The sequence below is a fragment of the Paracoccus lutimaris genome, assembly GCF_003337565.1.
GTDB lineage: Bacteria > Pseudomonadota > Alphaproteobacteria > Rhodobacterales > Rhodobacteraceae > Paracoccus > Paracoccus lutimaris.
In genome coordinates, this window is record NZ_QPJL01000002.1 from 55,777 (window position 1) to 111,443 (window position 55,667).

The 55,667-nt window shown below is 66.0% G+C and carries 54 protein-coding genes and 1 tRNA gene (2 of these 55 only partly in view); 31 read left to right on the forward strand and 24 right to left on the reverse strand.

What is annotated here, in order from left to right; all coding sequences use genetic code 11:
• The 5 genes from DFP89_RS02780 to DFP89_RS02800 all read right to left on the reverse strand — a co-directional run.
• On the reverse strand, positions 1-1,916 hold the 5' portion of the coding sequence (locus tag DFP89_RS02780) for a sarcosine oxidase subunit alpha family protein (protein WP_114347869.1). The gene continues 1,015 nt to the left of window position 1, outside the view; only the first 1,916 of its 2,931 coding nucleotides appear in the window; its start codon is at positions 1,914-1,916; its stop codon lies off the left edge, out of view.
• On the reverse strand, positions 1,913-2,269 hold the full coding sequence (locus DFP89_RS02785) for a sarcosine oxidase subunit delta (RefSeq protein WP_114347870.1): 357 nt from the start codon (positions 2,267-2,269) through the stop codon (positions 1,913-1,915). Before DFP89_RS02785 ends, DFP89_RS02780 begins: the two co-directional genes overlap by 4 nt.
• Positions 2,270-2,273: 4 nt before the next feature.
• Positions 2,274-2,606, reverse strand: coding sequence for a TfoX/Sxy family protein (locus tag DFP89_RS02790; RefSeq protein ID WP_114347871.1), 333 nt, complete (start codon positions 2,604-2,606; stop codon positions 2,274-2,276).
• 93 nt (positions 2,607-2,699) lie between these two features.
• Complete coding sequence (locus DFP89_RS02795; protein WP_114347872.1) at positions 2,700-3,032, reverse strand: hypothetical protein; 333 nt, start codon at positions 3,030-3,032, stop codon at positions 2,700-2,702.
• Between the two features lie 157 nt (positions 3,033-3,189).
• Positions 3,190-4,464: a sarcosine oxidase subunit beta family protein gene (locus tag DFP89_RS02800; protein WP_114347873.1), complete on the reverse strand. Its 1,275-nt coding sequence runs from the start codon at positions 4,462-4,464 to the stop codon at positions 3,190-3,192.
• Between the two features lie 206 nt (positions 4,465-4,670).
• Here DFP89_RS02800 and ccmI point away from each other — a divergent pair, with 206 nt between their 5' ends.
• Genes ccmI through DFP89_RS02815 form a run of 3 tightly spaced genes read left to right on the forward strand, consistent with a single transcriptional unit; the run spans position 4,671 to position 6,594 of the window.
• Entirely contained in the window at positions 4,671-5,933 is a 1,263-nt protein-coding gene (gene ccmI, locus DFP89_RS02805; protein WP_114347874.1) for a c-type cytochrome biogenesis protein CcmI, read from the forward strand.
• Positions 5,930-6,397, forward strand: coding sequence for a Holliday junction resolvase RuvX (gene ruvX, locus DFP89_RS02810; protein ID WP_114347875.1), 468 nt, complete (start codon positions 5,930-5,932; stop codon positions 6,395-6,397). Before ccmI ends, ruvX begins: the two co-directional genes overlap by 4 nt.
• On the forward strand, positions 6,394-6,594 hold the full coding sequence (locus tag DFP89_RS02815; protein WP_114347876.1) for a DUF1289 domain-containing protein: 201 nt from the start codon (positions 6,394-6,396) through the stop codon (positions 6,592-6,594). Before ruvX ends, DFP89_RS02815 begins: the two co-directional genes overlap by 4 nt.
• On the opposite strand, the gene DFP89_RS02820 is transcribed toward DFP89_RS02815, so the two are convergent.
• Genes DFP89_RS02820 through DFP89_RS02830 form a run of 3 tightly spaced genes read right to left on the reverse strand, consistent with a single transcriptional unit; the run spans position 6,585 to position 9,072 of the window.
• A complete protein-coding gene (locus DFP89_RS02820) occupies positions 6,585-6,938 on the reverse strand; it encodes a hypothetical protein (RefSeq protein WP_114347877.1) in 354 nt (117 codons plus the stop codon). The genes DFP89_RS02815 and DFP89_RS02820 overlap by 10 nt on opposite strands.
• Complete coding sequence (locus DFP89_RS02825; RefSeq protein ID WP_114347878.1) at positions 6,935-7,864, reverse strand: DnaJ C-terminal domain-containing protein; 930 nt, start codon at positions 7,862-7,864, stop codon at positions 6,935-6,937. The genes DFP89_RS02820 and DFP89_RS02825 overlap by 4 nt, the downstream gene beginning before the upstream one ends.
• 14 nt (positions 7,865-7,878) lie before the next feature.
• Positions 7,879-9,072: an ROK family transcriptional regulator gene (locus DFP89_RS02830; protein ID WP_114347879.1), complete on the reverse strand. Its 1,194-nt coding sequence runs from the start codon at positions 9,070-9,072 to the stop codon at positions 7,879-7,881.
• 117 nt (positions 9,073-9,189) lie between these two features.
• On the opposite strand from DFP89_RS02830, the gene DFP89_RS02835 reads away from it, so the two are divergent.
• The 3 genes from DFP89_RS02835 (at position 9,190) to DFP89_RS02845 (ending at position 12,181) form a co-directional block, all read left to right on the forward strand.
• A complete protein-coding gene (locus DFP89_RS02835; protein ID WP_114347880.1) occupies positions 9,190-10,212 on the forward strand; it encodes a sugar ABC transporter substrate-binding protein in 1,023 nt (340 codons plus the stop codon).
• 116 nt (positions 10,213-10,328) lie between these two features.
• Positions 10,329-11,402 carry an ABC transporter permease gene (locus DFP89_RS02840; protein ID WP_114347881.1) on the forward strand — a complete coding sequence of 358 codons (1,074 nt, stop codon included), beginning with the start codon at positions 10,329-10,331 and terminating at the stop codon, positions 11,400-11,402.
• The gene (locus DFP89_RS02845) at positions 11,399-12,181 is read left to right on the forward strand and encodes an ATP-binding cassette domain-containing protein (protein WP_114347882.1); all 783 of its coding nucleotides are present in this window, start codon (positions 11,399-11,401) and stop codon (positions 12,179-12,181) included. Before DFP89_RS02840 ends, DFP89_RS02845 begins: the two co-directional genes overlap by 4 nt.
• 101 nt (positions 12,182-12,282) lie before the next feature.
• On the opposite strand, the gene mog is transcribed toward DFP89_RS02845, so the two are convergent.
• Complete coding sequence (gene mog, locus DFP89_RS02850) at positions 12,283-12,825, reverse strand: molybdopterin adenylyltransferase (RefSeq protein ID WP_114347883.1); 543 nt, start codon at positions 12,823-12,825, stop codon at positions 12,283-12,285.
• Positions 12,822-14,051 carry an argininosuccinate synthase gene (locus DFP89_RS02855; protein ID WP_114347884.1) on the reverse strand — a complete coding sequence of 410 codons (1,230 nt, stop codon included), beginning with the start codon at positions 14,049-14,051 and terminating at the stop codon, positions 12,822-12,824. The genes mog and DFP89_RS02855 overlap by 4 nt, the downstream gene beginning before the upstream one ends.
• Before the next feature lie 105 nt (positions 14,052-14,156).
• Between DFP89_RS02855 and DFP89_RS02860 the strand changes: the two genes are divergently transcribed.
• From DFP89_RS02860 to ilvA, 4 genes are all read left to right on the forward strand, one after another.
• Entirely contained in the window at positions 14,157-14,909 is a 753-nt protein-coding gene (locus DFP89_RS02860) for a hypothetical protein (RefSeq protein WP_114347885.1), read from the forward strand.
• A 69-nt stretch (positions 14,910-14,978) separates the two neighbouring features.
• A complete protein-coding gene (locus DFP89_RS02865) occupies positions 14,979-15,224 on the forward strand; it encodes a hypothetical protein (protein ID WP_114347886.1) in 246 nt (81 codons plus the stop codon).
• 10 nt (positions 15,225-15,234) lie between these two features.
• Positions 15,235-15,825 (forward strand): hypothetical protein, encoded by a 591-nt coding sequence (locus tag DFP89_RS02870; RefSeq protein WP_114347887.1) that lies wholly within the window; start codon positions 15,235-15,237, stop codon positions 15,823-15,825.
• A gap of 38 nt (positions 15,826-15,863) precedes the next feature.
• Positions 15,864-17,102, forward strand: a complete 1,239-nt coding sequence (gene ilvA / locus DFP89_RS02875; RefSeq protein ID WP_114347888.1) for a threonine ammonia-lyase IlvA — start codon at positions 15,864-15,866, stop codon at positions 17,100-17,102.
• A 5-nt stretch (positions 17,103-17,107) separates the two neighbouring features.
• Here the strand turns inward: ilvA and DFP89_RS02880 are convergent, their stop codons facing one another.
• The gene (locus tag DFP89_RS02880) at positions 17,108-17,458 is read right to left on the reverse strand and encodes an Hpt domain-containing protein (RefSeq protein WP_114347889.1); all 351 of its coding nucleotides are present in this window, start codon (positions 17,456-17,458) and stop codon (positions 17,108-17,110) included.
• A 118-nt stretch (positions 17,459-17,576) separates the two neighbouring features.
• Between DFP89_RS02880 and DFP89_RS02885 the strand changes: the two genes are divergently transcribed.
• The gene (locus DFP89_RS02885) at positions 17,577-18,848 is read left to right on the forward strand and encodes a PP2C family protein-serine/threonine phosphatase (protein WP_114347890.1); all 1,272 of its coding nucleotides are present in this window, start codon (positions 17,577-17,579) and stop codon (positions 18,846-18,848) included.
• Between the two features lie 384 nt (positions 18,849-19,232).
• Here the strand turns inward: DFP89_RS02885 and DFP89_RS02890 are convergent, their stop codons facing one another.
• Both DFP89_RS02890 and DFP89_RS02895 read right to left on the reverse strand, forming a co-directional pair.
• Positions 19,233-19,679, reverse strand: coding sequence for an NUDIX domain-containing protein (locus tag DFP89_RS02890; RefSeq protein ID WP_114347891.1), 447 nt, complete (start codon positions 19,677-19,679; stop codon positions 19,233-19,235).
• A gap of 182 nt (positions 19,680-19,861) precedes the next feature.
• A tRNA-Leu gene (locus DFP89_RS02895) sits at positions 19,862-19,946 on the reverse strand.
• Between the two features lie 253 nt (positions 19,947-20,199).
• On the opposite strand from DFP89_RS02895, the gene DFP89_RS02900 reads away from it, so the two are divergent.
• From DFP89_RS02900 to DFP89_RS02935, 8 genes are all read left to right on the forward strand, one after another.
• On the forward strand, positions 20,200-21,798 hold the full coding sequence (locus DFP89_RS02900) for a GMC oxidoreductase (RefSeq protein ID WP_114347892.1): 1,599 nt from the start codon (positions 20,200-20,202) through the stop codon (positions 21,796-21,798).
• Positions 21,799-21,831: 33 nt separating this feature from the next.
• Positions 21,832-22,824: a complex I NDUFA9 subunit family protein gene (locus DFP89_RS02905; protein WP_114347893.1), complete on the forward strand. Its 993-nt coding sequence runs from the start codon at positions 21,832-21,834 to the stop codon at positions 22,822-22,824.
• A gap of 41 nt (positions 22,825-22,865) precedes the next feature.
• Positions 22,866-23,651, forward strand: coding sequence for an undecaprenyl-diphosphate phosphatase (locus tag DFP89_RS02910; RefSeq protein ID WP_245948583.1), 786 nt, complete (start codon positions 22,866-22,868; stop codon positions 23,649-23,651).
• Positions 23,652-23,851: 200 nt separating this feature from the next.
• Positions 23,852-25,339: an NAD(P)-dependent oxidoreductase gene (locus DFP89_RS02915; protein WP_114347895.1), complete on the forward strand. Its 1,488-nt coding sequence runs from the start codon at positions 23,852-23,854 to the stop codon at positions 25,337-25,339.
• Positions 25,340-25,439: 100 nt separating this feature from the next.
• Positions 25,440-26,156, forward strand: coding sequence for a hypothetical protein (locus DFP89_RS02920; protein WP_245948577.1), 717 nt, complete (start codon positions 25,440-25,442; stop codon positions 26,154-26,156).
• Complete coding sequence (gene gltB, locus DFP89_RS02925; RefSeq protein WP_114347896.1) at positions 26,156-30,688, forward strand: glutamate synthase large subunit; 4,533 nt, start codon at positions 26,156-26,158, stop codon at positions 30,686-30,688. Before DFP89_RS02920 ends, gltB begins: the two co-directional genes overlap by 1 nt.
• 246 nt (positions 30,689-30,934) lie before the next feature.
• Positions 30,935-31,822, forward strand: a complete 888-nt coding sequence (locus DFP89_RS02930) for a cation diffusion facilitator family transporter (RefSeq protein ID WP_114347897.1) — start codon at positions 30,935-30,937, stop codon at positions 31,820-31,822.
• A gap of 283 nt (positions 31,823-32,105) precedes the next feature.
• A complete protein-coding gene (locus DFP89_RS02935) occupies positions 32,106-33,455 on the forward strand; it encodes a dicarboxylate/amino acid:cation symporter (protein ID WP_114347898.1) in 1,350 nt (449 codons plus the stop codon).
• 64 nt (positions 33,456-33,519) lie between these two features.
• On the opposite strand, the gene DFP89_RS02940 is transcribed toward DFP89_RS02935, so the two are convergent.
• From DFP89_RS02940 to DFP89_RS02960, 5 genes are all read right to left on the reverse strand, one after another.
• Positions 33,520-34,530: an ABC transporter ATP-binding protein gene (locus DFP89_RS02940; protein ID WP_114347899.1), complete on the reverse strand. Its 1,011-nt coding sequence runs from the start codon at positions 34,528-34,530 to the stop codon at positions 33,520-33,522.
• Positions 34,531-34,555: 25 nt separating this feature from the next.
• On the reverse strand, positions 34,556-35,395 hold the full coding sequence (locus DFP89_RS02945; RefSeq protein WP_114348075.1) for a carbohydrate ABC transporter permease: 840 nt from the start codon (positions 35,393-35,395) through the stop codon (positions 34,556-34,558).
• Between the two features lie 10 nt (positions 35,396-35,405).
• The gene (locus tag DFP89_RS02950; protein ID WP_114348076.1) at positions 35,406-36,323 is read right to left on the reverse strand and encodes a carbohydrate ABC transporter permease; all 918 of its coding nucleotides are present in this window, start codon (positions 36,321-36,323) and stop codon (positions 35,406-35,408) included.
• Between the two features lie 96 nt (positions 36,324-36,419).
• The gene (locus DFP89_RS02955; RefSeq protein ID WP_114347900.1) at positions 36,420-37,679 is read right to left on the reverse strand and encodes an ABC transporter substrate-binding protein; all 1,260 of its coding nucleotides are present in this window, start codon (positions 37,677-37,679) and stop codon (positions 36,420-36,422) included.
• A 24-nt stretch (positions 37,680-37,703) separates the two neighbouring features.
• Positions 37,704-38,606, reverse strand: a complete 903-nt coding sequence (locus DFP89_RS02960; RefSeq protein ID WP_114347901.1) for an N-acetylmuramic acid 6-phosphate etherase — start codon at positions 38,604-38,606, stop codon at positions 37,704-37,706.
• A 152-nt stretch (positions 38,607-38,758) separates the two neighbouring features.
• Here DFP89_RS02960 and DFP89_RS02965 point away from each other — a divergent pair, with 152 nt between their 5' ends.
• Genes DFP89_RS02965 through nagA form a run of 4 tightly spaced genes read left to right on the forward strand, consistent with a single transcriptional unit; the run spans position 38,759 to position 42,502 of the window.
• Positions 38,759-39,592, forward strand: coding sequence for a glucosamine kinase nucleotide-binding domain-containing protein (locus DFP89_RS02965; RefSeq protein WP_114347902.1), 834 nt, complete (start codon positions 38,759-38,761; stop codon positions 39,590-39,592).
• A complete protein-coding gene (locus tag DFP89_RS02970) occupies positions 39,592-40,362 on the forward strand; it encodes a GntR family transcriptional regulator (protein WP_114347903.1) in 771 nt (256 codons plus the stop codon). Before DFP89_RS02965 ends, DFP89_RS02970 begins: the two co-directional genes overlap by 1 nt.
• The gene (locus DFP89_RS02975) at positions 40,359-41,384 is read left to right on the forward strand and encodes an SIS domain-containing protein (protein WP_114347904.1); all 1,026 of its coding nucleotides are present in this window, start codon (positions 40,359-40,361) and stop codon (positions 41,382-41,384) included. Before DFP89_RS02970 ends, DFP89_RS02975 begins: the two co-directional genes overlap by 4 nt.
• A complete protein-coding gene (nagA, locus tag DFP89_RS02980; RefSeq protein WP_114347905.1) occupies positions 41,384-42,502 on the forward strand; it encodes an N-acetylglucosamine-6-phosphate deacetylase in 1,119 nt (372 codons plus the stop codon). The genes DFP89_RS02975 and nagA overlap by 1 nt, the downstream gene beginning before the upstream one ends.
• A 91-nt stretch (positions 42,503-42,593) precedes the next feature.
• Here nagA and DFP89_RS02985 read toward each other — a convergent pair whose 3' ends face one another.
• A complete protein-coding gene (locus DFP89_RS02985) occupies positions 42,594-42,929 on the reverse strand; it encodes a DUF2794 domain-containing protein (protein ID WP_114348077.1) in 336 nt (111 codons plus the stop codon).
• 314 nt (positions 42,930-43,243) lie between these two features.
• On the opposite strand from DFP89_RS02985, the gene DFP89_RS02990 reads away from it, so the two are divergent.
• Positions 43,244-44,563: a condensation domain-containing protein gene (locus tag DFP89_RS02990; RefSeq protein WP_114347906.1), complete on the forward strand. Its 1,320-nt coding sequence runs from the start codon at positions 43,244-43,246 to the stop codon at positions 44,561-44,563.
• Here the strand turns inward: DFP89_RS02990 and DFP89_RS02995 are convergent.
• From DFP89_RS02995 to rpe, 3 genes are read right to left on the reverse strand one after another with little or no spacing between them, the layout of a single operon-like run.
• Complete coding sequence (locus DFP89_RS02995) at positions 44,560-44,988, reverse strand: DUF1178 family protein (protein WP_114347907.1); 429 nt, start codon at positions 44,986-44,988, stop codon at positions 44,560-44,562. The genes DFP89_RS02990 and DFP89_RS02995 overlap by 4 nt on opposite strands.
• A gap of 15 nt (positions 44,989-45,003) precedes the next feature.
• On the reverse strand, positions 45,004-46,227 hold the full coding sequence (locus DFP89_RS03000) for a 3-deoxy-D-manno-octulosonic acid transferase (protein ID WP_114347908.1): 1,224 nt from the start codon (positions 46,225-46,227) through the stop codon (positions 45,004-45,006).
• On the reverse strand, positions 46,224-46,916 hold the full coding sequence (rpe, locus tag DFP89_RS03005; protein ID WP_114347909.1) for a ribulose-phosphate 3-epimerase: 693 nt from the start codon (positions 46,914-46,916) through the stop codon (positions 46,224-46,226). Before rpe ends, DFP89_RS03000 begins: the two co-directional genes overlap by 4 nt.
• A gap of 273 nt (positions 46,917-47,189) precedes the next feature.
• Between rpe and hslO the strand changes: the two genes are divergently transcribed.
• From hslO to DFP89_RS03035, 6 genes are all read left to right on the forward strand, one after another.
• A complete protein-coding gene (hslO, locus tag DFP89_RS03010; RefSeq protein ID WP_114348078.1) occupies positions 47,190-48,227 on the forward strand; it encodes an Hsp33 family molecular chaperone HslO in 1,038 nt (345 codons plus the stop codon).
• On the forward strand, positions 48,224-48,811 hold the full coding sequence (locus DFP89_RS03015) for a CoA pyrophosphatase (protein ID WP_114347910.1): 588 nt from the start codon (positions 48,224-48,226) through the stop codon (positions 48,809-48,811). Before hslO ends, DFP89_RS03015 begins: the two co-directional genes overlap by 4 nt.
• Positions 48,808-49,998 carry a CCA tRNA nucleotidyltransferase gene (locus tag DFP89_RS03020; protein WP_114347911.1) on the forward strand — a complete coding sequence of 397 codons (1,191 nt, stop codon included), beginning with the start codon at positions 48,808-48,810 and terminating at the stop codon, positions 49,996-49,998. Before DFP89_RS03015 ends, DFP89_RS03020 begins: the two co-directional genes overlap by 4 nt.
• Positions 49,991-51,850 (forward strand): ABC transporter ATP-binding protein, encoded by a 1,860-nt coding sequence (locus tag DFP89_RS03025; RefSeq protein WP_114347912.1) that lies wholly within the window; start codon positions 49,991-49,993, stop codon positions 51,848-51,850. The genes DFP89_RS03020 and DFP89_RS03025 overlap by 8 nt, the downstream gene beginning before the upstream one ends.
• Entirely contained in the window at positions 51,847-53,067 is a 1,221-nt protein-coding gene (locus DFP89_RS03030; RefSeq protein WP_114347913.1) for a class I SAM-dependent RNA methyltransferase, read from the forward strand. The genes DFP89_RS03025 and DFP89_RS03030 overlap by 4 nt, the downstream gene beginning before the upstream one ends.
• 72 nt (positions 53,068-53,139) lie before the next feature.
• Positions 53,140-53,661 carry a L,D-transpeptidase family protein gene (locus DFP89_RS03035; RefSeq protein WP_114347914.1) on the forward strand — a complete coding sequence of 174 codons (522 nt, stop codon included), beginning with the start codon at positions 53,140-53,142 and terminating at the stop codon, positions 53,659-53,661.
• 253 nt (positions 53,662-53,914) lie between these two features.
• On the opposite strand, the gene dalA is transcribed toward DFP89_RS03035, so the two are convergent.
• Entirely contained in the window at positions 53,915-54,481 is a 567-nt protein-coding gene (dalA, locus tag DFP89_RS03040; RefSeq protein WP_114347915.1) for a divisome-associated lipoprotein DalA, read from the reverse strand.
• Positions 54,482-54,710: 229 nt separating this feature from the next.
• Here dalA and DFP89_RS03045 point away from each other — a divergent pair, with 229 nt between their 5' ends.
• Positions 54,711-55,364: a L,D-transpeptidase gene (locus DFP89_RS03045; RefSeq protein WP_114347916.1), complete on the forward strand. Its 654-nt coding sequence runs from the start codon at positions 54,711-54,713 to the stop codon at positions 55,362-55,364.
• Positions 55,365-55,419: 55 nt separating this feature from the next.
• Here the strand turns inward: DFP89_RS03045 and DFP89_RS03050 are convergent, their stop codons facing one another.
• Positions 55,420-55,667: the end of an AraC family transcriptional regulator gene (locus tag DFP89_RS03050; protein WP_220269798.1), read on the reverse strand. The gene runs 751 nt beyond the window's last position; 248 of the gene's 999 nt are visible here — the last part of the coding sequence; the start codon falls outside the window, past its right edge; its stop codon occupies positions 55,420-55,422.

Genomic DNA, 55,667 nt, shown 5'->3' on the forward strand with positions numbered 1-55,667 from the left:
GTCCCCACCCCGGCCCGCACGGCGCGGATCTCGCGCGCGACCGCGTCGGCATGGCTTTCGCCGGATTTCGGATAGCAATAGGCGCGGCGCCAATGGCCGACCGGCTCCCAATAGGCGCCCCGCGCCTCGTGCCAGCCATGCATCGGCGTCTTGCGCAAGGGCTGGAACAGATCGCCCCGCGCCTCGGCGGCGATGGTGCCAAAGGTCAGCGGCGTATAGGGCGGGCGGAAGGTCGTCGTGCCGGTCGCCGGGATCGGCTGGTTCAGCGCCCCAGACAGCACGGCAAGCCCGTTGATATTGCTGACCTTGCCCTGATCGGTCGCCATGCCCAGCGTGGTATAGCGCTTGGTGTGCTCGACGCTCTGGTAACCCTCTTGCGCGGCCAGTTCGACATCCGAGACCTTCACGTCGTTCTGGAAATCCAGCCACATCTTGAACTTCATCTTGCGGGTCGCATGGGCGGGCATGACCCAGACCGGCATGGTCGCCGATTCCGGGGCCGCGCCGGTCGCGGCCGCCACCAGCAGATCACCCGAGGCCGCGCCCGTGCAGCTTGCCATCGCCTTGCCATCGGCGCCGGTCGGCGGGCGGTTCGGGTCGGGGGCGAAGAAGCTCTCGGTCTCGCTCCAGTTCAGCTTGCCGCCGCAATGGGACCACAGATGCACGACCGGCGACCAGCCGCCCGACATGGCGACGCAATCGGCGGCGATTTCCTCGGTCACCTCGCCCGAGCCGGATTGCGCGCAGATCTTGACGCCCTCGACGCTCTGCCCGCCCTTGACGCCGGCGATGGCGCTGCCCGTCAGGACGCGGATGCCGCGCGCGCGGGCGGCCTCGGGCAGGGCGCCCGCCGCATTGGCGCGGGCGTCGATGATGACGGGAACCGACAGCCCCGTATCCAGCGCCGCCAGCGCGGTGCGGTAAGCGTCGTCGTTATTCGTCACCACGACGATGCTGCGGCCGGCTGCGACACCGTAATCGGCGATATAGTCGCGCACGGCCGAGGCCAGCATCACGCCGGGCACGTCATTGCCGGCAAAGCTCAGCGGGCGTTCCAGCGCGCCGGTCGCCACCACGACATGGCCCGCCCGGATGCGCCACAGCCGCTGGCGCGGAATGCCGGCATTGGGGTCGTGATCGGCCAGCGCCTCGCGCGCCAGCAGATAGCCATGGTCGTAAAGCCCGGTCGCCATGGTATTGCGGCGCAGCGTGACATTGGGCAGGGCGCGCAGCTCGGCCAGAGCCGCGTCGATGCGCGCCAGCCCGTCGGCGTGATCGGCAGGCGTGCGGCCGCCCCAGTTCGGGGTCTGCTCGAGCACCCAGACGGATTTGCCGGCCCGCCCGGCCTCCAGCGCCGCGCTCAGGCCCGCGATGCCGCCGCCGACGACGACCAGATCCACATGGGCGTAAGCCTGTTCATACTTGTCCGGGTCGGCCTCGGTCGGGGCCTTGCCGAGACCGGCCGAGCGGCGGATGATCGGCTCGAACACATGTTTCCAGAAGCCGCGCGGATACATGAAGGTCTTGTAGTAGAAGCCCGCCGGAAAGAAGCGGTAAAGCCAGTTGTTCACCGCACCGACATCCGCCGTCAGGCTGGGCCAGCAGTTCTGGGCCGAGGTCACCATCCCCGCCACCAAAGGCGTCGTGGTGGCGCGCTGGTTCGGCTCGAACCGGCCGCCCTGACCAAGCCCCAGCAGGGCATTGGGTTCCTCGACCCCGCAAGAGATCGGGCCGCGCGGGCGGTGATACTTAAAGCTGCGCCCCATCAGCATCTGGCCATTGGCCAGCAGCGCCGAGGCCAGCGTATCGCCGACCAGCCCGCGCAGGTGCCGGCCGTCAAAGCGGAACGGAAGCTGATAGGCGCGGTCGATCAGGCGGCCGCCGGCGGGCAGGCGGAAGGGTCCGGTCTGGGTCATGCTTTCGGGCTTTCGTCAGAGGCGTTTTGGGGCCAGTCGGGCTGCCAGCCCGGACGCGCGGCCTGAATGGCGGCGACGACCTCGGCGGGCGGATGGGAATTCTGCGCCTTGTAGGTGGCAAAGACCTGCAGGGTCGCAGTGTCGCGCGCGGCCAGAAACCACTTGCCGCAGCCATAGGCATGGCGCCAGCGCTCGAAATGCACGCCCTTGGGGTTCTTGCGGGCGAACAGATAGGCCTCGAATTCGGCGTCAGTCGAGCCGGGTCCATAGCGTTTCAGATGCGCCTCGCCGCCCGGGGCCAGTTCGGTTTCCTCGGCCTTGATGCCGCAATAGGGGCAGGTCAGGGTCAGCATTCGGTCACTCCTTCGGCGGCAGGTCGCGCACGCAGTCCAGCGCCCAGCCGGTCAGGCGGGCGCGCGTGGCGTCATCGGAAAGCTGGTCGTCATGCAGCCAGACATAGCCCGGCTTCGCCCGCCCGCCATGGGTCATGGGCGAGGTGCCCGGCAGGGCCAGCGCATCGTCATTGCGGGGTTTGCCCACGCGATACATGGCGCGGCCCTGACGGGCGGCGCAGATCATGTTGCCATGGGACAGGAAACACAGGCCGCCGAACATCGGCTTTTCGGACAGTCCAGGCAGATCACCCAGATCGTCGCGCATGACCTCTTCCAGACCGGGATCGCGGGTCATGGCCGCACCCCCGTCCGGGCAAGAGCCGAGGGGCGGGACGCCCCCCGGACCATTTGCATATGGGGACCGGCGAAAGCCGGCCCGGTCGCAGCCTTAGTTGGTGGCCGGAGCGGCAGGCGCGGTGCCAGCGGGCGCGGCGTCAGCCGGGGCGGCATCGGCCGGAGCAGCCGGAGCAGCGTCAGCCGGGGCGGCATCGGCAGGGGCCGTCGCGGCCGGAGCGGTCTCAGCCGCCGGAGCAGCGGGCTCGACGCTGACAGCGCCTGCGGTCGAATCGGCCGGCGCCGGCGCGGTTGCGGCGGGCGCGGCGTCGGGTGCAGGTGCCTCGTCGGGTGCGGTGCCCGAGGACACGAACCAGTAGACGATGGCAAGCACGACGACGACGGCGCCGATGATGAGCCCGAGATTGCTCTTGTTCTGTTCGGCCATGAAGAAAACTCCTTGGTCATGGTGACACTCTCGATCAATTCACAACCAGCGAAAGAGTTTCCTCGCCCATGCAGAAATCTCGCTGCTGCATGTGCGAAATGGGCGGGAAGCGGCCCAAAAATCACAGTTCGCAGCAGGTTCCCGCCCGGATGCCACATCAGTGCGCCACCCCCGCGGCGACGCTTTCGTCGATGAAACGCCCCTCGATAAAGCGGTTCAGGCCGAAATCGGCGGCCAGCGGGCCGGGCTGGCCCTTGGCCACCAGTTCCGCCATCGCCCAGCCCGAGCCGGGGATCGCCTTGAAGCCGCCGGTGCCCCAGCCGCAATTGACGAAGATATTGCCCACCGGCGTCGAGGACAGGATGGGCGAGCGGTCGCCGGTCATGTCGACGATGCCGCCCCATTGCCGCAGCATCTTCAACCGCGACAGCATGGGGAAGGTCTCGATCAGGGCGCGGACGGTTTCCTCGACATGGTGCCACGACCCGCGCTGGGTGTAGTTGTTGAAGCCGTCGGTGCCGCCGCCGATCACCATCTCGCCCTTGTCGGATTGCGACAGATAGCCGTGGACGGTGTTGGCCATGATGACCAGATCGCAGCAGGGCTTGATCGGCTCGCTGACCAGCGCCTGCAAGGCCAGCGATTCGATGGGCAGCCGGAATCCCGCCATCTCGGCCAGCACGGAACTGTGACCGGCGGCGACCAGCGCCAGCTTGTCGCATTCGATCCGGCCCTTGCCGGTATTCACCGCGACGACCTTGCCGCCGGCGGTCTCGATCCCCGTGACCTCGCAATTCTGGATGATGTCCATGCCCATGGCGCTGCAGGCCCGCGCATAGCCCCAGGCCACGGCATCGTGGCGCGCGGTGCCGCCGCGCTCCTGATAAAGCCCGCCCAGAACCGGATAGCGCGGCCCGTCGATATTGATAATCGGCAGCATGTCCTTGATGCGCTTGGGGCTGACCCATTCGGTCGCCACGCCCTGCAACTGGTTGGCGATGACGGTCCGGCGATAGCCGCGCACCTCGTGTTCGGTCTGCGCCAGCATCAGAAGCCCGCGCGGGCTGAACATGATGTTGTAGTTCAGGTCCTGGGACAGGTTCTCGTAAAGCTTCAGCGCCTTGTCATAGATCGCCGCCGAGGGGTCCTGCAGGTAATTGCTGCGGATGATGGTGGTGTTGCGCCCGGTATTGCCGCCGCCCAGCCAGCCCTTTTCGATCACCGCGACATCGGTGATGCCGAAATTCCGGCCCAGATAATAGGCGGTCGCCAGACCATGCCCGCCAGCGCCGACGATGATGACCTGATATTTCTTCTTCGGCGTCGGGCTGGTCCATGCGCGTTTCCAGCCGGTATGCAGGCGCATCGCCTCACGCGCGATGGCAAAGACGGAATAACGGCCGGTGCCGGTGCTGGGGGAAGGGGCGGACATGGCGAAACCTCTTGCGACTCGGGCCCTTGCAGAGTGAAGCGCCCACGCCCTTGGGACAAGACGCGCATGCGACGCGGCCATGGTCTGATTGCGTCACAAGCGGGCGCATATCTCCCGCATCGCCCTCGTCCATTTGTCGCAGGGGTTTGACTTTTTATATGCGGCCAAAACCGTTATCACACCCGCGGACGCAATCGGGGAATGTGATGTTCTGGATCATCTGCGCGGCCCTGGCCGGGGTCGTCGCCATCGCCATCGCGGCGCCGCTTTTGCGGCGTCAGCGCGCCGGCGCCGAGCCTGCCGCCGCCTTCGACCTGCGGGTCTATCGCGACCAGCTGCGCGAGGTCGAGCGCGACCTTGAGCGCGGCGTGATCGATCCTGCAGACGCGGAACGCCTGCGGGTCGAGATCGGCCGCAAGGTGCTGGCCGCCGACCGCGCGCTGGAACGCGAGACCAGCGCCCGGCGCGCCCCCGGCGGCATCATTGCCATTGCCGTGCTGCTGGTGCTGATCGGCGGGGCGATCGCGCTTTATGTCGATATGGGCGCGCCCGAACGCAGCGATGAGCCGATCACGCGGCGCATCGCCAATGCGCAGGCGATCTATGACCAGCGTCCGACCCAGGCCGAGGCCGAGACCGTCGCCCCGAAACCCAAGCCGCCGGAAAACGATCCCGAATATGACCAGTATGTGGCGCTGGTGGACAAACTGCGCGCCGCCGTGGCCCAGAATCCCGACGATCCGCGCGGGCTGGAGCTGCTGGCCCAGCACGAGCGGGGCTTAGGCAACTTCGTCGCCGCGAAAGAGGCGCAGGCCCGGCTGATCAGGATCCGCGGCGATCAGGCCAGCGAACAGGACTGGAGCCGGCTGACCGATCTGACCGTCGAGGCCGCCGGCGGCCTGATCACCGCCGAGGGCGAGAATGCCGTTGCCCGCACGCTGGCGCTGAACCCGCACAGCCCGCAGGCGCGCTATTACGCCGGGCTCTTGCAGATCCAGAGCGGCCGCCCCGACCGCGCCTTTCCGCTTTGGGCCGAATTGCTCGAGGAGGGCCCGCCCGACGCGCCATGGCTGCAACCGATCCGCTATATCATCAGCGATCTGGCATGGTTCGCGGGCAACCCCGACTATACCCCGCCCGAAGCGGCGGGCGCGGCGAATGGCGCGATGGCCACCCCCGGCATGCCCGCCCTGCCCGGTCCGGACGCGGATGCCATGGCGGCGGCGGGCGAAATGACGCCCGAGGCACGCCAGCAGATGATCGACGGCATGGTCAAGGGGCTTGAGGACCGGCTGGCCACGCAGGGCGGATCGCCCGAGGAATGGGCGCGGCTGATCGGCGCGCTGGCGGTCAAGGGCGACGCGGCCCATGCGCAGGAAATCCTGACCGAGGCGCGCAGCAAGTTCGCCGCCGACCCCAAGGCATTGGCGGTGATCGACGGCGCCGCCGGACAGGCGGGCCTGCAATGATCTGCGCCGCGATCGAGGATTTCGCCACCGCTCTGCCCCGCGCCGGCGCCATCGCCGGGCTGGATTTGGGCACCAAGACCATCGGCGTCGCGGTCAGCGACGGGCTGCGCGGCGTCGCCTCGCCGCTGACGGTGATCCGGCGCACCAAATTCACCGCGGATGCCGAGGCGCTGCTGAAGATCGTCGCCGACCGGGCGCTGGTCGGGCTGGTCCTTGGCCTGCCGCGCAACATGGACGGCAGCGAGGGGCCGCGCGCGCAATCGACCCGCGCCTTTGCCCGCAATCTGGAACGCCTGACGCCCTTGCCGATCAGCTTCTGGGACGAGCGCCTGTCCACCGTCGCCGCCGAACGCGCGCTGCTTGAGGGGGACACCTCGCGCAAGCGCCGCGCCGAGGTCATTGATCAGGTCGCGGCGGGCTATATCCTGCAGGGCGCGCTGGACCGGCTGCGTTTCATCGGATGACCGAGGCCGGTTCCGCCGCCAGCCCCTGCATCGGCACCTGCCGGATCGAGCCGGCCAGCCGGCTTTGCGCCGGCTGCCTGCGCAATCTGGATGAAATCGCGCAATGGCGCAGCATGACCACGGCCGAGCGGCAGGCGGTCAACGCCGCCTTGCCCGCCCGCAAACTGGCCGCCCGCAGATTGTCGGCTCAGTCCTGACGGACGCCGATCCGCACTTCGCGGATCACGGTCTTCAGTCGGATGCGGGTCTCGGCCGGTTCGCGCGCCACCGCGTCCAGCATGGCCCGCATGTCGCCGCGCAGCCCGTGCAGCTGATCGACCAGCGACATGACCAGTCCCAGCGCCTCTTCATCAAGGTGATAGCCCTCGGTCAGATCGACCACGAGGCTCAGCCGGGCCAGGTCCAGCTCCCGAAACAGCGGCCCGGTCGAGGACTGCACCGGAACGACGACGCCGGCCCGGATATAGCGTTGCAGCTGGTCGGCATCCAGGTCCTCGACCACCGAGAGCGTCTCGGTCAGGGTGTAATGGCGCTGGGTCATTTTCCCCTCCTCGGATCATAGGCGTGGTTCTGACGCCATTGTTCCATGAATCTTGCCAGATCGTCGTCGATATTCGGCGGCATGACAATCTTGAGCACGGCATGCTGATCACCGCGCTGGCCATCCGTGCCCTTGATGCCGCGCCCCTTCAGCCGCAGCTTCTGGCCCGAGCTGGCACCGCGCGGAATGCTCAGCATGACTGGGCCGTCGATGGTCGGCGTCTCGACCTTGCCGCCCAGCACCGCCTGGTCGATGGTGATCGGCAGGGTGATTTCCAGATCGTTGCCGTCGCGCCGCCAATCGGGATCGTCCGCCACGATCAGGGTCAGCAGCGCATCGCCCGGCTCGCCGTCGCCATAACCCATGCCGCCCTTGCCACGCAGGCGGATGACCTGCTCGTCATGGGCGCCCTCGGGGATCTTGACCTCAAGGATGGCGCCGTCGGGCATGGTGATCCGGGTCGAGCCGCCCCGCGCGGCGGTCATGAAATCGATCTCCAGCGTGAAGCGCTGGTCGGGGCCGCGCATGTCGAAGCTGCGGGCACCGCGACGACCGCCGCCGCCCATGCCCCCGCCCATGCCGCCGCCGCGCTGGCCGAACAGGTCCGAAAACACCCCGGACAGATCGTCAAAGCCCTGTTCCTGACGGTAAGGGTTGTCGCCGGCCTCGGCATATTCGCGGTAATAATGGCGCTGCGGGCGTTCCTGTCCCGAGGCGTCGATCTCGCCCTTGTCAAAGCGCGCTTTCTGTTCGGGGTCTTTCAGCAGATCATAGGCCGCCGAGGCCGCCTTGAAGCGTTCATGCGCCGCCGGGTCCGGGTTCAGGTCGGGGTGATCGGTCTTGGCGATCTTGCGATAGGCCTTCTTGATCTCGTCCGCGCTGGCGCTTTTGGCCAGTCCCAAAGCCTTGTATGGATCATCGGCCATCGCCGGTCTTCCTTTCAACTTGCGCCGCGCGAATGCATGGGCGTTTCGCGCGGGTCATGGCCGCCCCGCACGGGCCGGGGGGCCGAGAATGTGCCGCCGGGCAGAAACTCTTCGTCCAGCGGCAGGGCGGCGGCCCCCAGCGCGCGGGCGCGGCGGCCCAATGTGCCGGCGCGCAGGACGGGAAGCGTGATGCCATGATGGCGCGTCGCAGCCATTTTCACCGCCATCGTCGCGACCAGTGCGTCGCGCAGGGCGGGCGGCATGGCGCCGTCGATCACCACCAGCGGCAGGTCCAGAACGGCCACCGCTCCCAGCGCCGCATGGGACAGCACGGTCGCGGATTTGTCCAGCCACTCTTGCAGGATCGCGGGCGACAGATCCCATGCCGAATCGTCCAGCGGCAGCGGCCGTCCCAGAGCTGATTCGAGGACCGAGACCGAGGCTACGTCCAGCACCTGTCGCCCGTCCGGCACCGGATATGATCCCAGCGCGCCGGCATTCCTTGTCGGTCCGTGGCGCAGCCGCCCGTCCAGCACCACCCCGCCGCCGGCAAAATGGGCGATGTAGAAATACAGGAAATTCTCGGGCAGCTCGGCCGTGCCGAAGATCATCTCGGCGCCGCAGGCGCAGGAGCCGTCATTTTCCAGCCAGACCGGCATGGCCAGCCGCTCGGACAGTTCCAGCCGCAGGTCGCGACCGCGCCAGGGCTCCATCTCATGGCCCCAGTCCCACAGGTAGTAGGGCGTCGCCATGCCCATGCCCGACAGCCGGGCGCGCTGTTCGTCGGTCAGCCCGGCAAGGATCTCGGCGGTCGCCGCCACGGTGAAATCACGGGTGCGGTCGGGGTCGGGAAAGGGATAGGGCTGGGACCGCATCTGTCTGATCTGGCCCAGAAAATCGACCAGAACCAGTTCCGCCATCCGCCGTCCGACCTTCAGGCCCAGAAACAGCGCCCCGTCCGGCGCCAGGGCCAGCGGCCGCAGCGGCTGGCCGACCTTGCCGCGCTGGCGCTCGCCCCCCGCATCCAGAAGCCCGGCGGCGATCAGCTCGCGGGTGATGTTGGTGACGGCCTGCGCCGACAGACCCGTGGCCTGCGCAAGCGCGGCGCGCGGCATCGGACCGTTGCGGCGAATCAGCCACAGGATCAGGCGCTCGTTCTGGCTGCGGGCGCCTTGCGGCGTCCACGCAACAGACGTGGTGCTGGACATGGTGAGTCCTCCTCTGCCTATATAAATCAACTAAATTGATTTATTGACAAGCCCCTCTTTCTTGTGCAGCCTTTAGGGCACGAGGCGGCGGTGAACCCCGCCCAGAGGAGGAAAATCATGACCAAGACGAAACTGCTGCGCGCGGCGCTGGCGGGGACTGCCCTGAGCCTTGTCGCCGGAATGGCCCAGGCCGAGGGCACCGCCTGCCTGATCACCAAGACCGACACCAACCCGTTTTTCGTCAAGATGAAGGAGGGCGCCGAGGCCAAGGCCAAGGAGCTGGGGATCGAGCTGAAGGCCTATGCCGGCAAGATCGACGGCGACCATGAAGGCCAGGTCGCGGCGGTCGAGGCCTGCATCGCCGATGGTGCCAAGGGTATCCTGATCACCGCATCCGACACCAAGGCGATCGTCGATGCGGTCAAGGCCGCGCGCGATGCGGGCGTTCTGGTGATCGCGCTGGACACGCCTCTGGACCCGATCGACGCCGCCGATGCGACCTTCGCCACCGACAATTTCAAGGCCGGCGAGCTGATCGGCCAATGGGCCAAGGCAACGATGGGCGACGGCGCCGCGACCGCCAAGATCGCCCTGCTGGACCTGTCCATCGCCCAGCCCTCGGTTGACGTGCTGCGCGACCAGGGCTTCCTGCAGGGCTTTGGCGTCGAACTGGGCGACCCGGCGAAATGGGGCGACGAGACCGATCCGCGCATCGTCGGCCATGAGGTCACCTCGGGCAACGAAGAAGGCGGGCTGAAAGCGATGGAGACGCTGCTGGCCAAGGACCCCGAAATCAACATGGTCTACACGATCAACGAACCCTCGGCCGCCGGCGCCTATGAGGCGCTGAAGGCCGTGGGCCGCGAAAAGGACGTGCTGATCGTGTCGGTCGATGGCGGCTGCCCGGGCGTGGGCAATGTCAAGGACGGCATCATCGGCGCCACCTCGCAGCAATACCCGCTGGACATGGCCTCCAAGGGCATCGAGGCCATCGCCGCCTTTGCCAAGGACGGCACCAAGCCGGCGCCGACCGAGGGCAAGGCGTTCGTCGATACCGGCGTCGCGCTGGTCACCGACAAGCCGGCCGAGGGCGTCGAGTCGATCGACACCGCCAAGGGCACCGAGCTGTGCTGGGGCTGAGCCCCGCCTGACCGGTTCCTGAGAAGACAAACGAGTCACCGGGGGCGGAAGACATATTCCGCCCCTTTCATGCCGCGGCGTCCCTGGTGGCGCCCCGCAATGGAGGAGCACCACCCATGTCATCCGATGCGAAGGCAGCCACCAGCTACGAGGAAGGCCTAAAGGGCGCCTCGGAATCGGTTGCCGAATTCAAGGAAAAGAAATCCGCGTTGGCCCGGCTGCAGCATTGGCTGCACATGACGCCCTCGGCGGTGCCGATGATCGTGCTGATCGCAGCCGTCATCATCTTTGGTTTGTTGTCGCCGAATTTCTTCAAGGCGATGACCATTTCCACGATCCTGCAACAGATCGCCATTGTCGGCATTCTGGGCTGCGCGCAGTCGCTGGTGGTGCTGACCGCCGGGATCGACCTGTCTGTGGGCGCCATCGCCGTGTTTTCCTCGGTGCTGATGGGGCAGTTCACGTTCCGCTATGGCATTCCGGCGCCGATCTCGATCCTGCTGGGGCTGGCTTTGGGCACCGCCATGGGTTTCGCCAATGGCTGGCTGGTCGCCAAGGTCAAGCTGCCGCCCTTTATCGTCACGCTGGGCACCTGGCAGATCATTCTGGCCGCGAACTATATCTATTCCGCCAATGAAACCATCCGCTCCTCCGAGATCGCCGAGGTCGCGCCCGCGCTGCAATTCTGGGGCAATTCGATCCAGCCGGGCGGGGTCAAGGTGCTTTACGCGGTGTTCTTGCTGATCGCCATGGTCGCGGTCCTGTCCTATGTGCTGCGCCAGACCGCGTGGGGACGCCATGTCTATGCCGTGGGCGACGACCCGGATGCGGCGGAACTGGCGGGCGTGCAGACCAAGCGCGTGCTGATCCAGGTCTATGCGCTGGCCGGGCTGTTCTGTGCCATTGCCGGCTGGGTGATGATCGGGCGCTTCGGCTCGGTCTCGCCCTCGGCCTCGACGGGGCAGCTTGGCAATATCCAGTCCATCACTGCCGTGGTGATCGGGGGGATCTCATTGTTCGGCGGGCGCGGCAGTATCGTCGGCATGTTCTTTGGCGCGCTGATCGTCGGCGTCTTCGAGATGGGCCTGAAGATGGTCGGCACCGACCCGCAATGGACCTTCTTCCTTATCGGCCTGCTCATCATCCTCGCCGTGGCGGTGGACCAGTGGATCAGAAAGGCATCGGCATGACCCAGGAACCTCTTTTGAAGGCCCGCGGCCTCTACAAGCGCTATGGCAAGGTGACCGCGCTGAACAATTGCGATTTCGACCTGATGCCGGGCGAGATCCTCGCGGTAATCGGCGACAATGGCGCCGGCAAGTCCAGCCTGATCAAGGCACTGTCCGGCGCGGTCCAGCCCGATGAGGGCGAGATCACGCTGGAGGGCAAGCAGGTGCATTTCGCAAGCCCGCTGGAGGCGCGCGGCCATGGCATCGAATGCGTCTATCAGACGCTGGCCATGTCCCCGGCCCTGTCGATTGCCGACAACATGTTCATGGGCCGCGAGCTGCGCAAACCCGGGATCATGGGCAGCCTGTTCCGGCAGCTTGACCGCCCGGCGATGGAGAAGTTCGCCCGTGAAAAGCTGACCGAGCTGGGGTTGATGACCATCCAGAACATCAACCAGGCGGTGGAGACCCTGTCGGGCGGTCAGCGTCAGGGGGTGGCGGTGGCACGCGCCGCGGCCTTCGGCTCCAAGGTGGTGATTCTGGACGAGCCGACCGCCGCGCTTGGCGTCAAGGAAAGCCGCCGGGTGCTGGAGCTGATCCGCGACGTGCGTTCGCGCGGCATTCCGATCATCCTGATCAGCCACAACATGCCGCATGTCTTCGAGGTGGCGGACCGTATCCATATCCACCGTCTGGGCAGCCGGCTTTGTGTCATCAAGCCGGGCGACTATTCGATGTCGGATGCGGTGGCCTTCATGACCGGGGCCAAGGTGCCCGATGAGGTGGCGGAGGCAGCCTAGGCTTTCGCGTGGGAAGGGGGGCGCTGCCCCCCGGCCTGCGGCCTCCCCCCGGGATATTTGGACATGAAAGAATGGGGCCGGCGCCGTTGGGGGCCGGCTTTCTATTTCGCCTTGGGGCGGAAGGCGGTGATGCGGGCGGGGTCGGTCTCGATCCGGGCGGCGCCGATCAGGTCGAGGCAATAGGGCACCGCTGCGAATACCGCGTCGAGGCAGGTGGCGATCGCCGAGGGCTTGCCGGGGATGGTGATCATCAGCGTCTGGCCGCGGATGCCCGCCGTCTGGCGCGACAGGATCGCGGTGGGCACCTCGCGCAGGCTGGCGCGGCGCATTTCCTCGCCAAAGCCGGGCAGTTCCTTTTCCATGACATCGGCCATCGCCTCGGGCGTCAGGTCGCGGGGCGCGGGGCCGGTGCCGCCGGTGATCAGGGTCAGGTCGGCGCCTTCGGTATCGCAAAGCGCGCGCAGGGTTTCGGCGATCGTCTCGCGGCCATCGGGGATAATCTTGCGGGTGATCCGCATGGGCGAGGTGATGGTCGCGCGCAGCCAGTCCTCGGCCCCCGGGCCGCCCTTGTCCTCGTAGATGCCGGCGGCCGCACGGTCGCTGACGGTCACGATGGCAATATGGGCGGCCCGGGCGCTGGTCATTTCGCGACGCGGGCGTTGCGGGTTGCGATCAGTTTCAGGCGCAGCGCGTTCAGGCGGATGAAGCCTGCCGCGTCCTTCTGGTCATAGGCGCCGGCGTCCTCTTCAAAGGTCACATGCTTTTCGCTGTAAAGCGAATGATCCGACCAGCGGCCCACACAGCTTGCGTTGCCCTTGTAAAGCTTGAGCCGCACGGTGCCGGTGACATGTTCCTGCGACTTGTCGATCAGGGCCTGCAGCATCTCGCGCTCGGGGGAATACCAGAAGCCGTTATAGATCAGCTCGGCATAGCGCGGCATGATCGAGTCCTTGAGGTGGCCCGCGCCCGCGTCCAGCGTGATCTGTTCGATGCCGCGATGGGCCTCGAGCAGGATGGTGCCGCCGGGGGTTTCATAGATGCCGCGCGACTTCATGCCGACAAAGCGGTTCTCGACGAAGTCCAGACGGCCGATGCCGTGCTTGCGGCCATATTCATTGAGATCGGTCAGGATGGTGGCGGGCGACAGGTTGACGCCATTGATCGCCACCGCATCGCCTTTTTCAAAGGTGATCTCGATATATTCCGGCGCATCGGGCGCATCCTCGGGCGAGACGGTGCGCTGATAGACGTAATCCGGCGCCTCATCGGCGGGGTTCTCCAGCGCCTTACCCTCGGACGAGGTGTGCAGCAGGTTCGCATCGACGCTGAAGGGCGCCTCGCCGCGCTTGTCCTTGGCGATCGGGATCTGGTTCGCCTCGGCGAATTCAATCAGCTTGGTGCGCGAGGTCAGATCCCATTCCCGCCAGGGCGCAATCACCCGGATCGAGGGGTCCAGCGCATAGGCCGAAAGCTCGAACCGGACCTGATCGTTGCCCTTGCCGGTGGCGCCATGGGCCACGGCATCGGCGCCGTGCTGATGCGCGATCTCGACAAGATGCTTGGAAATCAGCGGGCGCGCGATCGAGGTGCCCAGGAGATACAGCCCCTCATAGACGGCATTGGCGCGGAACATCGGGAAGACGAAATCGCGCACGAATTCCTCGCGCACATCGACGATATGGATGTTTTCGGGCTTGATCCCCAGCAGTTCCGCCTTGGCGCGCGCAGGCTCCAGTTCCTCGCCCTGCCCCAGATCGGCGGTGAAGGTGATGACCTCGCAGCCATATTCGGTCTGCAGCCATTTCAGGATGATCGAGGTGTCCAGTCCCCCGGAATAGGCAAGGACGACTTTCTTCGGCGCATCGGTCATGCGGATATCCCCCTGTGGATTTGCCGCAGGGATAGGGCCATTCGCGCCTTGTCACAAGGGGCGCGGCCGCGATAATCACTCAGGTTTCACAAGGGATAGCCGTTCATGATCGCCGCAAGAATTCTTGGTTCCGCGTTTCGCAATATCTTTGCCGATTTCGGGCAGACGATCCGCATTTTCGCCTTGCCGGCGCTGATTCTGGCCCTGATCGCGGGCTTGGCCATCTGGATCCTTATATCCGAGCCCGCGCTACACGAGGGGCTGGTCATCCTGCCCTTCGGCCTCGGGGCGATCATTTGCGCCTTGTGGCCGGCGGTCAATTTCCACCGCCATGTGCTAATGGGCGAGCGCTTCGGCTGGGTGCCCCGGATCCATTGGCGCGAGTTGCTGGGCTATGGGCTGATGATGATTCCACTGGGGCTGGCTGTGCTTCTTGCCAGCTATGCCGTCCTGTTCGTCATCGGCCTGTTTCTGAACGCGATGCCGCTGGCAGAGGACCCGCTGATCGCCGTCCTGTTGGCATCGCTGGTGCTCTCGACCCTCACCTTGACGGTCGGATTGCGGCTTTTCAGCCTGTTGCCGGCACTTGCCATCGGCGAGACCCTGCGCGGCTATTCCCGCGCCGGACAGGGCAGCCTTGCCACGATCCTGCTGATCGCGCTGGCACTCGGCCTTGTCGGATCGGGCTATGGCATTTTGCAGATCGCGCTGGCGCCCCATCTGATCTGGGCGCTGGCGCCGGGGCCGCTTGCCGCACTCTATGCGATGCAACTGCTGGTGAACCTGCTTTCCGCCATCTTCGGCATCAGCCTGCTGACCGCGCTTTACGCAACCTATGTCCAGCGCCCCGCAGCCTGATCAGGCGACCCTTTTGCCTCTTTCCGATCAAGATCACGCAACAGGCTTTGACGCGCTCACGAGGTCCCGATGCAGGCCGACATAACAATCACCGCCATGGGAGTGATCCGCGAGGCGCTGACCCAGATCGCCCGAAACCGCCGATGGCTCCTGCCGATCATGGGGGTGATCTGGCTGCTGCAACTGCCCTCGTTCTTCAGCGCCGAGAATTTCATCCCGCAGGACGCGATGGAACTGATGGGCCTGCCGCCCGGTGCGGCCAGCCTCATCCCCGCCGTCATCGTCATGCTGTCCGTCTATATCGGCACGGCATGATCGGCACGGCATGATCGGCACGGCATGGAGCGCGGTCGGCTGGCACCGGCTGACGCTGATGGACGAAAGACCCGCGCAAGCCCTGCCGCGCTGGCACACGCAGCCGATCCTTGGCTATTTCGTGGTCTCGATGTTTTTGCCGCTGCTGACCTGGGGGCTGCCGGCACTGGCGGTCCTGCCCGTGCTGGCCCTGCTGAGGGCGCTGGATGCGCCCATGATCCTGACCGAGATCGCCGCCCTGCCTGCGGGGGTCATGGCGATCTGGCTGTCGCTGCGCCTGTCGCCGGTGCAGGTCAGCCGCGCCGTCCAGAACCCGGTCCATATCGCCGAGGCGTTCCGCCGGACGGCCCGTATGTCCCGCCCGCTCTGGGGTGTCGCCCTGCTGGGCGGCCTGTTCCTGGGGGCGCTTATCAAGTCGCAGATGCTGGTCACACCGCTGCTGACCGATGCCGAGGGATATTACCTCAGCGATACCGTCATGTTCCTTGATGGCACCTTTCTCTGGGCCACGTTTATCCTGTTCTTTCTGGTCACGATCTCGATCTTCAACACCATCTATCGGCATATGGCCCCCGATACCGAGCCAGCCGAAAACCGGTAACACTTGCCAATCGGCGATTTTCGCGCCATTCGCGAAACATGGAAAACTTTGCCGCCTCTGTTCGCCAGGCAGAGGTCGCGCTGCGCGACCTCTTCGAGCCGACCCCGCTTCAGAAGAACGACCACCTTTCGGCGAAATACGGCGCCGAGATCTGGCTCAAACGCGAAGACCTGACACCGGTGCGCAGCTACAAGCTGCGCGGCGCCTTCAACGCCATGCGCAAGATCGCGGGCGGGGCGCAGGGGCATTTCGTCTGCGCCAGCGCCGGCAACCACGCGCAAGGCATGGCCTATGCCTGCCGCCATTTCGGCGCCAAGGGCACGATCTTCATGCCAGTGACCACGCCCCGGCAAAAGATCGACAAGACCCGCATCTTTGGCGGCGATGCCATCGAGATCGTGCTGACCGGCGATTATTTCGACCAGACGCTGGCGGCGGCGCAGGAATTCGCCCGTGCGCAGGGCGCGACCTTCCTGTCGCCCTTTGACGATGCCGACATCATCGAGGGACAGGCGACAGTCGGTTCGGAAATGCTGGACCAACTGGACGGGCCGCCCGATCTGGTGGTGATGCCGGTCGGCGGCGGCGGGCTTGCGGCGGGCATCACCCGCCTGCTGGCCGAGCTTTCCCCGGCGACCCGCATGGCCTTTGCCGAGCCCGAGGGCGGCGCCAGCCTGCGCGAGGCACTGCAGACCGGTGCCCCGGTCACGCTGCCGCATGTCGACAATTTCGTCGATGGTGCCGCCGTGGCCCGGATCGGCGCCCTGCCCTTTGCCGCCCTGAGCCGCTTTGATCCCGCGCAGGTCTATCTGGCCCCCGAGGACCGCATCTGCGCCACCATGCTCGAGATGCTCAATATCGAGGGCATCGTGCTGGAACCGGCCGGCGCGCTGGCTGTCGATGTGCTCAAGGACATGCCCGATCTGGCCGGCAAGCGTGTGGTCTGCATCTGCTCGGGCGGGAATTTCGACTTCGAACGCCTGCCCGAGGTCAAGGAACGCGCGCAGCGCTTCGCCGGCCTCAAGCGTTACTTCATCCTGCGCATGCCGCAACGTCCCGGCGCGCTGCGCGAATTCCTGCAATTGCTGGGCCCCGACGACGATATCGCGCGGTTTGAATATCTCAAGAAATCGGCACGCAACTTCGGCTCGATCCTGATCGGGATCGAGACGGTGGCGCCCGAAAACCTTGACCAGATCTGCGAGCGGCTCGAGGCCAATGGCATCGGCTATCGCGACATCACCCGCGACCCGGTTCTGGCCGAATTCCTGATCTGAGGCGCTCACGCTTCCTCGGCACGGGGAAGCGGGCGCAGCGAGGCATCCAGCCCGCGCATCATGGCCTTTTTCGATTCGGAATAGCAGGCAAGCAAGCCGTCTATGCCGACATCCTCGGCATGGCCATCGGCGGCGCGACGCTCCTCCTCGTCGCACAAGCCGCCAAAGGCCGAGAAGCCAAGGTTCCACGCGCAACCCTTGAGGAAATGCAGCGAGGTTTCCAGCCGCTTCGGATCTTTCGCCGACAGCCGCATCATCGCGCTTTCGACCTCGTCGAGAAACATCTCCAGAATCACCTGAAATTCGGCGTCGCCGACTTCCCCGCGTAACTCACTGATGCGGTCCCAATCCAGCATGGACAACCTTCGGCAGAATCGTTCCCGCAGCTTAACAGCAAAATCGTCGACGGCAGGTTAATCGCGAAAATTTTCCGGATTAACGGAACCTTCAGTCATCACAGGATAAATCTCGCGCATGATGATCGTCGATCGCCAGGCTTTGACATCCGTGCCGCGAAACTCGCGGATGGTTCTGCTTGTCGACAGCAGCCGGGCGCAGCGGCGCACACTCGCGGTACAGTTGATCCGTGCCGGCTATCATGTGATCGAGGCCGCAACCAGCGAAGAGGCGATGGCGATCTGCCTTGAACGGCGGCCCGATATCGTCATTTCGGACTGGATCATCCCGGGTCAAAGCGGCCTCGATTTCTGCCGCCAGTTCCGCAACATGCAATCCGACAAATACGGCTATTTCATCCTGCTGACCTCGCGCAACGATAAAAAGGACATTGCCGAGGGGCTGCGAGCGGGGGCGGACGAATTCCTGACAAAGCCGGTCTCGGGCGCAGAATTGCTGGCGCGATTGTCCGCAAGCGAGCGAATCCTGCGGATGGAGCAGAGCCTGCGCAATGCGAATGCGCAGCTCAAGCAGACGCTTGACCAGCTGCGCGAGACGCAGGCCGCGATCGATCGCGACATGCGCGAGGCGCAGCGCCTGCAACAGGGTCTCGTACGCGAAAGCCATGGCCGGTTCGGCACATTCGACCTGTCGCTGTTGATGCGGCCGGCGGGCCATATCGGTGGCGATCTGGTTGGGTTCTTCCCGATCAACGCCCGTCGGGTCGGGCTGTTCGCGCTGGATGTTTCGGGGCATGGCATCGCCTCGGCGCTGCTCAGCGCAAGACTGGCGGCGCTGCTGTCGGGTGCCACGGATCACAATATCGCGCTGCGAATCACCGAACTGGGGCTTTACGACGCCCGCCCGCCGCTGGAGATCCTGCACGAGCTGAACGCGCTGATGATCAACGAGCTGCGCACCGATTCCTATTTCACCATGGTTTATGCCGATCTGGACTTCCTCAGTGGCGATGTCCGGCTGGTGCAGGCCGGGCACCCCTATCCGGTGCTGCAGCGTGCCAGCGGCCAGATCGAACGGATCGGCCGTGGCGGCCTGCCGGTCGGGGTTTTCGCCAATGCCGAATACGAGGAGGTGTTTCTGACCCTTGAAGCGGGCGACCGCCTGTTCATCTCGTCCGACGGGCTGACCGAAACCGAGAACCCTCGCGGCGAAACCCTTGGCGAGGAGGGGCTGCAGGCAATCCTGAGAACCAACGCCACGCTGCGGGGCGACGCATTGCTGGAATCGATCTGCTGGTCGGCGGCACATTATGCGCAAGGCCGGCGCAATGATGATGTTTCGGCGGTCCTGATCGAAAGACGCAGCGAAAGCGAGGACGCATGGGACTAGGCGGCGCCTTCATCTCCGCAATCGGGGCCGTTGCGGATGTCGTGGAGAAATTGGCGCTAAGCGTTGCAGGCGTCGTCTCGACGCGCAGGGCGATGCTGCGGAAGCCTTTGATGTGGGCGGGAAAACGCGCAACGCGACGGCGCCGCATATCGCGCATACGGTCAATGGGGCAGTCTCTCGCGCGGCTTCGATTGCGCTTGATCAGCGGTGTCGCGCCCGACTCGTCGGCCATGATCGGCACAATGGCTTGGCATTACGGCTCGCCCGCCCTGGACCGCATCTGTTTGCGATCCAGGATCGGACATCGCCACAAAGCGAGGCCTTCAGAACGAACGCGCCCTTTGAGTGTTCATGCCCGACATCGAAGCGCGGCAGAGGCTGGCATCACATCCGCGACCGCGCCAGCGCCAGCCGGAAAAAAGCCCGCATGCCGGGTTCCGGCAGCTGCGACCCGGCCTCGGCCAGCGGCAGCCAGCGCGCCTCGTGCCCCTGTTCAAGCGGCATGCCCCGGCGCGCGATCGGCCGCGCCAGCCAGATGCTGCACAGCTTTTCCGCCCAAAACCCATATTCCGGCATATAGCAAAAGCGGCGATAGGCGCCGAGCCGCCGCGCGGCGCCTATCGCCCAACCGGTTTCCTCATAGACCTCGCGGTGCAAGGCGGCCAGAGGCGACTCGCCCGGGTCGATCCCGCCCCCGGGCAGCTGATATTCGGGGTTGGGCGCAAGCTGAAAAGTCAGCAATGCCTGCCCGTCCCGGATCAGAACGGCATAGGCACCGGGGCGCAGGCGATAGTTCTGCGGTCCGGGCGGCGGTCCATAACGTCGAATCATGCCCGGCCTCCTTGTCTGCTCGAGCTTGTCGCACCCGCCCCTTGGCCCGCTGTGGCGGCCGGGCCGGGTGGGCTTGCCGGCTCCATAGCGGCCCGTCCGGCCAGCGACAACGGGCAGCGAGAGTGGCATGCGGGAAAATGCAAAAACCGCACGAACCCTTTGGGATCGTGCGGTTTTTGTCATGGTGCCCAGGAGAGGACTCGAACCTCCACGCCTTGCGGCACACGGACCTGAACCGTGCGCGTCTACCAATTCCGCCACCTGGGCAGGTGGTGTGAGCGGGGTGATTAAGGCCAGCCGCAGAGGGTGTCAACAGGGGTCGAAAAGAAATTTCACCGCAACGCAATCTTTTTTGCCGGAAGACCATGTACGCCAAGACGAACGCATCTGGCAGGGCCGTTCCGCCATCCGCCGAGCCAGCAATCTGTCCTTTCCGGTAGCTTTCTGCACCACCGTGGAATATCTATAAACGATTGATGATTAGCGCTTTGTGATGATTGTATCGACGAACGGATTTGCCATGGACGACCTCTCGTCACGCGAATGGGATGCCATCGTCATCGGAACCGGGGTCGGCGGCGGGGTGATTGGCCGCAGCCTTGCCGAAGCCGGGCTGTCGGTGCTGTTCGTCGAAAAGGGCCCAGATCTGGGCGATGCGGCGCTGGACGCGCTGAATATCGCGGATCGTACCCCCGAGGCCCGACTGGCCAATGGCGCCTGGCCGCGCCTGCTCGAGGCCGAACTCGACGGCAAATGGTGCGAGCTGGACGGTATGATCGGCGCAGGGGTCGGCGGCACATCGGCCTTTTATGCCGCGACGCTGGAACGTCCCGAGCGTCACGACCTTGAATCGACCGCCACCCATCCGCATCCGACCGGTGGCTGGCCCATCGGCTATGACGCCTTCAAACCCTGGTTCGAGCTGGCCGAAAAGACCTTTCATATCAACGGCGAGGTCGATCCGCTGGCCCCCGAGGGTGCCGCGATCCTGCCGCCGCTGCCGCCCCTGCCCGCCTCGGATGCCGCTTTGATCGCGGATCTGCGCCGCGCCGGGATGCACCCCTATCGCACCCATATGGCGGCGCGCTTCGTGCCGGGCTGCGACAATTGCTTTGGCCGGCGCTGCCCGCGCCGCTGCAAGATGGACGGGCGCTCTGCCGGGGTTCTGCCTGCGCTCGAGACCGGCCGGGCGGCGCTTCTTGACCGCTGCACCGTCACCCGGATCGAGGCAGATGCCGGCACCGTCACTGGCCTGACCTGCCAGCGCGACGGCCAGGCCCTGACCCTGCGCGCCAAGCGCTATGTCCTTGCCGGGGGCGGTCTTGCCTCGCCGACGCTGATGCGGCGCTCGACCAGCGAATACTGGCCCGAGGGCCTGGGCAACCGTCACGATCTGGTCGGCCGCAACCTGATGTTCCACTTAAGCGAGATCATCGCGATCTGGGCCGGCAAGACGGCGGGCGAAAGCGGGGCTTCGCGCTCGATCAGCATGCGCGATCTGTATTTCGTCGAAGGGCAGCGCTTCGGCACCGTGCAATCCATGGGCCTGACTGCCGGATTCGGCGAAATCCTTTACACGATGAACAAGCATTTCGCCCATTCGCCGCTGCGCAAGCTGCGGCCCTTGCGGCATGGTCTGCGCCTTCCGGCCTGGCTGGCGGCCAAGGCCATGGGTCATGCGAAACTGTTCGTCGGCGTGCTCGAGGACCTGCCCTATGCGCATAACCGCGTGCTGCCCGACCCCGAGGACGGCGACCGGCTGCGCTTTCACTATGATATCTCAGATGAATTGCAGCAGCGCCGCGCCGCGTTCCGCAAGGCGATGCGGCAGGCATTTCGCCCGCATCGCGCCATGTTCACCAGCATCGCGCCCGAGCTGAACTTTGCCCATCCCTGCGGCACGCTGCGCTTTGGCGACGATCCGCGCAGCAGCGTGCTGGACCGCGACTGCAAGGTGCATGGGCTGGACAATCTTTATGTGACGGATTCCTCGTTCATGCCGACCTCGAACGGGGTCAATCCCAGCCTGACAATTGCGGCAAATGCGCTGCGGGTCGGCGACCGCATCGTCGCAGCCATGCAGCCACGGCTTGCCGCTGCCCAAAGCCTTGGCTATTGAACGGTAAGCACGCCACCAAGGGGAGCGAGAGCCATGTCCGCAGCCAAGCTTGTCACCATCTATGGCGGATCGGGATTCCTGGGCCGGCAGATCGCGCGGGTGATGGCCGCGCAGGGCTGGCGCATCCGCGTCGCCGTCCGCCGCCCGAACGAGGCGGGCGTCGTGCGCACCTATGGCGCGCCGGGCCAGATCGAGCCGGTGCCCTGCAATATCCGCGACGACCTGTCGGTGCGCGCCTGCATGGCCGATGCCGATGCGGTCATCAACTGCGTGGGCATTCTGGTGCGCGAGGGCAAGAACACCTTCGACGCCATCCATGAAGAGGCCGCCGGCCGCATCGCCCGCATCGCCGCCGAAACCGGTGTCAAGCATGTCGTGCATGTCTCGGCGCTGGGGGCAGACGCGAATTCCGAAAGCCATTACGCCGCCTCAAAGGGCCGGGGCGAGGCGCTGGTCCTGCAGCACCGTCCGGATGCCGCGATCCTGCGGCCCTCGATCATCTTTGGCCCGGACGACAATTTCTACAACCGCATCGCGGCGATGACCCGCTTTGGGCCGGTGCTTTTCGTGCCCGGCGCGGAAACCGAGGTGCAGCCGGTCTATGTCGTCGATGTCGCGCAGGCCGCCGCCATGGCCGCCGCGGGCGAGGCCGGGCCGGGCATCTATGAGCTGGGCGGCCCCGATGTCGTCACCATGCGTGGCATAGCTCAGCAGGTGCTGGGCGCAACCGACCGACGCCGCGCCGTCATCGGCATTCCGAACTGGATGGCCGGGGTGATGGGCTCGATCCTGGATGCGGGGCAGGTCGTCACCGGCGGTCTGCTGACCAACCGCATCCTGACCAAGGATCAGGCCCGCACCCTGCGCCTGCCCAACCGTGTCGCCGATGGCGCAAAAACCTTTGCCGATCTGGGGATCGCGCCAATTTCGGCGCCAGCGATTCTTGACACCTATCTGTGGCGCTTCCGCCCCTCGGGGCAGTATGAATCCATTACCGCCTCGGCAAAGAACCTGCGCGACAATTGATCCGCCGCAGCTCTCTCTGAAGGAAAGACGGCTTGTCCTATGTGAATGATGTGCTCCTCGGGATTATCGAGGGGATTACCGAGTTTCTGCCGATTTCCAGCACCGGACACCTGCTGCTGGCCGAGCAATGGCTGGGCGCGCGTTCGGACGCCTATAACATCGTCATTCAGGCCGGCGCGATTCTGGCCGTCACGCTGATCTATTGGCGGCGGCTGGTGGGGCTGGTCACCGGCTGGCGCGATCCGGCCAACCGCGACTATCTGCTCAAGCTGCTGACCGCTTTCGGGATCACCGCCGTGCTGGGGCTGGTGGTCAAGAAGCTGGGCTTTGAGCTGCCCGAGACCGTGACCCCGATCGCATGGGCGCTGGTCATCGGCGGCATCTGGATGATCTGGGCCGAAAGCGTCGCCGACAAGCAGCCCGACCGCGTGGCCATCACCTGGAGGGTGGCGATTGCCGTCGGCTTCGCGCAGATCATAGCCGGGATGTTCCCGGGCACCTCGCGTTCGGGCGCGACGATTTTTGCCGCGCTGCTGCTGGGGACCTCGAACCGCGCCGCCGCGACCGAGTTCGCCTTTCTGGTCGGCATTCCGACCATGTATGCGGCCAGCGGCTATGCGCTGCTCAAGGAATTCAAGGACGGCGCCGGGACCGAGGACTGGACCGGCATGGGCATCGCCTTTGTGGTCTCGATGGTGACGGCCTTTGTCGCGGTGAAATGGCTTCTGGGCTATATCCGCACGCACCGCTTTACCGCCTTCGCGATCTATCGCATCGTCTTCGGCGCGCTGCTGCTGGGGCTGGCCTGGGCCGGCGTGGTGCAGTGACGGACTGTCCGATTCCCTGCCCGGCCTGGCGATAAGCAGATTTAGGTAAATTAATCTGACCTAATTTCTGGGTCTCTCGGGGAAAAATAGCGCGCTTGGCTGAAAAATCCCGCATATAGGTCAGAACTATTGACTTTTCATTGACTGCGGCCTGTTTTATCAGGCTCTGGACACTTCTCGTTAGCGAAGGACGCGCAGCCATGGCCACGCAAAAGATGCTCAAATTCGTCACCGTCGGGCGCGAGATGCCCGAGAAACGCGATGCGGCGTCCCGCTCGGAAGATTTTCACGAAATCTATCGCGAATTCGCCGATGCCAAGGCCAAGGAACAGGCCAGCCGCTGCAGCCAGTGCGGCGTGCCCTATTGCCAGAGCCATTGCCCCCTGCACAACAACATTCCCGACTGGTTGCGCCTGACCGCCGAGGGGCGCACGCAGGAAGCCTATCTGCGCAGTCAGGAAACCAACACCTTCCCGGAAATCTGCGGCCGCATCTGTCCGCAGGACCGCCTGTGCGAGGGCAATTGCGTCATCGAACAGTCCGGCCACGGCACCGTCACCATCGGCGCCATCGAAAAATACATCACCGACACCGCATGGGAGGAAGGCTGGGTCCGCCCCGTCACCCCCCTGACCGAGCGCGCGGAATCGATCGGCATCATCGGCGCCGGCCCCGGCGGCCTTGCCGCCGCCGACCGGCTGCGCCGCATGGGCTTTCAGGTCACCGTCTATGACCGCCATGACCGCGCCGGCGGGCTGATGATCTATGGCATCCCCGGCTTCAAGCTGGAAAAGCACGTCGTGGAACGCCGCAACGCCCTGCTGGCCGAGGGCGGGGTCGAGTTCGTCCTGAACGCCAATGTCGGCGAGGATATCAGCTTTGACGCCATTCGCGGCAAGCATGACGCGGTGCTGATCGCGACCGGCGTCTACAAGACCCGCGATCTGGATATCGACAATGCCGCCGCCCGTGGCGTGGTGCGAGCGCTGGATTATCTGACCGCCTCGAACCGGGTCGATCTGGGCGACGAGATCCCCGACTATGAGGATGGCGAGCTGAACGCCCGCGGCAAGCGCGTCGTCGTCATCGGCGGCGGCGACACCGCCATGGACTGCGTGCGCACCGCGATCCGTCAGGGCGCACAATCGGTGAAGTGCCTCTATCGCCGCGACCGCGCCAATATGCCCGGCTCGCAGCGCGAGGTGCAGAATGCCGAGGAAGAGGGCGTCGAATTCGTCTGGATGTCCGCACCCGGCGCATTCGCCGGCCATGTCACCGGCGAGGCGATGCTGGCGCAGGAAGTGGACGTGGACGGCGACCCCATCGCCATCGCCTCGGTCCGGGTGCAGAAGATGCGTCTGGGCGCGCCCGATGTCAGCGGCCGCCAGTCGCCCGAACTGATCGAGGGCGCCGACTATGACGAGCCGGCCGATCTGGTCATCAAGGCGCTGGGGTTCGAGCCCGAAGAGCTGCCGCGCCTTTGGGGCGTCGAGGGGCTGGAAGTGACCCGCTGGGGCACCATCAAGGCCGATTACCAGACCCATTCCACCAGCCTGCCGGGCGTCTATGCCGTGGGCGATATCGTGCGCGGCGCAAGCCTGGTGGTCTGGGCGATCCGCGACGGCCGCGAGGCCGCCGACAGCATCGCCAACTGGTTGTCGGACGCGGCCCGCGTTGCCGCCGAATAGGGGGGTGATTTCGATGCACAAGGCGTACACAACCTCTCCACCGCGCGGACACAGCCTGCGCGCGCTGCGTGTTGCGCGCTCCGCGACGGCCCCGGCCGCCATGGCAGCGCTGCTGACCCTTTTTGCCCTGCCCGGCCATGCCGCCGAATTCACCCCGCCCCAGGGCTGCAAGCTGGAAATGACCGTCCAGAACCGCGGCTGCACCGTCTCGCAGCATTATCGCTGTTCGGTGGACGCGGCGGGCGACCAGCGGGTGACCATCTTTACCCCGGACGGGCCGGTCTATCAGTCGCGGATAGACAAGGAGACGCGCTGGCTGGAAAGCACGAACCTTGTTCAGGGCGTGACCGACCTGCTGGTCGATCAGGCGGATGACCATGCGTCCTTCTCGACCCTGCTACAGACCGGGCGGGACGATTTCGATTTCTGGACCCAGTCGGATGACGGCCAGCGCCTGCACCATGTCGGCCATGACGAGCTGCCGGGCGACAAGGTCACCATCGACGGCGTGCCGCTGGAAACGACGCGGTTCGAGCTCACGACATTCAGCGAGACGGGCGAAGTCCTGATCGAACGCAAGGGCCAGCAATTCGTCAGCCGCAGCCATGGCCGCTTTTACGGCGGCATCGAGCATTCGACCGACTGGACCGGCGCGGTTCAGGACGTGAACGACAGCCCGGTGACTTTCGCCTTTCCCGGCCAGTCCGGTTTTGGCGCGACCCGGCCCGAATATGATTGCGACCTGCAGATGGTGGGCGGCGACGAAGCCAGCCCCCTGCTGCGGCAGCTTATGATCTTGAAGGAGGCACTGATCTGATGGACTGGCAAGCCAAGGAAGAAGCCCGCCGCGCCTGGATGGCGGAACACAGCCTCTATCGGACCGAGGACGAGCATTCGTCCTGCGGCGTCGGGCTGGTGGTCAATATCGGCGGCAAGGCCAGCCGCAAGGTCGTCGAGGCCGGGATCAGCGCGCTGAAGGCGATCTGGCATCGCGGCGCGGTCGATGCCGATGGCAAGACCGGCGACGGCGCGGGCATCCATGTCCAGATCCCGGTGCCGTTCTTTTACGATCAGGTCCGCCGCACCGGCCATGAGCCCGACCAGTCCAAGCTGATCGCGGTCGGTCAGGCGTTTCTGCCGCGCACCAACTTTGCCCAGCAAGAGGCCTGCCGGACCATCGTGGAATCCGAGGTCCTGCGCATGGGCCATTACATCTATGGCTGGCGCCATGTGCCCGTGAACACCGCCGTTCTGGGCGAAAAGGCCAATGCCACCCGCCCCGAGATCGAACAGATCCTGATCCGCTGCGAAAAGGACATCGATCAGGAACAGTTCGAGCGCGAGCTGTACATCATCCGCCGCCGCATCGAAAAGGCGGCCATCGCGGCACAGATCGCGGGGCTTTACTTTGCCTCGCTGTCGTGCCGGTCGATCATCTACAAGGGCATGATGCTGGCCGAGCAGGTCGCGGAATTCTATCCCGACCTCAAGGACGAGCGCTTTGAATCGGCATTCGCCATCTATCACCAGCGCTATTCGACCAACACCTTCCCGCAATGGTGGCTGGCGCAGCCCTTCCGCATGCTGGCCCATAACGGCGAGATCAACACGCTGCGCGGCAACTCGAACTGGATGAAAAGCCACGAGATCCGCATGGCCAGCAACACCTTTGGCGAGCGGGCCGAGGACATCAAGCCGATCATCCCGGCCGGGTCCTCGGACAGTGCGGCGCTGGATGCGGTCTTTGAGGTGATGGTGCGTTCGGGCCGTTCGGCGCCGATGACCAAGACCATGCTGGTCCCCGAGGCCTGGTCCAAGGCCACGACCGACATGCCGAAAGCCTGGGCCGACATGTATGCCTATTGCAACGCCGTGATGGAGCCCTGGGACGGGCCGGCGGCACTGGCCATGACCGATGGCCGCTGGGTCTGCGGCGGTCTGGACCGCAACGGGCTGCGCCCGATGCGCTATGTCGTCACTGCCGACAACCTGCTGATCGCCGGGTCCGAGGCCGGGATGGTCCCCGTGAACGAGGCCGAGGTGCGCGAAAAAGGCGCGCTTGGCCCGGGCCAGATGATCGCCGTCGACATGAAGGACGGCCGCCTTTACCACGACCGCGCCATCAAGGACCGTCTGGCCAACAGCCAGCCCTTTGGCGAATGGATCGAAAAGGTCGTGCAGCTGAACGACATCATGCGCGACCTGCCCGAAAAGCTGAGCTTTACCGGCGACGCGCTGCGCCGCCGCCAGATCGCCGCCGGCTATACGGTCGAGGAAATCGAATCCATGCTGGCCCCCATGGCCGAGGATGGCAAGGAAGCGCTGGCCAGCATGGGCGACGACACGCCGCCTGCGGTGCTGTCCGGGCAATACCGGCCGATGTCGCATTTCTTCCGCCAGAACTTTTCGCAGGTCACCAACCCGCCGATCGACAGCTTGCGCGAAACCCGGGTGATGAGCCTGAAGACGCGCTTTGGCAACCTCAAGAACGTGCTGGACGAATCCTCGGCGCAGACCGAGATTCTGGTGCTGGAAAGCCCCTTCGTCGCCAATGCCGAATTCGGCGAGATGACGCGGATGTTCGGCGATGCGGTGACGCAGATCGACTGCACCTTCGCCGATGGCGCCGGCCCCGAGGCGATGGGCGAGGCCTTGGCCCGCATCCGCGCCGAGGCCGAGGATGCCGTGCGCTCGGGCGCGGGCCATCTGGTGCTGTCGGACGAGAAACTGGGCCCGGACCGCATCGGCCTGCCGATGATCCTGGCGACCAGCGCCGTCCATAGCTGGCTGACCCGCAAGGGCCTGCGCACCTTCTGTTCGCTGAACGTGCGTTCGGCGGAATGCATCGACCCGCATTATTTCGCGGTGCTGATCGGCTGCGGCGCGACCACGGTGAACCCCTATCTGGCGCAGGACACCATCGCCGAGCGGATCGAGCGCGGGCTGCTCGGCGGCAGCCTGATCGAGAACATGCGCAACTATCGCGACGCCATCGATGCGGGTCTTTTGAAGATCATGGCCAAGATGGGGATCTCGGTGCTGTCGTCCTATCGCGGCGGCCTGAACTTCGAGGCGGTGGGGCTGTCGCGCGCCATGGTCGCGGAATATTTCCCCGGCATGCAGTCGCGGATCTCCGGCATCGGCCTGCACGGGTTGCAAGCCAAGCTGGAGGATGTTCACCACAAGGGCTTCCACAGCCCGGTGGCAGAGCTGCTGCCGGTGGGCGGCTTTTACAAGGCGCGGCGCTCGGGCGAAAAGCACGCCTGGGAAGCCAACACCATGCGGCTGTTGCAGCTGGCCTGCGAAAAGGCCTCTTATGATGTCTGGAAGCAGTTCACCGCCACCATGCGGGCGAACCCGCCGATCCATCTGCGCGATCTTCTGGACATCAAGCCTCTGGGCAAATCGGTGCCGCTGGAAGAGGTGGAATCGATCACCTCGATCCGCAAGCGTTTCGTGACGCCGGGCATGTCCCTGGGGGCGCTCTCGCCCGAGGCGCATATGACACTGAACATCGCCATGAACCGCATCGGCGCGAAATCCGACAGCGGCGAGGGCGGCGAGGATCCGGCGCATAGCCAGCCTTTGCCCAATGGCGACAACCCCTGCGCCAAGATCAAGCAGGTCGCCAGTGGCCGTTTCGGCGTCACCGCCGAATATCTGAACGCCTGCGAAGAGCTGGAAATCAAGGTCGCCCAGGGCGCGAAACCCGGCGAGGGCGGCCAGCTTCCCGGCATGAAGGTCACCGACCTGATCGCCCGGCTGCGCCATTCGACCAAGGGCGTCACGCTGATCAGCCCGCCGCCGCATCACGATATCTACAGTATCGAGGATCTGGCGCAGCTGATCTATGACCTCAAGCAGATCAACCCGCGCGCCAAGATCACCGTCAAGCTGGTGGCCTCGTCTGGCGTCGGCACGATTGCGGCGGGCGTGGCCAAGGCCAAGGCCGATATCATCCTGATTTCGGGCCATAACGGCGGCACCGGGGCGAGCCCCGCGACCTCGATCAAGTTCGCGGGCCTGCCCTGGGAAATGGGCCTGACCGAGGCGCATCAGGTGCTGGCGATGAACCGTCTGCGCGACCGCATCACGTTGCGCACCGACGGCGGCCTGCGCACCGGCCGCGACATCGTCATGGCGGCGATGATGGGGGCCGAGGAATACGGCATCGGCACCGCCGCGCTGATCGCCATGGGCTGCATCATGGTCCGCCAGTGCCAGTCGAACACCTGCCCGGTGGGCGTCTGCACCCAGGACGAAAAGCTGCGCGCCATGTTCACCGGCTCGGCCGACAAGGTGGTGAACCTGATCACCTTCTATGCGACCGAGGTGCGCGAGATCCTCGCCAGCATCGGCGCGCGCAGCATGGACGAGATCATCGGCCGCGCCGATCTGCTGACCCAGGTCAGCCGGGGCGACAAGTCGCTGGACGATCTGGACCTGAATCCGCTGCTGATCACCGTCGATGGGTCGGAAAAGATCGTCTATGATCGTTCGAAGCCCCGCAACGCGGTGCCGGACACGCTGGACGCGGAGATCATCCGCGATGCCGAGCGGTTCTTTACCGATGGCGAAAAGATGCAGCTGAGCTATGCGGTCAGGAACACCCTGCGCACCATCGGCACGCGGACCAGTTCGATGATCGTGCAGAAGTTCGGGATGCGCAACAAGCTGCAGCCCGACCACCTGACCGTGCGCCTGACCGGCAGCGCGGGCCAGTCGCTGGGCGCCTTTGCCGCGCCGGGGCTCAAGATCGAGGTCTCGGGCGACGCCAATGACTATGTGGGCAAGGGCCTGTCGGGCGGCACCATCGTGGTGCGCCCGCCGATGGGCAGCCCGCTGGTCGCCGATCAGAACACGATCATCGGCAATACCGTGCTTTATGGCGCGACCGACGGCTATCTTTACGCCTGCGGCCGCGCGGGCGAGCGGTTCGGCGTGCGCAACTCGGGTGCCAAGGTGGTGATCGAGGGCTGCGGCAGCAATGGTTGCGAATACATGACCGGCGGTGTCGCCGTGATCCTGGGCCGCATCGGCGCGAACTTCGGCGCCGGCATGACCGGGGGCATGGCCTATCTTTACGACCCCGAGGGCGTGGCGCGCGACTATATCAACGCCGAAACGCTGATCCTGTGCCCGGTGACGCAATCCCATTGGGAAGCGCAGCTGAAAGATCTGGTCGAGCGGCATTGCAAGGAAACCCGCTCGCGCCGGGCCGAGGAGATCCTGCAGAACTGGGCCGAAGCAAAGGCCAATTTCCTGCAGGTCTGCCCGAAAGAGATGCTGCCGCATCTGAAACACCCGATCGCCGAGGTCGAGGATCTGGCGGCGGTTCCGGCGGAGTAAGCCCGGCGGAAGGAACAGGAAGCGGGGGCCGAAAGGTCCCCGTTTTCCATTCCGCGTCCACGCCCGTGACAGGCGGCAGTTGCGTGCCCAGATTGCAGGCCCAGTTGCGAGCGATTGTCGGTAGCATGGCCCGGATCGGCACGCAGGCGGCATTTTTGCCGGATTTTCGCCCCCTCGCCCCCTTGGCGATCAGCCGGCTTGGCGTCTAGAAGGCCAGTCCAAGGCTCCGACACAAAGGAATCGCCCATGTCCAGAACCGAAAAGATCGCCATCGGCAGCATTCTGGTCGGCCTTGTCGTGCTGGCGCTGAAGACCTTTGCCTGGTGGCTGACCGGCTCGGTCGCGCTGATGTCGGATGCGATGGAAAGCATCGTCAACGTCGCCACCGCCGTCGCGGCGCTGATCGCCATCCGCATCGCCGCCCGCCCCGCCGACCGCGACCACCCTTACGGCCACCACAAGGCCGAATTCTTCAGCGCCGTGCTGGAGGGGGTGATGATCATCGTCGCCGCGCTGCTGATCCTGCGCGAGGCATGGCACGGCTTTCTGGCCCCGAGGATGCTGGAGGCGCCGCTGGAGGGGCTTTTGGTCAATGGCTTTGCCAGCGTCTTGAACGCGATCTGGTGCTGGGTGCTGATCTCGCGCGGGCGCAGGCTGCGCTCGCCGGCGCTGGTGGCGGACGGGCATCACCTGTTGTCGGACGTGATTTCCTCAGGCGGTGTGGTGCTGGGCGTGGCACTGGCCGTCGTGACCGGCTGGGCGGTTCTGGACCCGGCGCTGGCAGCGCTGGTCGCCGTCAATATCCTGTGGTCGGGCTGGAAGGTGATGACCGCCTCGCTTTCGGGGCTGATGGACGAGGCCGTGGACAATGGTACGCTGGACGATATCCGCGCCATCATCTCGGACAAGGCGACCGGCGCGCTCGAGGCCCATGATCTGCGCACCCGCCACGCCGGGCCGCGCACCTTCATCGACTTTCATCTGGTCGTGGACGGCCAGACCACCGTCGATGCCGCCCATGACATCTGCGACCGGATCGAACAGGCGCTGAAGGCCAAGCTGCCGGACGCGATGATCACCATCCATGTCGAGCCGGAACACAAGGCCAAGCATGCGGGCGTGCTGGTGATCTGAGACCCGCCGGGCGCCCCGCCAACCGCCCCGCTGCAACCCGCGCGCGATTCGCCGCATCGCGGCGCAGAGCCTCGGCAAGCTGCCGAAAATCCGGCAGAATCGCCGGAAACCCATCCCGAAATTCATCATTTCCCGGCCTGAAACCGCGTGGGGGCTTGACCTTGGGTCAGGCGAGCCGTGCAATCGGATTTCACGCGGGTGCTGCCGCACCGGAGCATTATCCGGCTGGACCGGCCCGGCCCCGCGCCAGATGCAGGTATTTTTACAGCGGGGTTTGGGAAAGATGTCAGACACAAGCGAATCCGGCGGCGGCATGTCGCTGACGACCAAGATCATGCTGGGCATGGCCGGTGGGCTGATCGTCGGGATCATCCTGAACATGCTCGGCTCGGCCAGCCTGAACGGCTGGCTGGTGGACGGGCTGTTCAGCATGGTCGGCGCGGCCTTCGTGAACGGGCTGAAGATGCTGGTGGTGCCGCTGGTGGTGTTTTCGCTGATCTGCGGCGTGCTGGGGATCGGCGATATCCGCGTGCTGGGCCGGGTCGGCGGCAAGTCCTTCGTGCTTTACATCGCCACCACCGCCATCGCCATCGCCACGGCCATCGTGCTGGGCATCCTGATCGGGCCGGGCAAGGGTTTCGTGATGGAGGGGGTGGACGCCTCGCTGGTCAAGACCGCCGATGCGCCGACCGTCTGGCAGGTCTTTGCCAATATCGTGCCTTCGAACCCGGTCGCGGCCATGGCCAGCGGCGACATGCTGCAGATCATCTTTTACGTCATCGTGGTGGGCGTCGCCGCGCTGATGCTGGGCGAACGCTCGGCCGATTTCGCGCGGGCCTGCGAATATCTGAACGAACTGGCGATGAAGATCGTCGATATTGTCATGAGCTTTGCGCCTTACGGCGTCTTCTGCCTGATCGCCAAGGTCTTCGCCAAGGAAGGGATCGAGCTGTTCATCCCGGTTCTGGCCTATGTGGTCACGCTGACCAGCGCGCTTTTCCTGCATCTCTTCGTGACGCTGATGATCATCCTGAAGCTGATGTCGGGGCTGAACCCCTTTACCTTCATCACCAAGATCCGCCCGGCGCAGATCTTCGCCTTTTCCACCGCCAGCTCAAACGCCACCATCCCCGTCACCTATCGCTGCGTGACCGAGCGCATGGGCGTCGACAATTCCGTGGCCTCGTTCACGGTGCCGCTGGGCGCCACGATCAACATGGACGGCACCGCCATCATGCAGGGCGTGGCGACGGTGTTTCTGGCCAATGTCTATGGCGTCGATCTGGGTCTTGGCGGCTACCTGACCGTCATCGCCATGTCGGTTCTGGCCTCGATCGGGACGGCGGGCGTGCCGGGCGTAGGTCTGGTCATGCTGACCATGGTGCTGACGCAGGTGGGCCTGCCGATCGAGGGCATCGCCCTGATCCTTGGCGTCGACCGGCTGATGGACATGATCCGCACGGCGGTGAACATCACCGGCGACGCGGTGGTCAGCGTCATCGTCGCCAAGGGCGAGGGCAAGATGGATGTTTCGGTCTATAACGACCCCGAGGCCGGCGCCACCGCCGGCGGGCTGGAGATCGACCCCGAGGCCGAGGCCAAGCTGGCCGCGCTGGCCCGCCACGAGGCCTGAAAACGGGAAACCCCCGCCACGCTGATCCGTGGCGGGGGCCCTCAGCCGCGCCGGAGGGAGAGGCTCAGCGCAGGCGTTTCCCCTCGGCGTCGAAGTGAAAGACCCGCGTCGGGTCCAGCCGCATTCCGACCGCCTCATCGACCGCGTAATCCTGTTCGCCGAAGAGCCGCACGGTCAGCAGCCCGTGATCCTCGGTATGGACATAGACCAGCGTCTCGCCGCCCAGCTTCTCGACATGGCTGACACGGCCGGGGATGCGGCCGGGCTCCATGCTTGCGCCATGGTCCAGCGACAGATGCTCGGGGCGGATGCCCAGCGTCTCCGAGGACAGGCCCAGCTTGCCAGATTTCAGGAAATTCATCTGCGGGCTGCCGATGAAGCCGGCGACAAAGGTGTTGTCGGGGTCGTTATACAGGTCCATCGGCCGGCCCACCTGTTCGACCCGGCCGGCGCGCAGCACCACGATCTTGTCCGCGAGCGTCATCGCCTCGACCTGATCATGGGTCACATAGATCATCGTGGCGCCAAGGTCGCGATGCAGTTTTGCGATCTCGATCCGGGTCTGCACGCGCAGGGCCGCATCAAGGTTCGACAGCGGCTCGTCGAACAAAAACAGCTTGGGCGTCCGGACGATGGCACGGCCGATGGCGACGCGCTGGCGCTGGCCGCCAGAAAGCTCGGCCGGGCGGCGCTCCATCAGCGCGTCCAGCGCCAGCATGGCCCCGGCGCGGTCGGTCGCCTGCGCGATCTGGGGTTTCGGCACCCCCGCCTGCTTCAGCGCCAGCCCCATATTGTCGCGCACGGTCAGATGCGGGTAAAGCGCATAGCTTTGAAAGACCATGGCGATTTCGCGCTTGGCCGGGGCCAGATCGTTGATGCGCGTCCCGTCCACCGCCACATCGCCCGAGGTCACGTCCTCAAGCCCGGCGATCATGCGCAAAAGCGTGGACTTGCCGCAGCCCGAGGGGCCGACAAAGACGCAGAACTCGCCGTCATCGACATGCAGGTCGACCCCCTTGATCACATCGGTGCGGCCAAAGGATTTGGTGACTTGGGTCAGCGTCAGGGCGCCCATGGGCATTCCTCCTTGCAGGGGGCGATCATTTCACGGCTCCGGCGGTGATGCCGCGGATCAGCTGGCGCGAGAAGATCAGATACAGGACCAGAACCGGCACGATGGCGAGGCCAAGCGCCGCCAGAACTGCGTTCCAGTTGGTGACGAACTGGCCGATGAAGACCTGGCTGCCCAGCGTGATGGTCTTGGTCGCCTCGGAGGGCGCAAGGATCAGCGGGAACCACAGATCGTTCCAGATCGGGATCATGGTAAAGACGGCGACGGTGGCCATGGCGGGGCGCACCAGGGGCAGGACCAGCCGGAAAAAGATGCGGTATTCCGACAGCCCGTCGATGCGGCCCGCGTCCTTGAGGTCGGCGGAGACCCCGCGCATGAACTCGGACAGGATGAAGACGGCCAGCGGCAGCCCTTGCGCGGTATAGACCAGGATCAGCGCCGTCAGCGTATTGACCAGCCCCGAGGCCACCATCAATTGCAGGATCGCCACCGTCCCCAGCCGGATCGGGATCATGATCCCCAGCGCCAGATACAGCCCCATCAGCAGATTGCCGCGAAAGCGGTATTCCGACAGCGCGAAGGCGGCCATGGCCCCGAACAGCAAGACGAAGAACAGGCTGGCGACCGTCACCGTCATCGAGTTCAGGAAATATTGCAGGAAATCTCCCTGCGCCAGGACGGTCTTGTAGCCGACCAGATCGAAGGTCTCGGCGCTCGGCAGCGCCAGCGGATCGGCAAAGATGGCACGGCGGTTCTTGAAGCTGTTGACCACGATCACAAAGACCGGAAACAGCGCGATCAGCGTATATCCCAGCAGGATGCCATGTGCGGCAAGGCTGCGCAGGGGGGAATGGCGGGCGGTGCTCATCATCGGACCCCTAGAACTGATAGCGGCGCAGCCGCGTCTGGATGGCGAACAGATAGAAGCAGACGCCCAGAAGGATGATCCCGAACATGGCCGTGGCGATGGTCGCCCCCATATGCGGGTCGCCGATCTGCAACTGGAAACCAAAGAAGGTCCGGTAAAGGAACGTCCCCAGGATATCGGTGGCGAAATTCGGCCCGGCCAAGGCCCCCTGCGTCACATAGATCAGGTCGAAGGCGTTGAAGTTCCCGACAAATGTCAGGACCGAGATGATCCCGATCGAGGGCAGGATCAAGGGCAGCTTGATCTTCCAGAACTGCGCCCAGCCGGTGACGCCGTCCATCTCGGCGGCCTCGATCACCTCGTCGGGAATGGACAGCAAGGCGGCATAGATCAGCATCATCGGGATGCCGACGAATTGCCAGACCGAGACCAGCGCCAGCGTGGTCAGCGCATATTCTTCCTTGCCCAGCCAGGGCGCGAACAGGGCCTTCAGCCCCACCGCGTCCAGCATGCCGGGCGCAATCCCCCAGATCGGCGACAGGATCAGCTTCCAGACGAAACCCACGATCACGAATGACAGGATCGTCGGGATAAAGATCGCCGTCCGGTAAAACGCCGCCCCCCGCAACCGCGGCGAGGATAACAGCGCCGCCAAGAGCACCCCGATCGGGTTCTGCACCAGCATGTGGATGACGAAGAACCAGGCATTGTTGCCCAGCGCATTCCAGAACGCATCGCTCCAGCGCGGATCGCCAAACAGCGTGGCAAAGTTCCGCAAGCCGACAAAGACCCGGTTGCCCTGATCCAGATTGAACAGCGACAGGTTCAGCGTCCCGAACAGCGGCACGATCATGATGGCGGTATAGACCAGCACCGCGGGCGCAAGAAACACCGCGATATGCCAGCGAATCTGCTTTCGCTGCGCCATGACGCCTCCCTCATTCTTCTTCAGGAAAATATCCTCGGGGGGTGCGGGGGGCGGAAAGCCCCCCGCCATCGCCGGGCCGTCAGGCCCGGCAACAGATCACTTCTTCTGCGGCTCGTACCAGCTCGCCAGACCGTCCTGCAGGCGCTTTGCCGCATCTTCGGGCGTCTCAGTACCCTTGATGACATTGGCGCTGGCATTCCAGGTCTCGTTCTCAAGGTTCGGCGTCCCGCGCGACAGGATCTGATAGGTCGAGCGGATCGTCGGCTCACAGGTCTCGCGCCAGCTGACGAACTCTTTCGCCAACGGGTCCGCCATCTCGACCGCAGCCGAGTTCAGCGAGAAGAACCCCGGCAGGGCATTGGCATAAAGCGTGGCGAATTCCGACGAGCCGACCCATTCCAGGAACTTCTTCGTCTGTTCGGGATGCTTCGTCGCCGCATTCATGCCCATGGCGATGTCGGTATGGTCGCTGATATAGCATTTGTCGCCATCAGCCGCGACCGGCGGCGGGAAGGCCCCCATCTCGAAGGCGCCGCCGATCTGCGGGCCGAACACGCCAATCTCCCACGAGCCGGTCGGATAGATCGCGGCGCGGCCCAGCGTGAACAGGTTCTGGCTGTCGGGATAGGTCTGCGCCTCGAACCCGTCGCCCAGATAGTCCTTCCATTTCGCCAGCTGGCGGAAGGGGGCGACCCATGCCTCGTCGGTCAGGCTCGAGGTGCCGGCGATCAGCGCCTTGCGGCCCTCTTCGCCCTTCCAGTAGTTCGGGCCGATATTCTGATAGCCCATGGTTGCGGCTTCCCATTGGTCGTTGGTGCCCATCGCCATCGGGATATAGGTGCCGTTCGCCTTGATCTTCTCCAGCGCGGCAAAGAACTCGGCCTCGGTCTTGGGCGGCGTCAGGCCCAGCTCGTCAAAGATCGCGCGGTTATAGATGAAGCCATGGATCACCGAGGCCATCGGCACGCAGAAGGTCTTGGTCGCGTCATCCGTCTGCCAGGCCGATTTCGCCACGTCCGAGAAATTGGCCATCGCCGCCATATCGCTCAGATCGGCAAGCTTGCCCTTGTTGAACAGCTCAAGCGAGGCGTCAAAGGGCCGGCAGGTGACCAGATCGCCGGCCGAACCGGCATCCAGCTTGGAGTTCAGCACCGCATTGTATTCCGCCGGGGCCGAGGGCGCGAAGACGACCTTGATGCCGGGATTGGCGGCCTCGAATGCCGGGATGATCTTTTCCTGCCAGATCGCCAGATCGTCGTTGCGCCAGCTTTCGATGGTCAGGGTGACATCCTCGGCCCATGCCGCCCCGGAGAGCAGCGTGCTGGCCAGCAACGCGTATCGGATGGTCTTGGTCATGGTCTTCTCCCTGTGATGGGTTTCTCACGAACCCGCTTGATGAAATCCTTGCAGAAGCGGCGCCAGATGGCCGCCATTCTGCGAAAGCGCCGCCGTCGCCGCCTCGGGGGTCATGCCCCGCGCCACCAGAACCGCCGGCTTGACCGCACCGGACACACGCGCCAGCGCCGCCTCGGCCGCGTCGCGGGGCATATCGGCCACCGCCGCGACGATGCGCGCGGCGCGGTCAACCAGCTTGATATTGTCGGCCACCAGATTGACCATATAGCCGTCATGAATATGGCCCAGCCGCGTCGCCGCCAGAACCGAGACCATGTTCAGCGCCACTTTCTGCGCCGTCGCCGCCCCCATCCGGGTCGAGCCGGCGACCACCTCGGGCCCGGTCTCGATCAGCACCGAAATATCGGCCAGCCCCAGCAACGCCGAGCCGGGCACATTGGCAAATCCCGCCACCGTCACGCCCCGCGCCCGCGCCGCCTCGGCGATGGCCAGCGCATAGGGCGTCCGCCCCGAGGCTGACAGGACCAAAAGCGTGTCCCCCGCCGCCAGCCCCGCGCGGTCCAGATCGGCCAGGGCCAGCGCCGGGTCATCCTCGACGCTGCCCTTCATGTGCAAAAGCGCATCGGCCCCGCCGGCGAACATCATCGGCGTGCGTTCGGGCGCGATGCCGAAGGTGCCGGCCAGTTCCAGACAATCCGCCAGTGCCATCAACCCCGAGGACCCCGCCCCGGCATAGCCCAGCTTGCCCCCCGCCCGCAGCGAGGCGGCGGCGGCATCGGCCACCCGCTCCAGCGCCGCAATCGCCGGCGTGAGCGCCTTCAGCGCGTCGATCTGCGCCGCCAGCAGGATCGACAACGCATCCCTGCCGCCAAGGGTATGAAACCCCTCGGCTCCGGGATGGCGTCCCTCGGTGCTGGATTCGGTCATGTGATTCCTCCTGTTCGATGTATGATGCCAAAAGAATACCAATTGTAAAGACATTTCTTGAATCGGCGCATTTGCAGCCATTTTTGCTGGAATTACGAATGATACTTCCCTTTTGGTATTCTTTTGGTATCGTGCAAGCAAAAGGGGGCATCATGACGCTTTTTCTGGCTGTTGACGGTGGGGGTACGGGATGCCGGGCGGCGCTGGCCGATGCGCAGGGGCGCATTCTGGGTCAGGGCGCGGCCGGTCCCGCCAATATCTCGATCGAGACGGAAAGCGCCTGCGCCAATATCCTTAGCGCCGCCCGCGCCGCGCTTCATGCCGCCGGTCAGGGCCATCTGGACGATCTGGACGCCGTGCTGGGGCTGGCGGGGGCCAATGTCACCGCCTCGGCGCGGCGCCTGCAGGCGATGCTGCCCTTTCGCCGCACGCGCATCGTCACCGACGTGGTCACCGCCACGGCAGGCGCCCTGCAAAGCGGCGATGGCATCGTCGCCGCCATGGGCACCGGCTCGGTCTTTGCGGTGCAGGCGGGCGGCCAGTTCCGCCAATATGGCGGGCGCGGCTTTCTGCTGGGCGACGAAGGGGGCGGCGCGGTTCTGGGCCGCGCCCTGCTCTCTGACGCCCTGCGGGCCGAGGACGGCTTTGCCCCGATGACGCCCCTGTTGCAGGAGGTGCTGACCGAACTGGGCGGGGTCGAGGGCGTGATCTCGTTCGGGCTGCGCGCCAAGCCCGTCGAGTTTGGCAGCTTTGCCCCCCGCATCGTCGAAAGCGCGGACCCGGCGGCGCGGCGCATCTTTGACGCCGCGGTCGCGCAGATCCGCGATATGATCGGGATGCTGCAACAGGGCCGCGACCTGCCGGTGATCTTTCTGGGCGGGCTGGGCGGCCATTACGCGAAACGGCTGGCGGGGCTTTGGGACATTCGCGCGCCCTTGGGCAGCGGGCTGGACGGGGCGCTGTTTCTGGCGCGGCAGGAGGGATGATGGGCGAAATCTTCACCCCCGGCGCCTTCGAGGAAAGCGGCGGCGGGCCGCTTTACCTGCAATTGCACCGGCTGATCGCCGAGGCCATCGCCTCGGGGCAGCTCAAGCCCGGCGACAGCCTGCCGTCCGAGCGGGAACTGGCGGTGATGACGGGCCTGTCGCGCGTCACCGTGCGCAAGGGCGTGGCGGAACTGGTCAGCTCGGGGCAGCTCGTGCAGCGGCGCGGCTCGGGCACCTTCGTTGCGCCCAAGGTCGAAAAGCTGGAACAGGCGCTGTCGCTTCTGACCTCGTTCACCGAGGACATGGAGCGGCGCGGGCGCAATGTCGAAAGCCGCTGGATCGCGCGCGGCCTGCATGCCCCCGCCCCCGAGGAAGTCATGGCGCTGGGGCTGGGCGCGGGCGAGCGCGTGGCGCGGCTGGAACGGGTGCGCAGCTCGGACGGGGTGCCCTTGGCGATCGAGCGCGCCTCGCTCTCGCAGCGCATCCTGCCCGATCCCGAACAGGTCACCGATTCGCTTTACGCCATGCTGGAAAGCCGGGGCCAGCGCCCGGTGCGCGCCGTGCAGCGCATCTCGGCCGCCAATCTGAACGCCAAGGATGCGGAATTGCTGGACGTGGCGCCCGGCGTCGCCGGGCTTCGGATCGAACGCATCTCCTACCTGCCCTCGGGCAAGGTGGTCGAATTCACCCGCTCACTTTATCGCGGCGATGCCTATGATTTCGCCGTGGAACTGAAACTCGCGCCCGATGGCGAAAGGAATCCCCAATGAGCCAGACCCACATGGCCCGCGAAGTGGCCGAAATCCCGCAGGCCGCCGCCCGTTTTCTGGAGCAGTCGCGTCAGGCGGTGCTGGATGCGGCGGCGGCGCTGAAACGCAAGGATCCCGACCTGATCGTGACCGTGGCGCGCGGATCCTCGGACCATGCCGCGACCTATCTGAAATACGCCTTCGAGCTTGAGGCGGGCATACCCATCGCCTCGGTCGGGCCGTCCATCGCCTCGATCTATCGCCGGCCCCTGCGGCTGGGCAAGGCGGCCTGCATCGGCATTTCGCAATCGGGCCGCAGCCCCGACGGGGTCGAGATGATGCGCGCCTCGGGTCAGGGGGGCGCGCTTTCGATCGCCATCACCAATTTCGAGGACAGCGCCATGGCGCAGGTCTCGGCCCACTGCCTGCCCCTGCAGGCGGGCGAGGAGAAAAGCGTCGCCGCCACCAAGACCTTTATCTGTTCGGTGCTGGCGGGCCTGTCCCTGCTGGCGGAATGGGCCAGCGATCACGCCTTGCAGGACGCCTTGGCCGCGCTGCCCGAGGCACTGGCCCAGGCGATCGAGCTGGACTGGTCGCCCTTGTCGGCGCGGCTGGCGCGGGCCAATTCCGCCTATGTGCTGGGGCGCGGCCCGGGCTTTGCCATCGCCTGCGAATCGGCGCTGAAATTCAAGGAAACCAGCGGCATCCATGCCGAGGCCTATTCGGCGGCCGAGGTTCTGCACGGCCCCTCGGCCATCGTGCAGGCGAATTTCCCGGTGCTGGCGCTGGGGATCGAGGACGCCGCCCTGCCGCAACTGCAGGCCACGGCCGAGCGGCTGGCGGCGCAGGGCGCGGATGTCTTTGTCACCGGCGCCGAGGTGGCGGGCGCGGTCACGCTGCCCTCGGTCCGCGGGCTGCATCCGCTGGTCGCGCCGCTGGTCATGCAGGCGGGCTTTTACGCCTTTATCGAGGGGCTGGCGCGGCGGCGCGGCTTCGACCCCGACACGCCCCCGCATCTGCGCAAGGTGACGGAGACGGTCTGATGGCGCGCGAGATCCTGACCGGGGCGCGGATCTTTGACGGCAGCCGCCTGATCGACCGCCATGCGCTGGTGATCGAGGATGGCCATATCGCCGCCATCCTGCCCGAGGACAAGGTGCCCCGGGCCGGGGCACGCACGGTGCCGGGGATCCTTGCCCCGGCCTTCCTTGACCTGCAGGTGAATGGCGGCGGCGGAATCATGGTCGACGGCGCCACCGATCTGGCGGCGCTGCGCCATATCTGCGCCGCCCATCGCAGCCTGGGCACGGGAGGTATCCTGCCCACATTGATCACCGACACGCCGGAGGCGACCGCCAATGTCATCGCCGCCGGGATTGCCGCTGCGGATGCCGGTGTCCCCGGCTTCCTTGGCCTGCATCTGGAAGGCCCGCATCTCGACCCGCGCCGCAAGGGCGCCCATGATCCGGCGCTGATCCGGCCCATGACCGGTGATGACCTTGCCCGCCTGTGCGAGGCCGCGCGCCGCCTGCCCGTGCTGATGGTGACGCTGGCCCCGGAATCGGCGAGCCCGCAGCAGATCGCGGCGCTTGCGGGTGCCGGCGCCGTGGTCAGCCTTGGCCACAGCGATTGCAGCTATGACGAGGCCCGCGCGGCATTTGAGGCCGGCGCGCGCTGCGCCACCCATCTTTTCAACGCCATGAGCCAGATCGGCCATCGCGCGCCGGGTCTGGCCGGGGCGATCCTGTCGGGACAGGCCGGGGCCGGGCTGATCGCGGATGGCATCCACGTCCATCCGGCGGTGATGGGGCTGGCGCTGGCCGCGCGGCCAGAGGGGATTTTCCTTGTCACCGATTGCATGGCATTCGCCGGCACCGACCTGACCGAGATGGAACTGAACGGCCGGCAGGTGCTGCGCCGCGACGGTCGGCTGACGCTGGCCGATGGCACGCTGGCCGGGGCCGACCTGACCTTGCCGCAGGCGATTGCCACGCTGGTTTCGCAGGTCGGCATCGCGCCCGAACGCGCGCTGGCCATGGCGACGCTGGAGCCGGCACGGCTGATCGGGTTGCAGGACAGCCATGGCAGGCTGGTGCCCGGCCGCAAGGCGGATCTGGTGCGGCTGGGACCGGATTTCCAGCTGATCGAACACCGGCTTTAGGCGGCCCGCCCGGATCTGCCGGGCGGCGACCCGCGGATATCATGGATGCGGCCCCGGGGGGCTGTCGGTCGCGCGGTCGGGATGCGCGCCGCTAATCCACTGGACGAATCAGCTTTTTCTCAAGCACGCGCAGCACTGCCGGCAGGTCGTGCCCGCGCTTCAGGACGCGCCCATCCATGCCGATCACCGCATATTGACCCTGCGCGGCCCGCAGTCGAGGCCGCTTTTCGATGCGGTAAAGCGGATTCTCGGCCGCACGGCGAAAGACGGAAAAGACCGCCATCTCGCGCAGGAAGGACATCGCATAGTCGCGCCATTCACCCGCAGCGACCATCCGGCCGTAAAGCGACAGGATCATGCCCAGCTCGGCCCGGTCGAAGGCCACACGGTCGTGGTCTGGGGAAATGCCGAAGAACGGGGTGCTCATGACATGATGGTGACATTGCCCGCAGGTCCGATCAACGAAAATTCGCGGCCAGGCCGCCACCGGCGCGAACGGCAGGACGATCACATTCCCCTTGGCGGGAGCTGTACCGTAAGGTTCGGCGATGCTTTGCCCATCGCCGTCATTTCAGCTATCCTTATCTGGTCTAATCAATGAGATCTGACTAGTTTTCTTGCCGGATTGTGACGTGGCGTCATTGAGTGCAGGGTTATTAACATCACCACCCTTAGAATGCTCATCAACCGAACAGGTGAACCATCTGCTTGCCGCCATTCCTGCCACTGAACAGGGCCGCCATGAACACTCGTGCCGATCAGTTCGACCGCTCGACGCCCCTCACCGAAGCACAGGAGGTGTATTGGCGCATGCAGGTCAGGGATCCGGGCAATCCGATCCTGAATACCGGCCTGTATCTTGAGCTGCTGGGCGCGCTGGACAGCCAGGCGATCATGCAGGCCGTCACCCGCACCATCGCCGATATGCCGACGCTGTCGCTGCGCTTTCTTGACCCCGGCGACGGGCCACGGCAGGCGCCCGGACCGCCATTGATGCTGGGATTCGCCGATCTGTCGGCGCAGCCCGACGCCGAGAAGCAGGCTCTTGAACTGATGCAGGCCGACAGCCGGCGCCCGCTGCGGCTGGCCGAAGAGCCCGCGGCGGCGCTGACCTTTTTCGTCATCGATCTGGAACGGCATTTCCTTTACCTGCGCATCCATCATCTGGCCATCGACTGCTATGGCATGGTGCTGGTGGCGAACCGCATCGCCGCCCATTACGCGGCACTGGTCCAGGACGCACCCCTGCCCGAGCCGCCGCATCCGCTGTCTCTGGCCATTGATGAGGATGCCGCCTATCGCAACTCGGCCCGCCGCGTCGAGGACCGGAACTGGTGGCACAGCCAGTTGGCCCACCTGCCCAAGGCCATCGGCCCTGCCGTCAGCGGCCATGATTACCTGCGCGCGCGCCGCGAACTGCCGGCCGGCCTGCTCGAGACGCTGACCGCCTTCGCACAGACGCACCGGCTGATCTGGGCCGATGTCCTGCGGGCGCTCGCGGGCGCCTATCTGGCGCGGCGAACCGGCGGCGAGGCGGTGATCGGTCTGCCCTATCCGGCGCGCTTGGGCCAGCAGATGGCGGCGGTGCCCTGCACCATCGCCAATGTTTTGCCCTATTACCTGCGTCTGGACGAGGATGCGCCCCTGCCCGACTGGCTGGCGCGGCAATCGGCGCGCATGGTGCAGGGCCGCCATCACGGGCGCTATCGCAGCGAGGTCTTGCGCCGCGAACTGGGCCTGACCGGCAGGGCAAGGCTATTCGGACCTGTCGTCAAGGTGCAGCCCTTTGAAAAGCCGCCAGAGTTTCCGGGCCTGAGCTGCCGGCTGCACATTCTGGGCGCGGGTGCGGTCGATGACCTGATCCTGACCTTTCGCGGCGAACCGCCCTCGGGCATGGTCTTCGATCTGGACGGGAATCCGGCGCTTTACTCGATCGAGGAACTGCACGAGCACGGCGACCGCATCGAAGCCTTTCTTGACGCAGCGCTGCATGCCGACCGGCTGGCGCGCATTCCTGCCGATGATGGCAGGGCCGCCACCTCCGCCGAGGCGCGGCGCTAATTCGCCCGCTGCCGCGCGCGGAAGGGCAAGGGGGCAACGGGAATGCCGTCCTCGATCAGCTTGCGGGCATCTTCCAGCCTGGCCTCGCCATGGATGGCGCGCTCGGGAGCCTCGCCCTCATGCATGGCGCGGGCCTCGGCGGCAAAGGACATGCCGACATAATCCGAATTCGCCTCGACATGGCGGCGCAGCTTCTCCAGCGCCGCCTCATGCCCGTCGCGGGGGGTATGCAGATCGGTGGTGCCGGGTTCATCCCCGCCGCCATGGGCGACGCGCGGCGCCATCAGCGCCTTTTCCACCTGGACCGAGCCGCAGATCGCACAGCTGACCTGACCCGCCGCGCGCAGGGTCTCGAACCCGTCCGAGGACCGGAACCAGCCATCGAAATCATGGCCTTGGTCGCAACGCAGGGAATAGCGGATCATGGCGGCTCCTTTCCGCTAAATATCGGCCCCTGCGGGTTTTTGCGCAAGGGCGGGTCGCGCAAGCGTGCGAATCCGCGCGATCAGCGCCGCCGGATCGCCGGCCCGCGCCATCAACAGCTTGCGCGCCGCCAGCCCCATGGCGCGCTGGCGCCCAGCGTCCGCTGCCAGATCGGCCAGCAGGCCGGGCAGGGTTTCAGCCGTCGCGGCCAGCGCTGCGCCCCCGCTGTCCAGATCGGCATAATCCCCGGCATGATTTGCGACATGCGGCCCATGCAGGATGGCACAGCGCCAGGCGGCCGGCTCCCACGGGGTATGGCCGCCATGATCGGCGAATGATCCGCCGGTGACGCAAATCCCCGCCGCCTGATACCACAGCGCCATTTCGCCCAGCGTGTCGGCCAGCAGGACAGGTGCCTCCAGACCGGCGCCCTGACTGCGGCGGGCGGCCTTCAGCCCCCGTGCAGCGATCAGACCCACCACCGCATCACCGCGCTCGGGGTGGCGGGGCGCAAGGATCAGCCGCAGATCGGGCAAGACCGCGCGGGCCGCCAGAAAGGCGTCCAGCATCACGGCATCCTCGCCCTCATGGGTCGAGGCCGCCAGCACCGTCCGCGCCCGGTCCGGCCCGTCAGCGCCCGGCATGACCTGCGCCGGACCCAGCAGCTTCAGGTTCAGCCGCGCGCTCAGCGCCGCCTCGGGCAGACCCAGTGCCAGAAGCCGCGCCTCGCTGCCCTGATCCTGCGCCGACAGCGCGTCGATCCGCGCCAGCATCGGCCCGATCAGCCCCGGCAGCCGTCCCCAGCGCCGGGCCGAGCGTTCCGACATCCGCGCCCCCACCACGACCTGCGCCACGCCCCGCACCTCAGCCATGGCCGAGCGGTTGGGCCACAGCTCGTTCTCGACCGTGACCATCACCGTCGGCTCGACCCGGTCCAGAAACCGCCCCACCGCCTGCGGCACATCCAGGGGCGCAAGGGCGCAAGGCATGCCCAGCCGCCGCGCCAGATCGCGCCCGGTGCGGCTGTTCGTGGTCACCGTCAGGGGAAAGGCGCGCGCCAGTTCCTCGGCCAGCACCCGGACCGAGGTCAGCTCACCGACGCTGGCCGCATGCAGCCAGATGCCGCCGGGCGCGACCTGTGGACCGGTCAGCGCCAAACGCTCGCGCCAGTCCGGCCCGGCCAGCGGCGCGGCCAGACCCAGCGCCGCCCCCGCCAGCGCCGTGGCCCCGCGCCAGATCACCGCAGCGCGGCCTCGGCAGCCTCGCGGATGGCGCGGATGTTCTCGCCATAAGGCGCGCTGTTCGACACCGAGCCGCCCCGGAACACGGCAGAGCCCGCAACCAGCACATCGGCCCCCGCCGCCACCACCAAAGGCGCCGTCACCGGATCGACGCCGCCGTCGATCTCGATATGGATGGGCCGGTCGCCGATCATGGCGCGCAGCTCGCGCACCTTCTCGATCTGGCTCATGATGAATTTCTGCCCGCCGAAACCCGGATTGACCGTCATCACGCAGATCAGATCGATGTCATCCAAAAGCGGCCGCGCCGCCTCGGCCGGCGTACCGGGGTTCAGCGCCAGCCCGGCCTTGGCACCCGCGCCACGAATGGCCTGCAAGGTGCGGTGGATATGGGGCCCGGCCTCGACATGGGCGGTGATGATATCGGCGCCGGCCTCGGCAAAGGCGGCGATATAGGGATCGACCGGCGCGATCATCAGATGCACGTCCATGACGCCCCGGATATGCGGCCGGATCGCCTTGCAGGTGGCGGGACCAAAGGTGATGTTGGGGACGAAATGGCCGTCCATCACATCGACATGGACCCAATCCGCGCCCTGATCCTCGATGGCGCGGCATTCCTGCCCGAAATTGGCGAAATCGGCGGAAAGGATCGAGGGGGCGATCTTGATCTTGCGATCGAATGTCATGGCAGGCTCCTTCAGGGCCGGACCGGCCCGCGCTGGCCACCCGTTACCGCCGATGCCCCGCAGCCGTCAACAAGGACGGCCCGTCCCATTCTTTCATGTAGAAATATCCCGCGGGGCTGTCCATCGAGTCCGCCATCGGTCCGAGGACCGATGGGCAGGGGGGGGCGCGAAGCCCCCGGCTTCCCCCCTTGGGGTTTCGCGCAGCACGCCTATATTGGGTGCCAAGGCGCAAGGCCCTCCGGCCCCGCGCATCCGCATTCCGAAGGATCCATGATGACCAAGACAAAGGACGCTTCCTGGGACGACACCGTCCTGCCCTTTCAGCTTGAGCAATCTGGCACGCGCGGCCGCGTCGGCCGCCTTGGCCACACGCTGGAACATATCCTGTCGCGCCACGACTATCCGGTCGCGGTCAGCGCCATGGTGGCCGAACTGACCACATTGACCGCGCTGATCGGCCAGACCGTCAAGCTGCGCTGGAAGCTTTCGCTGCAAGTTCGCGGCAACGGCGCCATCCGCACCATCGCCGCCGATTACTACGCCCCCGAGACCGAGGGTGCCCCCGCGCGCATGCGCGCCTGGGCCAGCTTCGATGCCGAGCGTCTGCAAGAAGGCATCTCGGGCTTTGACCAGCTGGGTCAGGGCTATTTCGCGGTGCTGATCGACCAGGGCGAGGGCACGACGCCTTATCAGGGCATGACGCCTCTGGCCGGCGGCTCGCTGGCGAGCTGCGCCCAGACCTATTTCGAACAGTCCGAGCAGCTGCCAACCAGGTTCGAGCTGACCGTCGGGCGCGCGCAGCTGCCCGGCCATCAGGACGAGCATTGGCGCGCCGGCGGCATCATGCTGCAAACCCTGCCCGCCGCGGCCCATGTCGCGCCCGAAACCGGGGATGACCCGCTGCAGACCGCCGACATCCTGCAAGGCGCCGAATCCGAGGACTGGACCCGCAGCACCACGCTGATGGCCACGGTCGAGGCGATGGAGCTGGTCGACCCGAACCTGCCGCTGCCGAACCTGGTCTTCCGCCTTTTCCACGAAGAGGAACCGGTCTCGTTCGAACGTCAGGACATCCATTTCGGCTGTTCCTGCAGCCCAGACCGGGTGCGCGGCACGCTTGCGATCTATTCGGCCAAGGACATTGCCCACATGACCACGCCCGAGGGTATCGTCACCGCCGATTGCCAGTTCTGCGGCGCGCATTACGAATTCGACCCGCAAAGCCTCGGCTTTGAGGCGACCGTGGATGCCGAGGGCAATCCCCTGCCCCCGAAACCCGCAAAGGGCGCCGAGAACCGGGCCGCGCTTTGACCCGGCATGCCCGGGAACAACTGATACGGGCCCTGTCGCAAGCGACGGGGCCCTCGTCCGATTTCGACTTTGGCGACAGCCCGCAGGTGCCGGTCACGCCGCGCCCGGCGGGGGTTCTCGCGGCCTTTGACGCGGCTGACGGGCGGCTGATCCTGACCAAGCGCGCCAGTTCCCTGCGCCACCATCCCGGCCAGATCGCACTGCCGGGCGGCAAGGTCGACCCCTCGGACGCAGACGTCACCGCCGCCGCCCTGCGCGAGGCGCGCGAGGAAATCGGCCTTGATCCGGCACAGGTCGAGGTGCTGGGCACCATGCCCGCCCATCACACCGTCACCGGCTTCGACATGACCCCGGTTCTGGCACTGGTTCATGGGCCCTTCACCCCGACCCCCGAGGCCGGAGAGGTCGAGGAGGTCTTTACCGTCCCCTTTTCCCATATCGCCGATCCGGCGAATTTCCGCGTCACCGGCCGGATCTGGCGCGGCAGCCGCCGGAACTATTATATTGCCCCTTACGGCCCCTATTATATCTGGGGCGCCACCGCGCGCGTCCTGCACTCGCTTGCATTAAGGCTTTCCGCATGACCCGGCAGACCGTCGCCCTTCCCGATGACCCGGCCCTGAAACAGGTGCTTTCGGCGCTTTCTGCCGAGGGCGCCCAGGCGCTGGTCGTCGGCGGCGCGGTCAGGAACGCGCTTCTGGGCGAGCCGATCTCGGATATCGACATCGCCACCTCGGCCCGCCCCGACGAGACCATCCGTCTGGCCGAGGCCGCCGGGCTGCGCAGCGTGCCCACCGGCTTTGACCATGGCACCGTCACCGTCATCGCCCATGGCCGCGGCTATGAGGTGACCAGCTTTCGCCGCGACGTTGAAACCGATGGCCGCCACGCCGTCGTCGCCTATTCCGACAGCCTTGAGGACGACGCCCGCCGCCGCGATTTCACCATGAACGCGCTTTACGCCACGGCGGATGGCCGGGTTCTGGACCCGGTCGGCGGGCTTTCGGACCTTGCCGCGCGCAAGCTGCGCTTTGTCGGCGACGCCCGCGCCCGCATCACCGAGGATTACCTGCGCATCCTGCGCTTTTTCCGTTTTCTGGCCTGGTACGGGCGCGAGGCCGACATGCAGGCGCTTGCCGCCTGCCGCGAATTGCGCGCCGGGCTGAACGGCATCTCGAAAGAGCGTATCGGCCACGAAATCCGCAAGCTTCTGACCGCACCCGACCCGACCCAGGCCGTGGCCTTCATGGCCGAGGCAGGCGTACTGCCCATGGTCCTGCCCGGCGCCGACGCGACCGACCTTGCCGAGCTGATCGAATCCGAGCAGGACTTCGGCACCGGCGCCCTGCCCCGCTGGCCGCGCCGCCTTGCGCTGATGGGCGCCGATGACGCCGCCAATGCCCTGCGCCTGACGCGGGACGAGGCGCGGATGCAGGCACAGCTGGCCGAGGCGCAGCGCATGCCCCCGCCCGCCGCCGCCTATCGCTTTGGCCGCGCGGTCGCCGCGCAATCGGTGCTGATCCGCGCCGCCCATGGCAAGGCGCCGCCCTTTGGCTGGTGCCACGGCATTGCCCGCGCCGCCGAGGCAAAGTTCCCGCTTGCTGCCGCCGATCTGGTCGCCGATCTGACCGGTGCCGCCCTTGGGCGGGCGCTGCGCCATGCGGAATCGGCCTGGATCGACAGCGATTTCACCCTGACGCGCACGGAATTGCTGGCGCTGGCCCGCAGGCCCGTCACGGATGACGCCACCGGAAGCCCGGGCGATGCATAGACTGTTTGCGCGCATGATCGACGCCTTCCGGCCGGCGGATGGCCCGCCGCCGCATACGCTGCTGGCCTTTTTCCGCTGGTGCCTGTCGGGCGCCTGGCCGGGACTTGGCTTTGCCGCCTTCACCTCGGCGCTTGGCGGGGTCACGGATGTGGCCTCGGCGGTGCTGCTGGGGGCGGTGGTCGATGCCGTCGTCTCGACGCCCGTGGATCGGATCTGGGCCGATCAGGGCTGGCTGATCCTGGGCTTTACCGCGTTTTTTCTGGTGATCCGTCCGGCCATCGTCGGCCTGTCCACCGCCAGTTCCAGCGTCATCATCAACCCCAATATCCTGCCCTTGGTGCTGTCGCGGCTGCATCGCTGGACCATGGGCCATGCGGTCACCTTTTTCGACAACGATTTCGCCGGCCGCATCGCGCAGAAGCAGATGCAGACCGCGCGGGCGGTGACCGAGGTCGCCTCGGAATTCGTCAATGTGGTGACTTTCGCGCTGGCCTCGGTGATCGGCTCGGCGGCGTTTCTGGTCTCGGTCGATGGCTGGGGGGCGCTGGCGCTGATCCTGTGGCTTGTCGCCTATATCCTGCTGATCCGCTTTTTCATGCCGCGCATCCGCAGCCGCTCGGCCCGGCGTGCCTCGGCGCGGGCGATGATCACCGGGCAGGTCGTCGACACCATCACCAATATCAAGACCGTCAAGCTCTTCGCCCATGCCGAATACGAGGACCGCGTCGCGCTTGGCGCCATGGCCGGCTTTCGCGAACGCGCGCTGGATTTCGGCCGCGTCAGCACATGGTTCCGGCTGTCGCTGATGGTCGTCGCCGGCGCCCTGCCGGTCATTCTGGTCGGCGGCGCGATCCTGTTGTGGCAGCAGGGGCAGGCCAGCGCCGGCGATATCGCCGCCTCGGGCGCCATTGCCATGCGGCTGGCGCAGATGACCGGCTTTGTCAGCATGGCGCTGATGGGGGTCTGGGGCTCGATCGGCGAGGTCGAGGACGGCATGAAGACCCTCGCGCCGCCCCATGCCCTGACCGACGCCCCCGATGCCGAGGTGCTGGGCCGCGTTCAGGGCCGTATCGATTACGACCATGTCGATTTCGCCTATGGCCGCGGCGACGGTCAGGGCGGCATCCACGATCTGGACCTGCATATCGCACCGGGCGAGAAACTGGGCATTGTCGGTGCCTCGGGGGCGGGGAAATCGACCATGGTGTCGCTGCTGTTGCGGCTTTACGACGTCGAGGGCGGCGCGCTCAGCATCGACGGCCACGACCTGCGGCGGGTGACCGAGGAAAGCCTGCGCCGCAATATCGCCATGGTCACGCAGGAAACCGCCATGTTCAACCGCTCGGCGCGCGAGAATATTCTTTACGGCCGGCCCGACGCCACCGAGGACGAGATCATCGCCGCCGCAAAAGCCGCCGAGGCGCATGATTTCATCCTTGGCCTGCGCGATCATGCCGGCCGCGTGGGCTATGACGCGCATCTGGGCGAGCGCGGCGTCAAGCTGTCGGGCGGCCAGCGCCAGCGCATCGCGCTGGCCCGCGCGCTTCTGAAGGACGCGCCGATCCTCGTGCTGGACGAGGCCACAAGCGCGCTGGACAGCGAGGTCGAATCGCAGGTGCAGGAGGCGCTGCGCCGCGCCATGCGCGGCAAGACGGTGCTGGCCATCGCGCATCGCCTCTCGACCATTGCCGAGCTGGACCGCATCGTCGTGCTGGAGGCCGGGCGCATCGTCGAACAGGGCAGCCATGCCGAGTTGCTGGCGCAGGGCGGCACCTATGCGCGCTACTGGAACCGCCAGTCCGGCGGCTTTCTGGGCATCGAGGATGACGATACCTCCGAGGCGGCAGAATGAGCCAGTGGACCATCGAACGGCTGGGCCGCAAGGGCGACGGCGTCGCCATCTCGGACGATCGGCGCGCGCTGGCCGCCCTGACCCTGCCCGGCGAGGTAATCGAGGGCGAGGCCGGGAACGGCCGTATCCCCAACCCCAAGATCCTCACCCCCTCGGACCAGCGGGTGCGGCCGGCTTGTGGGCATTACCGCGCCTGCGGCGGCTGCTCGCTGATGCATGGATCCGAGGATTTCCTGCGCAACTGGAAGGTGGGCGTCGTCAAACAGGCGCTGCGCGCACAGGGGCTGGCAGCGCCGGTTGCGGGGGTGCATGTCTCGCCGCCCCGCTCGCGCAGGCGGGCAGTGCTGTCGGGGCGGCGGCCCAAAAAGGGCGCGCTGGTCGGCTTTCACGCCCGCGCCTCGGATGTGATCGCCGATATCGCCGATTGCCATGTGCTGCGCCCCGCCATTCAGGCGGCGCTGCCCTTGTTGCGGCAGCTGACCGTCACCGGCGCCTCGCGCGCGGGTGAGCTGTCCTTGGCGGTGACCGAAACGCCCGCCGGGCTGGACGTCGCCGTGCGCGGCGGCAAGCCCATGGATGCAGCGCTGTTTCAGGCCCTGGCCGCGCTGGCCGATCAGGGCGATCTGGCGCGGCTCAGCTGGGACGACCAGACCATCATGCGCCGCCCGCCAGCCCTGCCCATGGGCCGTGCGCAGGTGGTGCCGCCGCCCGGCAGCTTTCTGCAGGCCACCGCCGAGGGCGAGGCCGCCCTGGTCGCCGCGATCCGCGACATGACGCGCGGCGCCGGGCGGGTGCTGGACCTGTTCGCGGGCTGCGGCACATTCTCGCTGCCGCTGGCCGAAACCGCCGAAGTTCACGCCGTCGAGGGCCTTGCCGCACCCCTGGCCGCGCTGGACGCAGCCGCCCGCCGCGCCCCCGGTCTGCGCCGAATCACGACCGAGACGCGCGACCTTGCGCGCCGCCCGCTTTTGCCCGAAGAGCTGGCTTATGACGCAATCGTGATCGATCCGCCCCGCGCCGGCGCCGAGGCGCAGGCCCACGAGATTGCCCGCGCTAAGGTCGAGAAACTGGCCTGGGTCAGCTGCGATCCGGTGAGTTTTGCGCGCGATGCGCGGATTCTCGCTGACGGCGGCTATCAGATCGCCCGGCTTTTCGTCGTGGATCAGTTCCGCTGGTCGCCGCATGTCGAAACCGTGGCGGAAATTCGCCGACGCTAGCGAATTCTTAATCTCTGTGGTATTTGATAGCAAAATCAAGGGCGCCTGAGAAACGGCGCACAGAGGGCAGTGATGATTCGGGCAATTCGCGTTCTTATCGCAGGTATTGCGCTTGCCGTGGTGGCAAGCTGCGGTGGCGGCGACAGCAGCAAAAGCAGCAAACTCAAGGCCTATAGCGGCCCGCCCGTGACCCAGGTCGTGGTCAAGAAGGGTGAGCGCAAGATGTATCTGATCAGCGGCAAGACCGCGATCAAAAGCTATGAGATCGACCTTGGCCGCCAGCCGGTCGGTGACAAGAAATACGAAGGCGATGGCAAGACCCCCGAGGGGCTGTATTTCATCGACCGCCTGAATCCCAACAGCCGCTATCACCTGTCGGTCGGGATCTCCTATCCGTCGGTCCAGGACGTGGCCGAGGCGGCGGCGCTGGGGCTGCGCCCGGGCGGCGACATCTTCATCCACGGACTTGGCCCCGAAGGCCGGGCGCTGAACAAGGCCGACTGGACCGCCGGCTGCATCGCCGTAACCGATGAAGAGATCGAAGAGATCTTTGCCATGCTGCGGCCGGGGACGCCGATCTTCATCTATCCCTGAAACCTGTGCCCGGGGGCCGCAACCGGCCTCCCCACCACAGTCCCAGACATGACAAAGCCCCGGATGATCCGGGGCTTTTTCGGTTTCAGGCATCGGGTCTGGCGCGATGCCGAAAGATCACGACTGCGACTTTGCCAATCGGCTCGCAGCGTCATGGACGCATTGCCGAAAACGATGCAAGACTCTGATTCAACGGCAGATCGCGCCACGGATCGCGCCCGGTTCGGGGCGCGACCGCGTTCGGAAGAAAGGATTACAGGCCGGCGCTTGCCACGACCTGACCACCGCCAAAGCCGCCCGGCGCATAGCCGGCGCTGCCGGTGATCAGCACCCACCAGATCTTGCCCGAGGGCTCCTGATACCAACCGATGCCCAGCTCGGTGGCGCGCGGATCCATCATGATGTCGCGGGTGTCGCGGTTCTGCATCCAGGCGTTCAGCGTGGTCAGCTCGTTCTCATAGGTCTCCGAGATGTTCTCGCCGACCAGCTGGCCCGAATAGCCCTGGCGGCGCACACGATCCAGCGGCGACGAGCTGTCCGAGCCGAAATGCCAGGCGCGGTTTTGCGCCGCCATGTCGCGGGCATGGGCCTTGGAGGCCGCGTCCAGCATCGGGTTTTGCACCATCGCCGGCGCACCGATATTGGCGCGCAGCGCGTTGATCTGGCCCAGAACGCGACCGGGGATCTGCGCCTCTTCGCGGCCGGTGATCCGGTAGGCTACGGGCAGCGGCTGGCCGTCGGGGCCAAGCTGCGGGCCGGGTTTCTGGCAGGCCGTCAAGGCCAGCACGGAAACAAGCGCCAAGGTCGAAAATTTCAGCATGATGTCCTGTCCCAGGGAAGATTTTGCGCCAGCCATACAAAAGCTTGGGCCGCCCTTCAAACCCAAGATTGCGTGAGCGCCACAGCCTGTGATTCTAATGCGACAATGACGCTTGTTTGAATTGAAAGCCGCGCGCGCTCAGCATAAATCCGCCACCAGAGACGCAATCTTCGCAAACTCGGGCAGAAAAAACCGCGCCAAGCGGTTCGCCAAGTATCAGGAGCGACATATGATCACGCCGAAAAACCCGGTATCGCGCCGGAATTTCCTGACCGCCACGGCGGCCTTTGGTGCAGCGGGCCTTGCCGCCCCGGCGCTTGCACAATCCTACGACCCCTATACCGGCCAGCCGCTGCAAGGCGCAGCCGGCGGCGCGACGCCCGATGCGGGCATGGTGCAGATCGACCAGACCCAGGATTCGCGCCGCAACATCTCCAGCTTCCGCATGCAGGACTGGCAGCCGTATTTCAGCAACCTCAAGAATGGCGCAATTCTTGTCGACCTGACCTCGCGCGCGCTGCATTACTGGTCCGAGGATCAGTCGGTCTACAAGCTGTTCCCGACCTCGGTCCCGGTCAGCGCCGACCTGACCCGCACCGGTCGCACCGAGATCATCAAGAAGGTCAAGGGCCCGACCTGGGCGCCCACGCCAGAGATGAAAAAGCGCAATCCCGAATGGCCGGATTTCGTGCCCGCCGGGCCCGACAACCCGCTGGGCACCCACGCCCTGTGGCTGAGCTGGCAGTATTACCGCATCCACGGCACGCATGACACGCGCAAGATCGGCCGCAAATCCTCGAACGGCTGCATCGGTCTTTATAACGAGCACATCCAGCAGCTTTACGACCTGACCAATATCGGCACGCAGGTGCTGCTGATCTGACAGGAAAGGCCCCCTCGGGGGCCTTTTTCTTTTGGGGCGCCTGATACCCCGGGGGTCAGCGCAGGCTACGCCATTGGGCCGGCGTCACGCCCTCCCATCCACGAAAGGCGCGGTAGAAGGAACTGGTGTCCTGAAACCCCAGCAGGAAGGCGATCTCGTCGATGCCGTTCTGCCGGTCGGACAGCAGATGCCGGCCCAGTTCCTGCCGTGCCTGATCCAGCAGGCCGCGATAGCTGGTCCCCTGTTCGGTGATCCGGCGTTGCAGGCTGCGCTCGCTCATGCCCAGTTCGCGCGCGATATCGG

Bases quoted from the DNA above. Each gene is read 5' to 3' on its own strand.
- DFP89_RS02785 (WP_114347870.1), bottom strand. From the start codon at position 2,269: ATGCTGACCCTGACCTGCCCCTATTGCGGCATCAAGGCCGAGGAAACC.
- DFP89_RS02790 (WP_114347871.1), bottom strand. From the start codon at position 2,606: ATGACCCGCGATCCCGGTCTGGAAGAGGTCATGCGCGACGATCTGGGT.
- DFP89_RS02795 (WP_114347872.1), bottom strand. From the start codon at position 3,032: ATGGCCGAACAGAACAAGAGCAATCTCGGGCTCATCATCGGCGCCGTC.
- DFP89_RS02800 (WP_114347873.1), bottom strand. From the start codon at position 4,464: ATGTCCGCCCCTTCCCCCAGCACCGGCACCGGCCGTTATTCCGTCTTT.
- ccmI (WP_114347874.1), top strand. From the start codon at position 4,671: ATGTTCTGGATCATCTGCGCGGCCCTGGCCGGGGTCGTCGCCATCGCC.
- ruvX (WP_114347875.1), top strand. From the start codon at position 5,930: ATGATCTGCGCCGCGATCGAGGATTTCGCCACCGCTCTGCCCCGCGCC.
- DFP89_RS02815 (WP_114347876.1), top strand. From the start codon at position 6,394: ATGACCGAGGCCGGTTCCGCCGCCAGCCCCTGCATCGGCACCTGCCGG.
- DFP89_RS02820 (WP_114347877.1), bottom strand. From the start codon at position 6,938: ATGACCCAGCGCCATTACACCCTGACCGAGACGCTCTCGGTGGTCGAG.
- DFP89_RS02825 (WP_114347878.1), bottom strand. From the start codon at position 7,864: ATGGCCGATGATCCATACAAGGCTTTGGGACTGGCCAAAAGCGCCAGC.
- DFP89_RS02830 (WP_114347879.1), bottom strand. From the start codon at position 9,072: ATGTCCAGCACCACGTCTGTTGCGTGGACGCCGCAAGGCGCCCGCAGC.
- DFP89_RS02835 (WP_114347880.1), top strand. From the start codon at position 9,190: ATGACCAAGACGAAACTGCTGCGCGCGGCGCTGGCGGGGACTGCCCTG.
- DFP89_RS02840 (WP_114347881.1), top strand. From the start codon at position 10,329: ATGTCATCCGATGCGAAGGCAGCCACCAGCTACGAGGAAGGCCTAAAG.
- DFP89_RS02845 (WP_114347882.1), top strand. From the start codon at position 11,399: ATGACCCAGGAACCTCTTTTGAAGGCCCGCGGCCTCTACAAGCGCTAT.
- mog (WP_114347883.1), bottom strand. From the start codon at position 12,825: ATGACCAGCGCCCGGGCCGCCCATATTGCCATCGTGACCGTCAGCGAC.
- DFP89_RS02855 (WP_114347884.1), bottom strand. From the start codon at position 14,051: ATGACCGATGCGCCGAAGAAAGTCGTCCTTGCCTATTCCGGGGGACTG.
- DFP89_RS02860 (WP_114347885.1), top strand. From the start codon at position 14,157: ATGATCGCCGCAAGAATTCTTGGTTCCGCGTTTCGCAATATCTTTGCC.
- DFP89_RS02865 (WP_114347886.1), top strand. From the start codon at position 14,979: ATGCAGGCCGACATAACAATCACCGCCATGGGAGTGATCCGCGAGGCG.
- DFP89_RS02870 (WP_114347887.1), top strand. From the start codon at position 15,235: ATGATCGGCACGGCATGGAGCGCGGTCGGCTGGCACCGGCTGACGCTG.
- ilvA (WP_114347888.1), top strand. From the start codon at position 15,864: ATGGAAAACTTTGCCGCCTCTGTTCGCCAGGCAGAGGTCGCGCTGCGC.
- DFP89_RS02880 (WP_114347889.1), bottom strand. From the start codon at position 17,458: ATGCTGGATTGGGACCGCATCAGTGAGTTACGCGGGGAAGTCGGCGAC.
- DFP89_RS02885 (WP_114347890.1), top strand. From the start codon at position 17,577: ATGATGATCGTCGATCGCCAGGCTTTGACATCCGTGCCGCGAAACTCG.
- DFP89_RS02890 (WP_114347891.1), bottom strand. From the start codon at position 19,679: ATGATTCGACGTTATGGACCGCCGCCCGGACCGCAGAACTATCGCCTG.
- DFP89_RS02900 (WP_114347892.1), top strand. From the start codon at position 20,200: ATGGACGACCTCTCGTCACGCGAATGGGATGCCATCGTCATCGGAACC.
- DFP89_RS02905 (WP_114347893.1), top strand. From the start codon at position 21,832: ATGTCCGCAGCCAAGCTTGTCACCATCTATGGCGGATCGGGATTCCTG.
- DFP89_RS02915 (WP_114347895.1), top strand. From the start codon at position 23,852: ATGGCCACGCAAAAGATGCTCAAATTCGTCACCGTCGGGCGCGAGATG.
- DFP89_RS02920 (WP_245948577.1), top strand. From the start codon at position 25,440: ATGGCAGCGCTGCTGACCCTTTTTGCCCTGCCCGGCCATGCCGCCGAA.
- gltB (WP_114347896.1), top strand. From the start codon at position 26,156: ATGGACTGGCAAGCCAAGGAAGAAGCCCGCCGCGCCTGGATGGCGGAA.
- DFP89_RS02930 (WP_114347897.1), top strand. From the start codon at position 30,935: ATGTCCAGAACCGAAAAGATCGCCATCGGCAGCATTCTGGTCGGCCTT.
- DFP89_RS02935 (WP_114347898.1), top strand. From the start codon at position 32,106: ATGTCAGACACAAGCGAATCCGGCGGCGGCATGTCGCTGACGACCAAG.
- DFP89_RS02940 (WP_114347899.1), bottom strand. From the start codon at position 34,530: ATGGGCGCCCTGACGCTGACCCAAGTCACCAAATCCTTTGGCCGCACC.
- DFP89_RS02945 (WP_114348075.1), bottom strand. From the start codon at position 35,395: ATGAGCACCGCCCGCCATTCCCCCCTGCGCAGCCTTGCCGCACATGGC.
- DFP89_RS02950 (WP_114348076.1), bottom strand. From the start codon at position 36,323: ATGGCGCAGCGAAAGCAGATTCGCTGGCATATCGCGGTGTTTCTTGCG.
- DFP89_RS02955 (WP_114347900.1), bottom strand. From the start codon at position 37,679: ATGACCAAGACCATCCGATACGCGTTGCTGGCCAGCACGCTGCTCTCC.
- DFP89_RS02960 (WP_114347901.1), bottom strand. From the start codon at position 38,606: ATGACCGAATCCAGCACCGAGGGACGCCATCCCGGAGCCGAGGGGTTT.
- DFP89_RS02965 (WP_114347902.1), top strand. From the start codon at position 38,759: ATGACGCTTTTTCTGGCTGTTGACGGTGGGGGTACGGGATGCCGGGCG.
- DFP89_RS02970 (WP_114347903.1), top strand. From the start codon at position 39,592: ATGGGCGAAATCTTCACCCCCGGCGCCTTCGAGGAAAGCGGCGGCGGG.
- DFP89_RS02975 (WP_114347904.1), top strand. From the start codon at position 40,359: ATGAGCCAGACCCACATGGCCCGCGAAGTGGCCGAAATCCCGCAGGCC.
- nagA (WP_114347905.1), top strand. From the start codon at position 41,384: ATGGCGCGCGAGATCCTGACCGGGGCGCGGATCTTTGACGGCAGCCGC.
- DFP89_RS02985 (WP_114348077.1), bottom strand. From the start codon at position 42,929: ATGAGCACCCCGTTCTTCGGCATTTCCCCAGACCACGACCGTGTGGCC.
- DFP89_RS02990 (WP_114347906.1), top strand. From the start codon at position 43,244: ATGAACACTCGTGCCGATCAGTTCGACCGCTCGACGCCCCTCACCGAA.
- DFP89_RS02995 (WP_114347907.1), bottom strand. From the start codon at position 44,988: ATGATCCGCTATTCCCTGCGTTGCGACCAAGGCCATGATTTCGATGGC.
- rpe (WP_114347909.1), bottom strand. From the start codon at position 46,916: ATGACATTCGATCGCAAGATCAAGATCGCCCCCTCGATCCTTTCCGCC.
- hslO (WP_114348078.1), top strand. From the start codon at position 47,190: ATGACCAAGACAAAGGACGCTTCCTGGGACGACACCGTCCTGCCCTTT.
- DFP89_RS03020 (WP_114347911.1), top strand. From the start codon at position 48,808: ATGACCCGGCAGACCGTCGCCCTTCCCGATGACCCGGCCCTGAAACAG.
- DFP89_RS03025 (WP_114347912.1), top strand. From the start codon at position 49,991: ATGCATAGACTGTTTGCGCGCATGATCGACGCCTTCCGGCCGGCGGAT.
- DFP89_RS03030 (WP_114347913.1), top strand. From the start codon at position 51,847: ATGAGCCAGTGGACCATCGAACGGCTGGGCCGCAAGGGCGACGGCGTC.
- DFP89_RS03035 (WP_114347914.1), top strand. From the start codon at position 53,140: ATGATTCGGGCAATTCGCGTTCTTATCGCAGGTATTGCGCTTGCCGTG.
- dalA (WP_114347915.1), bottom strand. From the start codon at position 54,481: ATGCTGAAATTTTCGACCTTGGCGCTTGTTTCCGTGCTGGCCTTGACG.
- DFP89_RS03045 (WP_114347916.1), top strand. From the start codon at position 54,711: ATGATCACGCCGAAAAACCCGGTATCGCGCCGGAATTTCCTGACCGCC.